52 protein-coding genes, 1 rRNA gene and 1 pseudogene are annotated in these 57,671 nt (G+C 44.6%); 50 read left to right on the top strand and 4 right to left on the bottom strand.

Annotated elements, in window-relative coordinates; all coding sequences use genetic code 11:
- Nucleotides 1-83 precede the first annotated feature (83 nt).
- The 8 genes from AC1DWN_RS01615 (at nucleotide 84) to AC1DWN_RS01580 (ending at nucleotide 6,650) form a co-directional block, all read left to right on the top strand.
- Nucleotides 84-269: a small, acid-soluble spore protein, alpha/beta type gene (locus AC1DWN_RS01615; RefSeq protein ID WP_477557198.1), complete on the top strand. Its 186-nt coding sequence runs from the start codon at nucleotides 84-86 to the stop codon at nucleotides 267-269.
- Between the two features lie 140 nt (nucleotides 270-409).
- A complete protein-coding gene (gene ispE / locus AC1DWN_RS01610; RefSeq protein WP_477557197.1) occupies nucleotides 410-1,264 on the top strand; it encodes a 4-(cytidine 5'-diphospho)-2-C-methyl-D-erythritol kinase in 855 nt (284 codons plus the stop codon).
- Between the two features lie 83 nt (nucleotides 1,265-1,347).
- Complete coding sequence (gene purR, locus AC1DWN_RS01605; RefSeq protein ID WP_477557196.1) at nucleotides 1,348-2,175, top strand: pur operon repressor; 828 nt, start codon at nucleotides 1,348-1,350, stop codon at nucleotides 2,173-2,175.
- A 51-nt stretch (nucleotides 2,176-2,226) separates the two neighbouring features.
- A complete protein-coding gene (locus AC1DWN_RS01600; protein WP_477557195.1) occupies nucleotides 2,227-2,625 on the top strand; it encodes a RidA family protein in 399 nt (132 codons plus the stop codon).
- Between the two features lie 130 nt (nucleotides 2,626-2,755).
- Entirely contained in the window at nucleotides 2,756-3,037 is a 282-nt protein-coding gene (gene spoVG, locus AC1DWN_RS01595; RefSeq protein ID WP_477557194.1) for a septation regulator SpoVG, read from the top strand.
- A 219-nt stretch (nucleotides 3,038-3,256) separates the two neighbouring features.
- Nucleotides 3,257-4,654 (top strand): bifunctional UDP-N-acetylglucosamine diphosphorylase/glucosamine-1-phosphate N-acetyltransferase GlmU, encoded by a 1,398-nt coding sequence (glmU, locus tag AC1DWN_RS01590; protein ID WP_477557193.1) that lies wholly within the window; start codon nucleotides 3,257-3,259, stop codon nucleotides 4,652-4,654.
- A gap of 633 nt (nucleotides 4,655-5,287) precedes the next feature.
- Nucleotides 5,288-5,665, top strand: a complete 378-nt coding sequence (locus AC1DWN_RS01585; protein WP_477557192.1) for an HAD hydrolase family protein — start codon at nucleotides 5,288-5,290, stop codon at nucleotides 5,663-5,665.
- Nucleotides 5,666-5,999: 334 nt separating this feature from the next.
- Complete coding sequence (locus AC1DWN_RS01580; protein ID WP_477557191.1) at nucleotides 6,000-6,650, top strand: 50S ribosomal protein L25; 651 nt, start codon at nucleotides 6,000-6,002, stop codon at nucleotides 6,648-6,650.
- 202 nt (nucleotides 6,651-6,852) lie between these two features.
- Here AC1DWN_RS01580 and AC1DWN_RS01575 read toward each other — a convergent pair whose 3' ends face one another.
- Both AC1DWN_RS01575 and AC1DWN_RS01570 read right to left on the bottom strand, forming a co-directional pair.
- Nucleotides 6,853-8,430 (bottom strand): response regulator transcription factor, encoded by a 1,578-nt coding sequence (locus AC1DWN_RS01575; RefSeq protein WP_477557190.1) that lies wholly within the window; start codon nucleotides 8,428-8,430, stop codon nucleotides 6,853-6,855.
- Nucleotides 8,423-10,192, bottom strand: coding sequence for a sensor histidine kinase (locus tag AC1DWN_RS01570; RefSeq protein ID WP_477557189.1), 1,770 nt, complete (start codon nucleotides 10,190-10,192; stop codon nucleotides 8,423-8,425). Before AC1DWN_RS01570 ends, AC1DWN_RS01575 begins: the two co-directional genes overlap by 8 nt.
- Before the next feature lie 235 nt (nucleotides 10,193-10,427).
- Here AC1DWN_RS01570 and AC1DWN_RS01565 point away from each other — a divergent pair, with 235 nt between their 5' ends.
- From AC1DWN_RS01565 to AC1DWN_RS01535, 7 genes are all read left to right on the top strand, one after another.
- Nucleotides 10,428-11,366 (top strand): ABC transporter permease, encoded by a 939-nt coding sequence (locus tag AC1DWN_RS01565; RefSeq protein ID WP_477557188.1) that lies wholly within the window; start codon nucleotides 10,428-10,430, stop codon nucleotides 11,364-11,366.
- 75 nt (nucleotides 11,367-11,441) lie between these two features.
- Nucleotides 11,442-12,344, top strand: a complete 903-nt coding sequence (locus tag AC1DWN_RS01560) for a carbohydrate ABC transporter permease (RefSeq protein WP_477557218.1) — start codon at nucleotides 11,442-11,444, stop codon at nucleotides 12,342-12,344.
- Nucleotides 12,345-12,444: 100 nt separating this feature from the next.
- Complete coding sequence (locus AC1DWN_RS01555) at nucleotides 12,445-13,935, top strand: ABC transporter substrate-binding protein (RefSeq protein WP_477557187.1); 1,491 nt, start codon at nucleotides 12,445-12,447, stop codon at nucleotides 13,933-13,935.
- Between the two features lie 210 nt (nucleotides 13,936-14,145).
- Nucleotides 14,146-14,706 (top strand): aminoacyl-tRNA hydrolase, encoded by a 561-nt coding sequence (gene pth / locus AC1DWN_RS01550; protein ID WP_477557186.1) that lies wholly within the window; start codon nucleotides 14,146-14,148, stop codon nucleotides 14,704-14,706.
- 64 nt (nucleotides 14,707-14,770) lie between these two features.
- Nucleotides 14,771-15,001: an anti-sigma-F factor Fin gene (locus AC1DWN_RS01545; RefSeq protein WP_477557185.1), complete on the top strand. Its 231-nt coding sequence runs from the start codon at nucleotides 14,771-14,773 to the stop codon at nucleotides 14,999-15,001.
- A 171-nt stretch (nucleotides 15,002-15,172) separates the two neighbouring features.
- On the top strand, nucleotides 15,173-18,760 hold the full coding sequence (gene mfd / locus AC1DWN_RS01540; protein WP_477557184.1) for a transcription-repair coupling factor: 3,588 nt from the start codon (nucleotides 15,173-15,175) through the stop codon (nucleotides 18,758-18,760).
- A gap of 71 nt (nucleotides 18,761-18,831) precedes the next feature.
- On the top strand, nucleotides 18,832-19,902 hold the full coding sequence (locus AC1DWN_RS01535) for a peptidylprolyl isomerase (RefSeq protein WP_477557183.1): 1,071 nt from the start codon (nucleotides 18,832-18,834) through the stop codon (nucleotides 19,900-19,902).
- Between the two features lie 142 nt (nucleotides 19,903-20,044).
- Here AC1DWN_RS01535 and AC1DWN_RS01530 read toward each other — a convergent pair.
- Nucleotides 20,045-20,146: pseudogene (locus AC1DWN_RS01530) on the bottom strand (ABC transporter ATP-binding protein); the annotation flags it as partial.
- Between the two features lie 228 nt (nucleotides 20,147-20,374).
- Entirely contained in the window at nucleotides 20,375-21,499 is a 1,125-nt protein-coding gene (locus tag AC1DWN_RS01525) for an ArsR/SmtB family transcription factor (protein ID WP_477557217.1), read from the bottom strand.
- Between the two features lie 210 nt (nucleotides 21,500-21,709).
- Between AC1DWN_RS01525 and AC1DWN_RS01520 the strand changes: the two genes are divergently transcribed.
- The 35 genes from AC1DWN_RS01520 to AC1DWN_RS01350 form a co-directional block, all read left to right on the top strand.
- Nucleotides 21,710-21,889, top strand: a complete 180-nt coding sequence (locus AC1DWN_RS01520) for a hypothetical protein (RefSeq protein WP_477557182.1) — start codon at nucleotides 21,710-21,712, stop codon at nucleotides 21,887-21,889.
- A gap of 57 nt (nucleotides 21,890-21,946) precedes the next feature.
- The gene (spoVT, locus tag AC1DWN_RS01515; protein WP_477557181.1) at nucleotides 21,947-22,489 is read left to right on the top strand and encodes a stage V sporulation protein T; all 543 of its coding nucleotides are present in this window, start codon (nucleotides 21,947-21,949) and stop codon (nucleotides 22,487-22,489) included.
- A 246-nt stretch (nucleotides 22,490-22,735) separates the two neighbouring features.
- The gene (locus AC1DWN_RS01510; protein ID WP_477557180.1) at nucleotides 22,736-24,601 is read left to right on the top strand and encodes a polysaccharide biosynthesis protein; all 1,866 of its coding nucleotides are present in this window, start codon (nucleotides 22,736-22,738) and stop codon (nucleotides 24,599-24,601) included.
- Nucleotides 24,602-25,780: 1,179 nt separating this feature from the next.
- Complete coding sequence (gene yabN, locus AC1DWN_RS01505; RefSeq protein ID WP_477557179.1) at nucleotides 25,781-27,286, top strand: bifunctional methyltransferase/pyrophosphohydrolase YabN; 1,506 nt, start codon at nucleotides 25,781-25,783, stop codon at nucleotides 27,284-27,286.
- Nucleotides 27,287-27,466: 180 nt separating this feature from the next.
- Nucleotides 27,467-27,739 (top strand): HU family DNA-binding protein, encoded by a 273-nt coding sequence (locus AC1DWN_RS01500; protein WP_477557178.1) that lies wholly within the window; start codon nucleotides 27,467-27,469, stop codon nucleotides 27,737-27,739.
- Between the two features lie 4 nt (nucleotides 27,740-27,743).
- Nucleotides 27,744-28,028, top strand: a complete 285-nt coding sequence (locus tag AC1DWN_RS01495; RefSeq protein WP_477557177.1) for an RNA-binding S4 domain-containing protein — start codon at nucleotides 27,744-27,746, stop codon at nucleotides 28,026-28,028.
- Nucleotides 28,029-28,256: 228 nt separating this feature from the next.
- Nucleotides 28,257-29,003, top strand: coding sequence for a hypothetical protein (locus tag AC1DWN_RS01490; RefSeq protein WP_477557176.1), 747 nt, complete (start codon nucleotides 28,257-28,259; stop codon nucleotides 29,001-29,003).
- Between the two features lie 177 nt (nucleotides 29,004-29,180).
- A complete protein-coding gene (yabP, locus tag AC1DWN_RS01485) occupies nucleotides 29,181-29,468 on the top strand; it encodes a sporulation protein YabP (RefSeq protein WP_477557216.1) in 288 nt (95 codons plus the stop codon).
- Nucleotides 29,465-30,076, top strand: a complete 612-nt coding sequence (gene yabQ / locus AC1DWN_RS01480) for a spore cortex biosynthesis protein YabQ (RefSeq protein ID WP_477557175.1) — start codon at nucleotides 29,465-29,467, stop codon at nucleotides 30,074-30,076. The genes yabP and yabQ overlap by 4 nt, the downstream gene beginning before the upstream one ends.
- Before the next feature lie 5 nt (nucleotides 30,077-30,081).
- The gene (locus AC1DWN_RS01475; protein ID WP_477557174.1) at nucleotides 30,082-30,390 is read left to right on the top strand and encodes an FtsB family cell division protein; all 309 of its coding nucleotides are present in this window, start codon (nucleotides 30,082-30,084) and stop codon (nucleotides 30,388-30,390) included.
- A gap of 226 nt (nucleotides 30,391-30,616) precedes the next feature.
- Complete coding sequence (locus tag AC1DWN_RS01470) at nucleotides 30,617-31,147, top strand: S1 domain-containing RNA-binding protein (protein ID WP_477557173.1); 531 nt, start codon at nucleotides 30,617-30,619, stop codon at nucleotides 31,145-31,147.
- A 491-nt stretch (nucleotides 31,148-31,638) separates the two neighbouring features.
- Complete coding sequence (spoIIE, locus tag AC1DWN_RS01465) at nucleotides 31,639-34,131, top strand: stage II sporulation protein E (protein WP_477557215.1); 2,493 nt, start codon at nucleotides 31,639-31,641, stop codon at nucleotides 34,129-34,131.
- 624 nt (nucleotides 34,132-34,755) lie between these two features.
- Nucleotides 34,756-35,481, top strand: a complete 726-nt coding sequence (locus AC1DWN_RS01460; RefSeq protein WP_477557172.1) for a vWA domain-containing protein — start codon at nucleotides 34,756-34,758, stop codon at nucleotides 35,479-35,481.
- Nucleotides 35,465-36,388 (top strand): serine/threonine protein kinase, encoded by a 924-nt coding sequence (locus tag AC1DWN_RS01455; RefSeq protein ID WP_477557171.1) that lies wholly within the window; start codon nucleotides 35,465-35,467, stop codon nucleotides 36,386-36,388. The genes AC1DWN_RS01460 and AC1DWN_RS01455 overlap by 17 nt, the downstream gene beginning before the upstream one ends.
- Before the next feature lie 32 nt (nucleotides 36,389-36,420).
- A complete protein-coding gene (gene tilS / locus AC1DWN_RS01450) occupies nucleotides 36,421-37,833 on the top strand; it encodes a tRNA lysidine(34) synthetase TilS (protein ID WP_477557170.1) in 1,413 nt (470 codons plus the stop codon).
- 51 nt (nucleotides 37,834-37,884) lie between these two features.
- Nucleotides 37,885-38,424, top strand: a complete 540-nt coding sequence (hpt, locus tag AC1DWN_RS01445; protein ID WP_477557169.1) for a hypoxanthine phosphoribosyltransferase — start codon at nucleotides 37,885-37,887, stop codon at nucleotides 38,422-38,424.
- A 118-nt stretch (nucleotides 38,425-38,542) separates the two neighbouring features.
- The gene (gene ftsH / locus AC1DWN_RS01440) at nucleotides 38,543-40,549 is read left to right on the top strand and encodes an ATP-dependent zinc metalloprotease FtsH (protein WP_477557168.1); all 2,007 of its coding nucleotides are present in this window, start codon (nucleotides 38,543-38,545) and stop codon (nucleotides 40,547-40,549) included.
- Nucleotides 40,550-40,920: 371 nt separating this feature from the next.
- Nucleotides 40,921-41,859 carry a quinolinate synthase NadA gene (nadA, locus tag AC1DWN_RS01435; RefSeq protein WP_477557167.1) on the top strand — a complete coding sequence of 313 codons (939 nt, stop codon included), beginning with the start codon at nucleotides 40,921-40,923 and terminating at the stop codon, nucleotides 41,857-41,859.
- 56 nt (nucleotides 41,860-41,915) lie between these two features.
- Entirely contained in the window at nucleotides 41,916-43,532 is a 1,617-nt protein-coding gene (gene nadB, locus AC1DWN_RS01430) for an L-aspartate oxidase (protein WP_477557166.1), read from the top strand.
- Nucleotides 43,525-44,409: a carboxylating nicotinate-nucleotide diphosphorylase gene (nadC, locus tag AC1DWN_RS01425; RefSeq protein ID WP_477557165.1), complete on the top strand. Its 885-nt coding sequence runs from the start codon at nucleotides 43,525-43,527 to the stop codon at nucleotides 44,407-44,409. The genes nadB and nadC overlap by 8 nt, the downstream gene beginning before the upstream one ends.
- Nucleotides 44,406-45,179: a type III pantothenate kinase gene (locus AC1DWN_RS01420; protein ID WP_477557164.1), complete on the top strand. Its 774-nt coding sequence runs from the start codon at nucleotides 44,406-44,408 to the stop codon at nucleotides 45,177-45,179. Before nadC ends, AC1DWN_RS01420 begins: the two co-directional genes overlap by 4 nt.
- Nucleotides 45,179-46,084 (top strand): Hsp33 family molecular chaperone HslO, encoded by a 906-nt coding sequence (gene hslO, locus AC1DWN_RS01415; RefSeq protein WP_477557163.1) that lies wholly within the window; start codon nucleotides 45,179-45,181, stop codon nucleotides 46,082-46,084. The genes AC1DWN_RS01420 and hslO overlap by 1 nt, the downstream gene beginning before the upstream one ends.
- A 17-nt stretch (nucleotides 46,085-46,101) precedes the next feature.
- Complete coding sequence (locus AC1DWN_RS01410) at nucleotides 46,102-47,106, top strand: peptidylprolyl isomerase (protein ID WP_477557162.1); 1,005 nt, start codon at nucleotides 46,102-46,104, stop codon at nucleotides 47,104-47,106.
- A gap of 105 nt (nucleotides 47,107-47,211) precedes the next feature.
- A complete protein-coding gene (cysK, locus tag AC1DWN_RS01405) occupies nucleotides 47,212-48,150 on the top strand; it encodes a cysteine synthase A (protein WP_477557161.1) in 939 nt (312 codons plus the stop codon).
- Between the two features lie 214 nt (nucleotides 48,151-48,364).
- A complete protein-coding gene (locus AC1DWN_RS01400) occupies nucleotides 48,365-49,939 on the top strand; it encodes an anthranilate synthase component I family protein (RefSeq protein ID WP_477557160.1) in 1,575 nt (524 codons plus the stop codon).
- A gap of 30 nt (nucleotides 49,940-49,969) precedes the next feature.
- Entirely contained in the window at nucleotides 49,970-50,551 is a 582-nt protein-coding gene (gene pabA, locus AC1DWN_RS01395; protein WP_477557159.1) for an aminodeoxychorismate/anthranilate synthase component II, read from the top strand.
- Complete coding sequence (locus AC1DWN_RS01390; RefSeq protein ID WP_477557158.1) at nucleotides 50,548-51,420, top strand: aminotransferase class IV; 873 nt, start codon at nucleotides 50,548-50,550, stop codon at nucleotides 51,418-51,420. The genes pabA and AC1DWN_RS01390 overlap by 4 nt, the downstream gene beginning before the upstream one ends.
- A 108-nt stretch (nucleotides 51,421-51,528) precedes the next feature.
- Nucleotides 51,529-52,383: a dihydropteroate synthase gene (gene folP / locus AC1DWN_RS01385; RefSeq protein WP_477557157.1), complete on the top strand. Its 855-nt coding sequence runs from the start codon at nucleotides 51,529-51,531 to the stop codon at nucleotides 52,381-52,383.
- A 107-nt stretch (nucleotides 52,384-52,490) separates the two neighbouring features.
- On the top strand, nucleotides 52,491-52,877 hold the full coding sequence (folB, locus tag AC1DWN_RS01380) for a dihydroneopterin aldolase (RefSeq protein ID WP_477557156.1): 387 nt from the start codon (nucleotides 52,491-52,493) through the stop codon (nucleotides 52,875-52,877).
- On the top strand, nucleotides 52,855-53,409 hold the full coding sequence (gene folK, locus AC1DWN_RS01375; protein WP_477557155.1) for a 2-amino-4-hydroxy-6-hydroxymethyldihydropteridine diphosphokinase: 555 nt from the start codon (nucleotides 52,855-52,857) through the stop codon (nucleotides 53,407-53,409). The genes folB and folK overlap by 23 nt, the downstream gene beginning before the upstream one ends.
- Nucleotides 53,361-53,573: a helix-turn-helix domain-containing protein gene (locus tag AC1DWN_RS01370; protein WP_477557154.1), complete on the top strand. Its 213-nt coding sequence runs from the start codon at nucleotides 53,361-53,363 to the stop codon at nucleotides 53,571-53,573. Before folK ends, AC1DWN_RS01370 begins: the two co-directional genes overlap by 49 nt.
- A 57-nt stretch (nucleotides 53,574-53,630) precedes the next feature.
- Entirely contained in the window at nucleotides 53,631-54,671 is a 1,041-nt protein-coding gene (dusB, locus tag AC1DWN_RS01365) for a tRNA dihydrouridine synthase DusB (protein WP_477557153.1), read from the top strand.
- A gap of 358 nt (nucleotides 54,672-55,029) precedes the next feature.
- Nucleotides 55,030-55,506, top strand: coding sequence for a transcription elongation factor GreA (gene greA / locus AC1DWN_RS01360; RefSeq protein ID WP_477557152.1), 477 nt, complete (start codon nucleotides 55,030-55,032; stop codon nucleotides 55,504-55,506).
- A gap of 81 nt (nucleotides 55,507-55,587) precedes the next feature.
- Nucleotides 55,588-57,111, top strand: coding sequence for a lysine--tRNA ligase (lysS, locus tag AC1DWN_RS01355; protein WP_477557151.1), 1,524 nt, complete (start codon nucleotides 55,588-55,590; stop codon nucleotides 57,109-57,111).
- Between the two features lie 384 nt (nucleotides 57,112-57,495).
- A 16S ribosomal RNA gene (locus tag AC1DWN_RS01350) occupies nucleotides 57,496-57,671 on the top strand; the annotation flags it as partial.

Below are 57,671 nucleotides of genomic sequence, written 5' to 3'. Positions count from 1 at the left end.
GCACCAGACTATGGCGTTAGTGGTTATGATTTTGCAATAAATTAATCGCATTGATCGCTATTATGGAGTCGGAGGGATTTAGAATGAGTCGTAGAAGACGTGGTGTTATGTCAGAGGAATTGAAATATGAGCTCGCTAAGGATCTTGGATTTTATGATACGGTTCAGCAAGAAGGCTGGGGCGGGATTCGAGCAAAGGATGCGGGGAATATGGTGAAAAGAGCTATCGAACTTGCTGAGCAAGCAGCGGCTAAATCTCACCGTCCATAAGGTAAAAAAGGCCTCGTATTATTTAATAAAAGCTAAGCTGCTGGCTGTCAGAAATTTGATGATCGCCAACTCTTAGCTTTTATTGCGTTCGTTTGGTATAATAAGGTTTAAGCTTAAGGACGAACGGGTGAACTTATCAGATGAAAATATATGAAAAAGCTCCTGCCAAAATAAATTTACTGCTTGATGTACTGCGCAAGCGTGATGACGGGTACCATGAGGTTGAAATGATAATGACAATGGTCGACCTCGCGGACCGGTTAGAAATGGAAGAGCTTAATAGGGATACAATTATTATATCAAGCCAGGTTGGATACATACCGCTCGATGAGAAGAACCTTGCATTTCAAGCAGCTAGGCTTATTAAAGAGCGCTATGATGTGAGACAGGGCGTATATATCCATTTAGACAAAAAAATACCGGTTGCCGCAGGGCTTGCCGGAGGCAGCAGCGATGCAGCTGCCGCGCTTCGAGGTTTGAATCGACTGTGGAAGCTGCAAATCCCAGAGGACGAGCTATGCCGCCTTGGAGCTGAGCTCGGCTCTGATGTACCGTTCTGTGTAACAGGAGGAACGGCAATCGCTCGCGGACGCGGAGAGCGCCTTGAGCATATCGACAACCCTCCACAATGCTGGGTTGTACTTGCGAAGCCGCCGATCAACGTATCCACTGCAGACGTATATGGGCGATTCCGCGCGAATGAACTGAAGGAGCATCCTTCTATCGCCAACATGACTGATGCGTTGGCGCGGGGTTCTTTTAATGATATTTGCGAAGGGCTTGGTAATGTATTAGAGAATGTTACCCTTGGCTTATATCCAGAGGTCATGCAGCTTAAGGAAATTATGATTAAGCTTGGGGCAGATGGTGTATTAATGTCGGGTAGCGGTCCTACTGTTTTTGGTCTTGTATCGAAGGAAGCTAAGCTTTCTCGTATCTATAATGGGTTACGCGGATTTTGTAAAGAAGTGTATGTGGTAAGAATGCTCACATAGGACTGACGTTTTTCTTGATTAAATCCGTATATAAATGTTATATTGGCATTATATTATTCGGATTTAGTGGGGGGGAGATGTGTTTGAAGAAATTGAAACGGAGCTCACGGTTGGTAGAAATGACACAGTACCTGTTAACTCGACCCCACACGTTAATTTCACTTACAGCATTTGCCGAACGATATCAGTCGGCCAAATCATCTATTAGCGAAGATTTAGCCATTATAAAAGAAGTGTTCGAAGAAGAAGGCATCGGGCAGCTCCAGACACTTGCCGGAGCGGCAGGCGGGGTAAAATATACACCTAAGATGCAAGAAGCAACTGCTCTATCTATTATGACGAGCATATGCCGCCAGCTTGAGCAGCCTGAAAGGGTTCTTCCCGGCGGCTATTTGTATATCACAGATATGCTGGGCGAGCCTGAGCTGCTTGCTGATGTCGGAAGAATGTTCGCTACAGCATTTGCTGATCGGAAAATCGATGTGATTATGACAGTTGAAACAAAGGGTATTCCGTTAGCGTATGCTACGGCTGCCTGCCTCAATATCCCTGTTGTAATTGTAAGACGCGATAATAAGGTAACTGAGGGCTCCGCCGTCAGTATTAATTATGTGTCCGGGTCGACAAAGCGAATTCAGACGATGTCATTAGCGCGTAGAGCGCTAAAGGAACAATCGCGAGTGCTCATCATTGATGATTTCATGAAAGCCGGAGGCACCATTCAAGGAATGATGGATTTACTGTTCGAGTTTAAGGCCATCGTTGCAGGGGTTGGTGTATTTGTAGAGTCAGGCGAAGTGGAGCTTGAGGAGCGGCTGTTAGAGGATTACGTATCGTTAGCTAAGCTAACGGCGGTTGATACGAAGACGAAGCTTACTACAGCTGTACCAGGTAACTATTTTAAAATATAAGCATATTTGATGTTCATTCTCTTGCATCAAGTATCGAAAGGCTGGTTATCCATGACAAAGAAGCAAGTACCACAAGTAGTATCTACAGAATTAGCTCCTGCTGCAATTGGCCCCTATTCCCAAGCGATTAAGCTGGGTGGGTTGTTGTTCACTTCTGGTCAAATTCCTCTGGATGCTTCCGGACAGCTCGTCGAAGGCGGAATTGAAGAACAAACCCATCAAGTATTTAAAAACCTAGAAGCTGTTCTTTCTGCTGCAGGATCTGGCTTTCAAGATGTTGTTAAAGCAACGGTGTTTCTGAAGGACATGAATCAGTTCGCAACGATCAACGGGATCTATGCATCTTATTTCGGCGACCATAAACCGGCCCGTTCTGCTGTTGAAGTGGCAAGGCTTCCAAAGGATGTTCTTGTCGAAATAGAGGTCATTGCATCGACAATTGTCGAATGATAACGAAAAAAATACAAAATTAAAAATAAAGTTTAAAAAGTGCATCTTTTTTCCAAAAAACTAGCAGGATTTAGCACAAAAACGTGGAAATATACACCAAGTCTCTGATAGACAAAGGTGGTGAACACAAGTGCAAATTACTGATGTCAGACTCCGCCGTGTAAATTCGGAAGGACGCATGAAGGCCATCGCATCCATTACCATTGATAATGAATTCGTTGTTCACGATATTCGTGTAATTGATGGAAACAATGGAATGTTTGTTGCAATGCCGAGCAAGCGTACTCCGGATGGAGAATTTCGGGATATCGCTCATCCGATTTCTTCAACGACCCGTGAGAAGATTCAAGCTGCAGTACTCGCTGAATATGAGCGCGCAGCAGAAGATGTTGTAATTGAAGAAGGAGCTTAACCAGAGTATTTCATGAATGTTTGGAATGATTGGAGAAGAGGGCTACGGCTCTCTTTTCTTTTTTTTGAAAACTCGGTATATAATTAAACACGAAACAAGCTTGTGCTGTCAAAGACTGCGAAGGACGTTTACGCTTGTTGTGTATAATATATTGTATAATAGGTCGATAGTTATCTAGTTATCAATGAAATCTTTTTATTTTTGTAGGAGGTTATTAATTTGAAGATCATGGCGATTGTGCTTGCTGCAGGTCAGGGTAAGCGAATGAAATCGAAATTATATAAGGTGCTTCATCCCGTATGCGGCAAGCCTATGGTAGAGCATGTACTTGGGACAGTGAAGGAAGCCTCCTCGGAGCGTACAGTTGTTATTGTAGGTCATGGGGCTGAGCTAGTGAAGTCGCATTTAGGCGACGCGGCCGAGTATGTATTGCAGGAGCAGCAGCTTGGTACGGGGCACGCAGTGCGTCAAGCAGAGGAGTTGCTTGGCGGAGAGGAAGGGACAACCATCGTCGTCTGTGGTGATACACCGCTAGTTCAGGCTTCCACGATTATTGCGATGCTGGAGCTGCATACTTCTAATGGAGCGGCTGCTACTGTACTAACAGCTTCCTTTGAGAACCCAACGGGCTATGGACGTGTCCTTCGTGGTGATGACGGCACTGTACAGCGTATTGTGGAGCAGAAGGACTGCTCGCCAAGTGAAGCGGCAGTGAAGGAAATTAATACAGGAACATATTGTTTTGACAATAAAAAGCTATTCGAAGCGCTTGCTAAGGTGACAAGTAACAACGTACAAGGCGAATATTATTTAACGGATGTTATCGGCATATTCCGTGAAGCGGGAGAATCGGTTTTGGGCTATTGCACAGATGATCAGGCAGAAGCAATAGGTGTTAATGATCGTGTCGCACTGGCAGAGGCTGAGCAGCATATGCGTACGCGTATTAACCGCAGCCATTTGCTGAATGGTGTAACCTTTATTGATGCTGCATCCACTTATATAGATGCAGACGTTCAAATCGGATCGGATACTGTTATCTATCCAGGTACAATACTGCGAGGCAACACTGTGATAGGGGAAGACTGCATTATTGGTCCTCAAGCAGATATAGCAGATAGCTCTATTGGAAATGGTGTTACTATAAAATATTCAACAATTGCAGAATCAATCATAGGTGATGAAAGCTCAGTTGGTCCTTACGCAAATTTACGTCCAAATTCTAAGTTAGGACGCGGCTGTAAGGTTGGCGATTTCGTGGAGCTAAAAAATGCTTCGCTCGACGATGGCAGCAAAGTATCGCATCTTAGCTATGTTGGCGATGCCAAGGTCGGCAAGGATGTTAATATTGGTTGTGGAGCTATAACCGTTAATTATGACGGATTCAATAAGTTTGTAACGGAAATTGGCGACAATGCATTCGTAGGTAGCAATGTAAACTTGATCGCTCCAGTGAAAATTGGAGAAGGCGCATATGTTGTCGCGGGATCGACCATTACGAAGGATGTACCGGCAGGTGACTTGGCTATTGCACGCGAGCGTCAGGTAAATAAACCTGAATATGCAGATAAGATTCGAGGTCGCGCGAAGGCGAAGAAAGATAAGAAACAAACCTAAAAACAAACCTAAGAAGCAAACCGTAAGACGAACCAAAGAAGCAAACCTAAGAAGCAAACCTAAGAAGCAAACCTAAGAAGCAAACCGTAAGACAAACCAAAGAAACAAACCAAAGAAACAAACCAAAGAAACAAACCAAAGAAACAAACCTAAGTAACGAAACAAGACCACATGTATACCATGCCTAGCATCCGATTAGTTTCAATAATTGCAGTTAAATGAGTAGGTAAGTGGGCGAACTGCGATTTAGTATCATGGGATGAACTTAATTGCCTTGGTAGCTTGATCCGTGCCCACTTTCTAGTGAATTAGCTGCATATTCTGAAACTAAACCGTCTCAAATTTCATAATGACTGTCACTAGATTCAAAATGTGCAACTAATATGAAGTCACCTCCAAGCCGTCAGATGAATGGGGACTTTAGGCACTTCTAGGGCTATATTCTATCCGCCAATAAAGGGATACTCGGAAGCCGTGACCACTCGTTTCTTTTTTGTCACCTCGCATTCTTTCTCGGTATCAGGTACTCTATATCGATTAAGATTATCCGATAGGCTTGCTTATGTAATTTGTTAAGTGCTGCAAAATAAATGAAAAAATGCAATAGCAATAAAGCCTACTCGCTAAAACGGAGTGGGCTGTTCGTCCATTTCAGCAACAAAAATACTGTTAACAGAATTTGGCGACTTTGACGATCTGCGTTTGGAATTTGCTGATCATACTCAATTTGTTGTAACTGACCGAGGTAAATTAATTCAAATGATGAATAAATCAGTTTCAAAGGTCACTGGCATTTTAAAGATAATTGATTTCTATGGAATAAACTCTTCTGGAATGATGGTTTTTGGTGATGACTTTAACGATTTAGAAATGTTTAAAATGTCGGCTTACTCGGTTACGATGTTAAATGCCGTGGATGAGTTGAAGGATTTAGCTAGTGGGATAACGGATTCGAATGATAACGATGGTGTTGCTAAAGTATTAGAAAAAATGCTGAGATTGAGAAGATGACATAATATTGAACGGACCGCCTTCTTGTAAGGAGGTTTATTTGTTCTGAGACTACGGATCTTATGTCAGTAAGCTCTCGAAACAAGGATGTTTTTTACAAATAAGGTCTTCTATGTCCGCAAATAGTTGGTGAAGTGCCATGATCAAGAATAATATCGCCAAAAAAGTTTAACTTCTGGTTTGATTGGGTAATGATATATGAAGAGCTTACGAAGCGAGTTTTGCTTCACAAAACTAAAAGTACATGCTTACGAAGTGAGTTTTGCTTCACAAAACTAAAAGTACATGCTTACGAAGTKAGTTTTGCTTCACAAAACTTTAGGAGGTTTACAAAATGGCGATAGCTATGAACGCGAACGAACGGACTTGCTCGACGAAAGGTGATCTTCGCCAGCTGCGGAATGAAGGTAAAATACCGGGTGTTGTGTATGGCAAACAATTAGGCTCAGCTGCGCTAGTAACGGTTGATGAGAAGGAGCTGCATTCGCTGCTGCGTTCACATCCCAATGCGGTACTTGAAATCGATGTTCCGTCTTACGGTAAACAGTCGGTTATGATATCAGATGTACAACGTGATTCACTAAGTCGTAAAGTGCAGCATGTTGATTTTCATCAAATTAACTTGAATGAAAAGGTGAAAGCATATGTCCGCATTGAAGCGGAAGGCGACTCTCAAGGTATAAGGGAGGGCGGTGTTCTTCAAGTAGTATTGCATGAGCTTGAAGTACAATGCTTACCAACAAGCATTCCTGAGACGGTGATGGTGGATATTTCAACAGTGGGTATTGGTGAAAGCCTGCTCATAAGTGACTTGAAGCTGCCACAGGGTGTAGAAGCGACTTTGGATGCTGATGCTGTAGTGCTGAATATATTGTCACCACAGAAAGAGCTAAGCGAGGAAGAAGCAGCGGATGCAGCGGTAGAGCTTGAGGAGGCAGAGTCACGTTCGAGTGAAGCGAAACTAGAGGGCTTAAAGACGTTTTAAGCATCTCTTTAAAAATCACTTTAAACATACAAGCGTAAGCGGCTTACTCTGTCCTTTGGGGTTAAGGAAATTAGCTTAGCAATTGTCGTAAAATAATTAACATGCAAACAACGCCGTTTATATAGAGGACGGCGTTGTTTTTGTGTTGTTGAGGCAAACAGCATGCTGGTTGCCGAGAATTGTATCTACCTCGTGTTCAAGCTCAGACGCCTCGATATTTGGTAGGAGAAATACCGATATATTTTTTGAATTGTTTATAAAAATAACCCGGTTCCCAATAACCAACCTGCTTCGAAATTTCACTGGTTTTCATCGTGGTCGTCTTGAGCAGCGTTATCGCTTTTTTGATTCTATATGCGTTCAAATAATCGGAGAAGCTTTCACCCGTTTCCTTCTGGAAAAGCTGGCCAAGATAGAATGGATGGATGTTCAGGGTGAGGCTTAATGTTTTTAGGGATAGCTCATCGGCGTACCTGGTCTGAATCTGATTCATAACCTGCTTTACGACCGGACTAAACTCATCGTCGTCAATGGCTAGATAGTCCACAGCAGTGCCGGCAATCAATTTGACGTGCGCTACCAGTTGACCGATCGTATGAGCTCTAAATAAAGCAGTAAACAGCTGTTTATTGCTGCTGGTAGCCAGCTCATGATTGAGTTTGTTTTCTTTCAATGCCTGCTTGGTACACAAAATTAAATCAATGGCACAGTTATGAATTTGATTGGGTGAGCTCGCATCCATCGACTGCAGCTTCATGAACAACTCGTCAATATAATCGTAAAGTACTTGCTTATCTTTGCTAAAAAGTAGCTGCTCGTACTCAGACCAGTCTATTGGAATAAATTCTGGAAATCGCGGACCGTCCCCGAGTATTTGATGGTACTTTAAGATTTCATCCTCTGAGTTCGTTAGGAAATACTCCTGAAGCCGTTTTGCGTGAAGATAGCTTTGGGACACTTCCGAGTAACCCAACTCCTGACTGCCGAGCGTGATCAGAACTCGTACACCGATCGTTTGCTTCAGCTCATTCCTTAAATGCGTAAGCAGTGAAAGGTTGTCCGCCGTTTCATTTTGAGTATTTGACCTAGTGAAAATAAGAATGATGTCCCCGTCAAGATCGTTGAAGCAGAAACAGTTATTTACCTCTTCAGTTAATCTTTTGCAGAGTGAGTACGCTTCGCTGCCCTCTTGCTCCCATAGTGTTGATCTGCTGCTAGAGTCATTGCTATCTATTACAGTCTTAATGGCAGCTACTGTATAGAAAGCATTGTCTGTCGGTATTTCTAACAGCTGCAGCCGATTTCTCAGCTCTAGAGGGTCTATTTTCCCCGTTAACCAGCGATTAAGAATATTGTTGCGTAAAATATCGATCTGATTACGGTTGAGGAATGCGTACCGATCAGCATTTTCTATTTTTTGCATCGTGCTTGAGACCGTTTCAGTCAGCTCATTAAAATTAATTGGCTTCAATAAATAATTTTCGATTCCTAGTCGTATACCCTCTCGCACGTAATCGAATTCGTTATAGCCGCTCAACACAATAGACTTCATATCCGGATATAAGGGCTTAAGCCGTTTGATCAATTCTAGACCGTTCATTTCTGGCATTCTTATGTCTGTAATGAGGATGTCGGCTCCAGATTCCTTCAAAGCCTCAAAGGCATCCAGACCATTGGGGGCTATTCCGGAAATTTCAATCCCATACTCCTCCCAGTCAATGACGGATGATAGCCCTTCCAAAATAAATGGTTCGTCGTCGACAATAAACAATTTACGCAAGTGATTGTCCCCCTTTTCCCGCAGGTATTTTCAAGATGATGAGAGTACCTTGTCCGGAAGTGCTTTCGATATGCAGTCCATACTCAGTACCGAAGAAAACCTTAATTCTTTCATTGACGTTAATCAGGCCTATCGATCCGGTTGCATGCAAAGGTGATTCTATTAATCGACTCTTCAGTTGTTCTAATTTATCGTGCTTTATTCCGCTTCCATTATCACGAATAGTAATCAGCAAATCATCACCTTCCAATGCGGCGTTGACCCATAGCTGATTGTCGGAGTGGGACATGATCAAGCCGTGCACAACGTAATTTTCAATTATCGGCTGAATCGATAATTTAAGGATCGGTACATTCATCCATTCAGGTTCGATATCCAGTTCATAGGTGAAATTATTCTTATACCTTATTCGAAACAAATCAAGGTACAGTCTGCAGTACTCCATTTCATCTGATAACGTCACGACCGTATTGCTGTTAACCGAATATCTGAACATAGTCGCCAATAAATAAATCATCTCACCGACATCGTCGGCTTTTTTGTGTAGAGCTCTCATTCGAATAGCCTCAAGCGTGTTGTAAAGAAAATGGGGATTAATCTGGGCTTGCAAAGCGACTAGCTCAGCATGCTTTTGTCTAATCTCCGATTTGTATACCTGATCAATATATTGCGTAAGATCCTCACACATCCTGTTGAAGCGACTTGAGATCTGGAACAATTCATCTTGCTTTTCCATAGGAACTCTGACGGACAAGTCGCCATCCTGCAGCCTTTTCATAGCCTTTACAATCATTGATGTACGACGGGAATAGCTTACAAGGGTGAAGTAGGTTAAAAACATAGCTCCAGCAATACAAACACCGGTTACTAATAGGAGCGTGTTCCGTAAACCCTTAAGGTCATCTATTATTTCAGATTTAGGAATGACTCCAGCGATCCAAAAGCCAAACCGATTTCCCATCTGAGAATTAACAAAAGACCCATCCTCCAGATTTTCATTAAAGGAGGTCGAACCGAGCAAAGAAGCATAGGGATATTTCTGCCCGTAATATCGTCCTGAAGAATCAAAAACGGTTTTTCCCTCAGGTGTTAATACGACGACATAACCCTTCATTTCATTGCGGTTGTTCTGGAATGATTGATAAATACCTTCCGTATCATAATCGATAATGAGATTTCCTACGATATCCAGCTTATTCATGCTCGTAATATTACTTACTGTGGTGATACTTTTTTCGGTGATAATATATTTTTCTAATGCAGTCTGAAGATCGGTGTTGATCTCATAATAGTTCTGAGTCTTTTGCGTTAGAAGATAGAGAGATTTCTTGTCTGCACTATACATCGCAATTGTACGAATATCCGGATTATTGGATAACTGCAAACGCAGAAATGTGATTATGTTAGGCGTGCGTACACCTGAGTTGATGTACTGTAGAAGTCGGTCGTTCAAATAATTGGAGTAATCTTTTTGCAAAAAGGAATTAATATCATCAAGCAGTGTAGATGATCCTTCCCGATAAATCTCTTGAATAATTTCCTGAGAGTTCAGATGTTTCTCATCTAAATGGCTTGCGATACTGTTCAAAACTTGTTTATTCAAATCCAATTCCTTCTGCACCTGTGTATTAACCAAATAGGTGTATACAAACCCTGATAAGGTAGCCAGAGATAGTATCGTAATGATGGAATAAAGCATTAAGATTTTGTTAAATAGCTTTTGTTTAAAATGTTTGTTGTACCAAAAGACAAGTCTATTCATGCTAACCATTCATCCTTTTCTAGTAACTACTTCAAACAAGTATGCGCTTACAATTAATTGGAAATATTATGGTTTTATACAAATAAGACTATCATAAAGCAGCGAAATGGGACAATAAAAAAACGGTATCTTTGTTTTGTACACCACTTCTTTGATTTGTTCACTTTTGGATGCGCTTTCATTCATGTAAATTAAATAACACAACCTAGTAAAACGAATTTGAGGGAGGGACAACATGGCAGGTTTTGCACGCTGGCTTAAACTTGTAAGCCGCAATAAGGCATTATTGTTTATGGTTCTTCCAGGAACCGTATGGTTTTTTTACTTCTGTTACTTGCCTATGCCGGGAGCAATAATTGCATTTAAAGATTATAAGTTTAGCACTGATGGATTTATGGCAAGCATCATACAAAGTGAGTGGACGGGATTTAAAAACTTTGAATTTTTATTCAAGACGGACGATGCATACATTATTGTCCGTAACACACTGCTCTATAACTCGTTATTTATTATTCTCGGAACGACCTTGGCTGTAATCGTTGCCATTGTCATTCACGAAATTGCTAATAAGAAAATGGCGAAAATTTATCAAACGGGCATGTTCTTACCGCATTTTCTTTCCTATGTTATTGTCAGCTACTTTGTATTCAGCTTCTTGAGTGTAGACAAAGGGGTGCTCAACCAGCTGCTTAAATTTTTCGGAGCTGATCCCGTGTACTGGTACTCAGAAACAAAATATTGGCCTTACATCCTCACCTTCGTTAACATGTGGAAAGGTGTCGGGTACGGTAGCGTTATTTACCTAGCTGCGATCGTCGGAATAGATAAATCTTACTACGAGGCGGCCATGATTGACGGAGCAAACAAATGGCAGCAAATTCGAAAAATAACGATTCCACTAATTACGCCAATTATTGTGATCATGTTCATTCTTGCGGTCGGTGGTATATTCAGAGCTGATTTTGGACTATTCTACCAGGTTCCTCGCGATACAGGCGCACTATATCCTGTAACGAATGTTATTGATACGTTTGTCTATCGAGGCTTGAAGGTTTCGGGAAATATCGGAATGAGTACCGCAGCAGGTTTATATCAAGCCGTAATCGGATTTGTGCTTGTTCTCGCCACCAATTTCATTGTCAGAAAAATTAATAAGGAACAAGCATTGTTCTAATAGAAAGGGGGGCTCTCGTTGGAAAACAGTGCCGTCATTGAACCGCAATTGAGTAAACCACAGAAGCGGAAGAAAATGCATAACATTCACCATTTGCCGCCATTCTGGAATGCGTTAGCCCATGTGCTTATTGGAATATTTTCTTTTTCCTGCGTCTATCCTTTCCTGTTTGTCATCGTCCTATCCTTTACGGACGAGAAGACGCTCGCTAAAAACGGTTACAGCATTATACCTGAAAAATGGTCATTTGATGCATACTCGTATATTTTCAAGACGGGTGATCAGCTTCTTCGCTCATACGGCGTTACGATATTCATCACGGTGCTTGGAACCCTGATTTCCGTTGCGCTAGTAGCGCTTTATGCGTATGCCATTTCACGAAGTTACTTCCATTTCAAAGGATTCTTTTCCTTTATCGCGTTTTTTACGATGCTCTTTGGGGGCGGTTTGGTACCTTCCTATATCGTAACGACGCAAGTGCTGCATTTGAAAGATACCATTTGGGCTTTGATTCTTCCGATGTCTATGGGTGCCTTCTCTATTTTAATCATGAGGACATTCTTTAAGACAATGGTTCCAGACGCCATTATTGAGTCGGGGAAGATTGATGGGGCCAGCGAATTTCGAGTGTTTTTCAATCTGGTGCTTCCTATCTCGCTTCCGGGACTTGCCACGATTGGATTGTTCAGCGCATTAGGTTACTGGAACGATTGGTTCAACGCTCTACTTTATATTGATGATGCAAGGCTGCTTCCATTGCAGTCGCTCTTGATGAAGGTGGAGACAAACATTCAATTTATACTGCAAAATTCCACGATCTCTAATTCGACGGAGCGATCAGCTATTGCGAAATCTCTACCTGCAGAAACAACACGAATGGCTATGGTTGTTCTTGCTACAGTACCAATCGTCTTTGCCTATCCGTTCTTCCAACGTTATTTCGTTCAAGGACTTACAGTTGGTTCGGTGAAGGAATAATTCGAAGGCATGGCTACAAGCCGCTATTAGGATGCGGGATTCGAGCCTTCGGGTCCCATGTTTTAATATAAATAGTTAGATAAAAGGGAGGAAAACAGAAATGAAAAGAAAAAGCTTACTTCTCGTATTGACCTTTGTGCTTTCCGCGGTCTTAGTTTTGTCTGGCTGCTCAGGCAACAACAATAAGGGGAATAGTGGTGCTACAGATGCTCCAAAAGAAGGGGCTACGAACAAACCGGTTGAGAAGGGAAAACCAGTTAATTTGGTTTGGTACACAATTGGTGGAACACAAAAGGATTTAGACAAGGTAGTTGCGGAAGCTAACAAGTACTTAATTGAGAAAATTAACACAACCATCGAAATTAAATTAATYGATTGGGGCGATTATAACCAAAAAATGCAGGTTATTGCCGCTTCAGGCGAGCCATTCGATATTGCCTTTACTTCTTCTTGGGCGTTTAACTATGTAGAAGGCGCAAGAAAAGGCTACTTCCAAGAGCTTGATCAGCTTATAGAGCAGCACGGCCAAGGAATCAAAGAAGTGCTGAATCCAGCATTCCTAGAGGGTTCCAAGATTGATGGACATAACTTCGCGATTCCAACTAATAAAGAGCTTCCTGCTCAAGCAGTATGGCGCTTCAACAAAAATCTACTCGACAAATATAAGCTAAACGCTGCTGATGCAACGACGCTTGAAAGCCTCGAGCCAATGCTTAAAGTCATTAAAGAAAACGAGCCGGATATGTATCCGATTCAAGTGAATATGGGACCATTCCTGCCATATGATTTTGCTTTGGAAGGTATTCCAGTAGGTGTTTCCTTAACAGATCCAGAATTGAAAATGGTTAATGTATGGGCTACTCCAGAAGCGAAGCAAACGTTTGAAACGATGGAGAAATACTATAAAGCAGGCTATTTGCCTCCAGACGTTGCAACTAAAACAGGTAATGATCACGAGTTGACAGGTAAATGGCTTGTTGATAAACAGCATACTGTACCTTTCGCTGATATCCTTTGGACGGATGGCTTTAAATATCCAATCGTATCCACTCCGATTCATGAGCCTATGGTTTTCAACTGGTCCGTAACTGGATCTATGCAAGCGATTTCGGCCAAATCGAAGTACCCAGAGCAAGCTATGCAATTTTTGAATCTTCTTAATACGGATAAATACTTGCGTAACTTGATTAACAACGGTATTGAAGGAACTCACTACAATAAGATTTCTGAAGGTGTTTACGAGCCAATTAAAGACTCTGGCTATGGTATGGCGTCATTTACACTGGGCAACATGTTCCTGCTTGATAAATTGAAGGAAGATCCTGCAGACAAATGGGAACAATATCAAGTGTTTAACGACAGTGCAAAAAATGCACCGTTGCTTGGATTCCAATTTGATCCATCAAGCGTGATGACTGAGATTGCAAACGTTAAAAATGCTGTTGATGAGTTCGGTCCTGCGCTTAATACAGGCTCTGTTGATTTGGCGAAAATTTTACCGAAAGCAATTGAAAAGCTGAATTCACAAGGTCTAGATAAGATCATTGCAGAAGCTCAGAAACAGGTTGACGAATGGAAAGCGAATAAATAATAAAAGAATGCAAAGCCTCCCGGTATGATGGATGAAATCCATTGGTGCCGGAAGGCTTTTTTTCATTGATTAAGAAGGGATAAGTGGTCACATACTAAATGATCTTATCCATCACCGCGAAGTGGAGACATTTGCCGAAGAGGGAGGCATCTGCCGTTTACGCTCGCACGAGATTATGATACATTTGTCCATAAAGGAGTGGTGCAAGCCATGAAATGGATTGTAGGTCTGGGAAATCCCGGCACCGCTTATCAAGGAACCCGGCATAACGTCGGTTTTATGGTGATTGATGAGCTGGCGAGACGATGGGGTATTAATGTCACGCAAAATAAATGCAAGGCTTTAATCGGTGAAGGCAATGTGCAAGGTACGAAGGTATATCTCCTTAAGCCTATGACATATATGAACCTTTCGGGAGAATCGGTTCGGTCGTTTCTTGATTATTATAAAGCGGATTTAAAAGATGGCATTATCGTTTATGATGATTTGGATACGGAAATTGGTAAGCTGAGACTGCGGTATCAAGGCAGTGCGGGCGGTCATAATGGAATCAAATCACTTATTCAGCATCTAGGCACCCAAACGTTCGACCGTGTAAGGATGGGCGTATCTCGTCCGCAGCCGGGAATGAATATTGCTGACTATGTTCTGTCCACCTTTCCTAAGAGCGATAGAGACCTGCTTGCTGAGATGATTTCATCAGCTTGTGATGCCATCGAATTTGGACTAAAGGCGCCTTTTGAAGAGACGATGGCGAAGTTTAACGGGTAATCTGTTAAATAACGATAGGGCTGGGCATACTGAAGAGAATAACAACTCTTCAGGAGGCATACATATGGCTGTAAACTATATTTGTCGGCATTGCAGGACGTCTATTGGTTCATTAAGCGGGTCTAATATTACGGAGCAGCAGCTCGGTTTCCATTTCTTGACCCCCGAAGAGCGCAGCGATATAATAGCGTATGACCCTAATGGGGATGTAACTGTAAAAGTGGTATGTGACTATTGTCGTGAGGCGATTGATGCAAATCCTGAGCTGAATCTTGTAAGTAGTCCATTGCAGTGATTAACTGACAACAATGGGCGATATTTTGAATACGATAAGACCATATATATGCTGAGTTTATCAAAGTATATGGAGCTTATATCTCGATGCGAAACGGTGTCATCCTAAGGATTACGGATGATGTGTAGTTGTTTCTGCTTGGGCCTTAGCGAATGCTGAGGCTTCTTTTCAATGTACAGGGAGCGATCGTATCACTCTCCGATTGTTTATAGAAACGGGGTGTCGCAAACGTTGAAAGCGTTAATTGAAGCTTTTGCCGCGGATACGGACGTTCAGTCTGTCATATCCGGTATTCATAAAGGCATGCGTGAACAGATGATATCAGGTCTTGCAGGCTCCTCTCGTCAAGTGCTGATTGCAGCGCTTCAGAAAGACGTAGGACTGCCAATGCTTGTTGTGACGCATAATATGTTCTCTGCACAGAAGATTGCAGAGGATTTGCAGGAATGTTTATCTTCAGACGAGGTTTTGTTATATCCCGCGAATGAGCTTATGGCTGCCGAAGCAGCGATCTCGAGCCACGAGACGCTGGCGCAGCGTATGGATGTGCTGATCAAGCTGTCCAAAGGCTATCGCGGGATCGTTGTCGTGCCGTTCTCCGGCGTACGACGTTATTTGCCTACCAGTACAGTTATGGCAGAAGCTCAGATAACGGTAAAGGTTGGTGATTCGCTGCCGATCGATACTTTCTTGCGCCAGATGATGGCGTTAGGTTATACACGTGCTGATCGCGTAGAATTGCGCGGTGAGATGAGCGTGCGAGGCGGCATTGTTGATTTTTACCCACTAACGACGACCAGTGCTTATCGTATCGAATGGTTCGGAGATGATATCGATTCAATAAGAGCGTTTGATCCTGCAGATCAAAGGTCCTCTGATCGTTTTGAATCGTTCATTGTACCTCCATGTCAGGAAATGATGGCGGATGGCCGGCGAATGGAAATTGCTGCGAATCATGCGCAGTTGCTGTTAGAGAAGCAGCTTGAAAAAACGACTGATCGCACTGCTAAAGAGCGTTTGCGTACAGAAATTGGCGGAGAGCTTGATAAGCTCCGTGAGCATGTATATTTTCCAGAAATATATAAATATATTTCATTGTTGTACCCGGAACGGCAAACCATTCTCGACTATATGCCAAGCGATACCATTCTTATACTAGACGAGCCAACTCGTTTAATAGAGACGGCAAAACAACTGGAGCGGGACGAATCCGAATGGTCCATGCATTTATTGCAAAACGGCAAGTCATTGCCAGGCTTTGTATTAGCCCGTGATACAGATGAAATATTGCATCAACGTCCGTTTCCGACGTTATTTTTGTCGTTATTTTTAAGACAGGTTCCACACTCTCAGCCACAAAATATATTGAATATGACAAGTCGTTCGATGCAAAACTTCCATGGTCAGATGAATTTATTGAAGGCAGAGATGGAACGTTGGCATAAGACAGGTAGCACTGTTATAATGCTAGCCGGCAATGCCGAGCGAATGCAGCGGATGCGTCGTGTTCTTGAGGACTATAGTATCGAAACACCAACCTTGCTCGAAGGCAATTTGCAATCGGGCTTTGAGCTTCCTTCATCTCGTTTGGTCGTTATTACCGAAGGGGAGATGTTCTCCCAGAAGCAGCGGAAAATACGGAAGATAGATAAAAAGGTAGACAATGCCGAGCGCATTAAAAGCTATACGGAGCTCAAGGTTGGCGACCATGTTGTTCATCATAATCATGGTATCGGGAAATATGTAGGAATAGGTACGCTTGAAATTGCGGGCATTCATAAAGATTATTTGCACATTCTGTATGCTGGTGGCGATAAGCTGTCTGTTCCGATTGAGCAAGTCGATATGATTCAGAAGTATGTTGGCAATGAAGATAAAGAGCCTAAAGTTAACAAATTAGGCGGAACGGAATGGACAAAGGCGAAAAGCAAAGTAAAAGCTTCCGTTCAAGATATAGCTGACGATCTAATCAAGCTGTATGCTCAGCGGCAAACGGCGCCGGGCTATTCATTCAGTGAAGATACGTCGTATCAGCAGGAATTTGAAGCTATGTTCCCTTATGATGAGACCCGTGACCAGCTTAGAGCGATTGAAGAGATCAAAAAAGATATGGAAAAAAGCCAGCCGATGGACCGTCTTTTATGCGGAGATGTCGGGTACGGTAAAACCGAAGTCGCTATTCGTGCTGCCTTTAAATCAGCGATGGATAGCAAGCAGGTTGCTGTATTAGTGCCAACCACCATACTTGCACAGCAGCATTATGAAACATTCCGCGAACGATTCGCCGGATATCCGATCAACGTACAGGTGCTAAGTCGTTTCCGTTCTCGCAAGGAACAGAATGACACGATGAAGGGGCTGAAGAATGGTACGGTTGATGTAGTTATCGGGACGCATCGCCTGCTGTCTCAGGATATTATATTCAAGCAGCTTGGATTACTTATTGTGGACGAGGAGCAGCGTTTTGGCGTATCGCATAAGGAGAAGCTGAAGAAGCTTAAAACCAATGTCGATGTGCTTACGCTGACAGCAACGCCTATACCGCGTACACTTCATATGTCGATGCTGGGCGTGCGTGATCTATCGGTTATTGAAACGCCGCCAGAAAATCGTTTTCCTGTACAAACCTATGTCGTGGAGCATAATCAAGCTCTTGTACGTGAATCTATTGAGCGGGAGCTCGCGCGAGGCGGTCAGGTGTATTACTTGTATAATCGTGTGCAAGGCATCTATCAAATGGCTGAGCAGATTAACGCGCTTGTCCCGGATGCTAGAGTTGCGGTAGGTCATGGACAAATGTCGGAGCAGGAGCTGGAGAAAACCATTCTCGACTTCCTCGACGGGGAGTCTGACGTTTTAGTCAGCACGAGTATTATTGAGACAGGCGTTGATATTCCGAACGTTAACACGCTAATCGTGCATGATGCGGATAAAATGGGACTCTCGCAGCTGTATCAGCTTAGGGGGCGGGTTGGTCGTTCAAATCGGATAGCTTATGCTTATTTCACTTATCAGCGTGATAAGGTGCTTACTGAAGTAGCAGAGAAGCGTCTGCAATCGATTAAGGAGTTCACGGAGCTTGGTTCAGGCTTTAAAATAGCTATGCGTGACTTATCGATACGCGGAGCGGGTAATTTGCTTGGAGCCGAGCAGCATGGGTTTATTGCTTCGGTTGGCTTTGATATGTATTCGCAGATGCTGGCTGACGAGATTGCTAAACGTAAAGCAGAGATGAATGGCGAGGAAATTAAGGAAGAGAAGCCGGTTAGCACAATAATTGATGTTAGCATTGATGCGTACTTGCCGTCTGACTACATTTACGATAGTATCCAGAAAATCGAGATTTACAAAAAAGTGGCGGCCATTCGTACGTTTGAAGAGGCCGACGATGTGATTGACGAGCTGGTTGACCGCTTTGGCGATTTGCCGCAGTCGGTAAGTAATTTGCTCGCGGTAGCGCGTCTTAAGGTGTACGGAACGATGTATGGTATTGAGCAGATAAGCGGCAAAGGTGACGACCTGCTTCTGCGCTTCGCAGCTGGCGAGAAGCGTCGAATTGATCGGAAGAAGGTCGACCAGATTTGCTTGAAGCATGAGAACCGGTTTAAACAGGGAAGCGACCAAGAACCTAACCCCTCTGTGCTGCTGCGTGGTAAAGGGTTGAATATGGAACAAAAAATTCATATGATGGAGCAATTTCTGCAGGCGTACAAGGATGCTCTCTCAAATAAGGAACAATTGCATAATGTGACGCCGTAGGCAGGATTCGCTTTTTTGGTCCCATTTCTGGTACAATATTAAGAAGTTCATAGAATGAAAGGGGATTCAACATGTTACAAAGTTCAAACAAATCAGCATGGCGCAGAGGCACGATGCTTGTTATTACAGCGGTGCTAGCCATGACCTTGATGGCGGCATGCGGCGCTAAAGAAACAGTTATTGCTACTTATAAAGGCGGCAATGTAACGGATGCGGAATTCGACAAGTACATCGCTGTTTTTAATGTATTACAACCAGGTTATGAGCAAGTGATTGCGGTACCTCAATTTAAAGAACAATTGCTTCAGCAGTATATTTCATACAAAATTGTAGGTAGTCAAGCATCTGAGGAGTCTAAGAAAAAGGCTGCTGACGATGTTAAAGAGCAAATGAAGCAATATAAAGATGCATTGTCAAAGGATGCTAATTTGAAGGCTGCAGTAGATAAGCAAAAGGTTAAAAATAAAGATATGGAAAACTATATGCTAATGACGTCTGTACTCGTAGCACATATGAATTCCAAAGTAACAGATGATGAAATGAAAAAAGAATTAGAAACAAATCCTGCCAATTATGCGACCATTAGCGCGCGTCATATTTTGGTTCTGACGAAAACAACAGACCCTACGACGAAAGAGGAGAAAGATGTTCGTACTCCTGAAGAAGCGCTTAAAATAGCAAAAGAAGTGAAGGCGAAGCTAGAAGCAGGCGGCGATTGGACAGCCCTTGCTAAAGAATATTCAGAAGACCCTGAATCAAAAGATGTTGGCGGCTTGTACTCCGATAAAAAAGGTCGCGAGTGGGTAGAAAACTTCAAGCTTGCCGCTTTCAAGCAAGAAATAGGTGTCATTGGTGAACCGGTAGAAACAGAATACGGCTATCATGTTATCAAGGTTGAGAAGCGCGATAACAAGACGTTTGATACAATGGCAGAAGCTGATAAAGAAGAGTTGAGAGCTGCTGTAGCATACGTCCATATGAATAAATTCATGACGGATGAAATGCCGAAGCAAGAAGTAGTTATTACTTTGCCTAAAGATGAAACAACGGATGAGAAAGCACCGGCAACTGATGAGACTCCAGCAAGTGACAAGCCTGATGGAGAAAAAGCACCAGCTACGGACGCTCCTGAAACGAAATAATTTAGGATCTAATTAAGAGTGTCATGGTTAAAAAAGATTTTATAAAAAGAGCCTGCCTTAAAGCTAACGCTTAAGGTAGGCTCTTTTTTATTTAGTTATTGTCATTTTAGGTGATGTGAATATCAACCTGTCAGCATATTAGAATATCATCGACGATAGAAGGTTGTATGCCTTCACAGGGCTCATCAAGCAGCAGTACCTCTGGCTTTGAAGCAAGCGCACGCGCGAATGCGAGCTGCTGCTGCCCTCTAGTCGAGCAAAGCTTAGAGTTTGTAAAGAGTGTCGGTGATTACTTCTACGTGCTGGATAAAGGGGCTATTGCATGGGAGGGCGAATTAGAAGCACTGGACGAAGAAGTGGTACGCAAATATTTGACCGTTTAACAGAGTTATGAAAATAAGGATAAAGTAAGGTCGACAGATTTTACGGTCGACCCTTTTTTGCTGTGAAAAAGTAAAACTTTGATCTTCAACTAACGTGAAGGCGAGTGAAAATGAACAGTAAGATTAGGGTAAGCGTCGGAAATTTTATTTATTTGAGAGGACAGTACGCTTATATCGAAAGGAGCACAAAATATTTCTTTATCTGGTACAAAAGTAATGCTTGTTCCTGTTTCATTTGTAACGCCAATGGTTAATAACTCTGATTGAGGGATACCGTGCTTATAGTCCTGTTTATATATTTTCCCTTCTCGGCGAACTTCAACAGACAGCCTTTGAGAGAGAGCATTAACAACTGCGATTGTTATGCCCTTCTCACTACCCGGGACAACGAAAGAAGCACTAGTATTGAATTGGCTAATATCTGTAAGCACGGTTTGCAAATTGGTTTTATTTGTGTTTGGAAGAGCTTGAACGGGAATGCCTCTTCCGTTATCGGCAACCGTTATGCTGCCGTCACTATGGAGAAATAGACTAACTTGATTACAGTACCCTGCTTGATGCTCAAGAATAGTATTTTCCATAACAGCGCGCAGCAGATAATGGGCGTCGTATGAAGAATTTGGCGCTCCTAAGTAGGAATTGACATTGGTTCTTGTCTCTGCTAATGCCATGTATTCACTTGTATCAAGCAGATCGGAAGTAGCCGCCAGCAATAGTAAAAGCGGAAGGGAGCGGTGCGATGGAAGTGAGTACTTTCCTCCTCGTTCTTCCTGAGTAAGAAGGTCCGCCGCCATAAGCGCTTTGATATGGTGGTATAGCTGTCCCGTTGTACCCATATTCAATCGTTCAACAATCTCAGGGCCGGTAAGGGGTTCCTTCAAAACTGTTCTCAAAATATCCAAGCGCTGCTGATGGCCAAGTGCAGCCAATACTTTAGCGGCCTTCTCTCCATCAAGCTCTAGAAGCTGAACTACTTGTCTTTCTTGCGGTTCCCATCGGTAGTGTCGGTTCTCGCCACGGTATTGCCCGGAATAAAAGAGGCTTCCTTGTTCTGTTTCGGTACGACCTTCCTGAATCGTAACTATGCTGTGGTGCTCTCTTGATTTGGCGCTCGTACTTGGTGTTGTTTCGTTTGTAAGCTGGCTTACAAGCTCTTGAATATCGCTTAATTGTGCTCGTAAAGCATCAATTTCGGTTCCATAATCTCTAGCTATTGTCAAACTAATCACCTCTTTTGAAGTTAATACGAATTTACGTAATTACGTATTTAGGTAAATTATAACATGTAATAATTTGGTTGTATACGGTTTGAGTCATAAATCTTTTGGGAAATAGAAAGAAATGCAGATAGATCTGTACATTCGAAAAATTTAACAAAAGTGATGCAAGTGAAAGGAGAAAACGGGGAATGCTGGAGAAGGATAGTGATAATCAAAAATGATTTTGATTTAGAAAGCGGGCAGAGGAGCGCGGCTGTAAGGCATAACGATAGACTGCAAATAGTCTTGACGGTTAGTCCTCTAGTCGTGCATAAGATTCTGGGAGCGGATGAATACTATGGTCAGATTCAAAGTCTTCTGAAGGATCTTTCCTCTTCGTTATAAACAAGCAGTAAAAATCCAGTCGACTCAAAATCCTCTAGGAAAGTGGGGCAACAAGAAATGAAAGCAACTGGAATTGTGCGTCGCATTGATGATCTTGGGCGTGTAGTAATTCCAAAGGAGATCCGTCGAACATTACGTATTCGCGAGGGTGACCCTCTGGAAATATTTGTAGATCGTGATGGTGAGGTTATTTTGAAGAAATACTCACCAATTAGCGAACTTGGCGACTTTGCGAAAGAATATGCCGAGTCACTGTATGAGGGAACGAACCATGTTACATTGATAACTGACCGTGATAACGTTATTGCTGTGGCAGGAGCTTCTAAGAAGGACCTGCTCGATAAGCAGGTCGGGACTGCGCTGGAAAGCTGTATGGAAAATCGTAAGACGCTAGTAGAAGCAAGCGGCGGATCACATGAGATAATTAAGGACATGGCTGAGACGTACAGCTCATTTGTTATTGCTCCGATAATTGCGGGCGGGGACCCGATTGGAACAGTCATATTGTTGAGCAAGGATGAATCAGTGACTATGGGCAATATGGAAACAAAGATGGCGGAGACGGCAGCAGGCTTTTTGGCGAAACAAATGGAGCAGTAGCTTGGGGTAGTGGTGACGGACCTTTCTGCTTGTGATGAACGAATAGGATTTAATAAGATCGTATAAAAATGAGTCGAAATGAAGGAACATACACAATCGAGTTGGTTAGTCGCAACATAAATAGCTAGACATATGACAGCTTCTTTAATCAAGGTTTACCTTGATTGAGGAAGCTTTTTTCAAGGTTACGATTGTGAGGTATAATAGATACCAACATGATCAAAGGATAGGCAGGAGAGTGGAAGTATGAACCGCAAGCCTTCTTCGCTGACAGACGGTAGTGTACAAGTTGAAGTGGCGGAGCGTGGGGAAGAGGCTGTTCTAGCGGCATCTGAGCGATTAAGTGGTGATCAAGCCGGGGAAGCGGATACTGGGAAGGACGCCTATCAGAGAAAGTCTTCTCGGATGTTGGCGAACGGTGTAGCATGGATGGCAGGTGCGGCACTTTTGTCAAAGCTGATCGGTGTCTTGCAAAAGATTCCGCTGCAAAATATAGCTGGTGACCGCGTATTTGGCATTTATAATGCTGTATATCCGTTTTATCAGTTGGCTGCTGTTCTTGCAACCGCGGGACTCCCGACGGCTGTGTCACTGCTTATCGCAGAACGGCTGCGTAAGGGTGGGGATTCTGAGGGCGTAAGACGAACGTTATATGCTGCTTTGCTGCTTCTTGGTGTAACGGGAATTGTTGCTTTTGGCTGGATGTGGGCAGGTGCGGGTCAAATATCTGGCTGGATCGGAGACACCGAGACGGCTAAAGCTATTCGTGCGGTTTCACTAGCGCTATTGCTAGTACCATTTGTTGCTGCTTTGCGCGGATATGCGCAGGGGTTGAACAAAATGGCGTTGTCTGCTGCTTCTCAAGTTATTGAGCAAATCATTCGTGTAGCCGTTATGCTGATCGTTCTTATACTGAGCTTATCTTCGATGTGGGAGGACTCTTCCATTGCGGCTGGCGTCATGAGTGGATCGGCGTTTGGCGCTCTGGCTGCTTTATTTGTTTTGGCTATTTATTTTTGGCGTACTAGGATAAGAAAACGATTGGCACGTAAACCAGGGTTCCTCGTGGCTGAGATGAAAAAGCTTATGACCGAGATGAGAAAGCTGGCCGCTATCGCTCTTCCTGTTGCGTTGGGGGCTGTTGTTGTACCTGTGCTCGGTGTTGTTGATGCCTTTACAGTGCCTAGATTGTTAAGGGATACTGGACTGTCTGAAGCTCAAGCGATGACGACGTTTGGCGTCTATAGCCGTGCTCAGCCGCTTGTTCAACTGCTAGTCATGGTAGCAGGAGCGGCTGGGGCTGCATTAGTGCCTGGATTAGCGCTCGCGAGAATGCGAGGGGCCTATGGGCAGCTCTCTCTTCAGGTATCACTTGCTCAGCGCACAGCTTGGGCGATAGGAGCGGCAGCTAGTGTAGGGCTAGTTATGCTGGCAGAGCCACTAAATATGATGTTATATGCGGATGCAAAAGGTACATGGGTTTTTGCTATAGTCGGTTGTACGGCTCTAGCTGGCTGTGTGAATGCGATTGCTGCGCCTGTGCTGCAGGCGCTTGGTGCAGTTCGTGCTCCTGCCTTGCTGCTGCTAGTTGCAGCGCTGCTAAAGGGAGTGCTTAATGCTGTGCTAGTCCCCTTGTACGGGGCGGAGGGTGCTGCAGTCGCAGGTGTGATAGCGCTAAGCGGGGTAGCTTTACTCGGAACAGTCGCGGTGCATTATGCCGCGGCAGCTTCGGGGGCGTCTCGAGCGCGTGGGGCGAGGGAAGCATCTGAGGCGCAGGGAGCGAGAAAAGTGCTGAGGGGCGCTAAGGGGGGGCGAGGGCCGGCACTTAGCCGTGCGGCCGCAGGCACGGGCTTCGCGCTCGCGGTCATGGCCGCGGCGCTAGTTGTCGCCGAGCGAGCGCTGAGCGCCGCGCTTGGCGGGCTGCCGCCTCGGGCGGCAGCAGTTGCGCTTGCGCTGACGGGCGTTGCCGTCGGCGCTTGCGCCTTCAGTGCCGCGGCATTGCGCGGCGGCGCTGTGAGCGCGCGCGAATTGCGCGCGTTGCCGGGCGGCGGCCTGTTGGCCGCCCGGTTGCGGCGCTGGCGGGTTCTTCCGCCAGCGGATCGGGACCGTTAGCCGGCATTCTGCGGCTGACGGAATTGCTTGATCAGTCGACGTAACTACTTGTCGGCTGACGGAATTGCTTGATCATCTGACGTAACTACTTAATCTCGCTATTACTCGACCTGAAGCGCGCGCTAATTGACATAACCTTAATTTCACGTCTGTTGCTAAATCAATTTAAGGTATCTGAAGTTGACTATGGATTCTGATGCCAGCAATGGTTGATCGGTGACGAGGAACAACGAGTGGTCACGACTGACTATTCCTCTAATTGTAGATAGATATCGCTATGGAAGTACATATTTATCTGGTGTATTGGAGTCCTTATTGAATTAGTTTCGAAATGTGAAACTAATAGGTGTTATTGTGCTAAAAGGGACGATTTAGTTGCAGAATATGCAGCTAATTCACCGGAAAGTGGGCACGAATCGAGCTAACCCAGCAGTTAAGTTCAATTCCTGAAACTAAATCGCAGCTCACCTGTTTGAGCCCCCATTTAGTTGCAAATATTGAAACTAGCGAGCATGAAAAATTAGTTAGCGGACACAGAAGCTCTTATTTGTGAACGTTCCCTCTATTCGGATATGCGTACGGACACCAGATCCGTTGTTTGAGCTAATTGGGTCAAATACGCCCCGAATGAAGAGGAATAGCGGAACCTATGTCCGTACCGTAACCTTGCCCAAATGGCATTAAAACTTACTAATAGCGGAACCTAAGTCCACAACCTCGCCAAAATGGCATTAAAACTCACGAAAGAAGGACCTGAGTCCTTTAAGTAGCAATTTGTTTGCTGTATGTTTACTGTACCCATGCCGCTAACTCGATAGACCGCTCGTTCGGCACATTATCGGGGAAAAACAGTAAGTACACGCCACCTTTTTGCCATTTAGCTTGTTAATATTACTTAGTATTCGGATAATAAACAGGCATGCCTGAAGCTATTACTTGGCCGCTGAAAATATTACATAACCATTTTGCAATTGCGGTGTAAACGTTCAATGAGCTTTATGCAACCGTGTTGCAATTGTGGAGAAAACGTTCTGTGTCCTTTAAGTAACTGTGTTGCGATTTCAGTGAAAACTGAAATATCATTTGCGCCATAAATTTCTATTTTGAAACAGTAGTGAAAACGTTCTTTTCGCTTTTAAATAACTTGATTTACAACCAAACGAAGGAGGTTTACTCAAAATGACTAAACCAGTTATTACAGTAGTCGGGCTCGGCTCAGGCGACTCGGATCAACTAACACTTGGTGTGTGGCGCAGGCTGCAAGCTGCCGATCGAATTTTCGTGCGTACAGCACAGCACCCTATGATGGCCATTTTCGAAGAAAATAACATTGCATACCGTTCATTTGATTCCCTTTACGAGGACAATGATTCATTCCCAGACGTCTACAAAGCGATAGCAGAGGCATTAATTGCGGAAGCCCTCCACCCTTCCAAACCATCCACGGCTGCGATCCAATCGCTCATCTACGCCGTTCCTGGCCACCCGATGGTTGCTGAGCGTACCGTGCAGCTGCTTCGTGAGCAATGCCCGGAAGCGGGCATTACTCTTCAGATTCTTGGAGGAGAAAGCTTTCTGGATCAGGCATTTATTAGCCTTGGCATTGACCCGATTGAGGGCTTTACGCTGCTGGATGCAGCAGAACTTCAGCCTGCGCAAGTACATCCACAGTTGCATACAATCATCGGACAGGTGTATGATGCTTTCACTGCATCTGATGTGAAGCTCGCGCTTATGGAGCGTTATCCTGACGATTTTGAAGTCGTTGTAGGACATGCTCTCGGTGTTGTTGGTCAGCAGCAAATCATTCGTGTTCCGCTATACGAGCTTGATCGCACACCGGGATACGGGAATCTGTCGCTTATTTGGGTGCCGCGCTCTGATGATCCATCACTTCGCAATCGTTCCTTCGAGCGGCTGCACGAAATTGTCACGATATTGCGCAGTCCAGAGGGTTGTCCGTGGGATAGGGAGCAGACGCACCAGTCCATTCGCAAAAACTTTATCGAAGAGCTTTACGAAGCGCTTGAAGCGATCGATAATGATGATCCGGACGGGATGCAAGAGGAGTTTGGCGATGTTATACTTCAGGTCATGCTGCATAGCCAGATGGAAGAAGAGACAGGTGCATTCTCTGTCTATGATGTCATCCAATCGCTAAATGAGAAGCTTATCTTCCGCCATCCACATGTGTTTGGTGATCAAGGCGCAGCGAATGCCGAAGAAGCACTTGGCACTTGGGAGCAGATGAAGGCTGAAGAAAAACGTTTGAATGGCACGGACGTGAATCGTCCATCGGTGTTAGATGGGATTCCAGCTGATCTTCCAGCGCTGATGAAAGCCTACAAGTTGCAGAAAAAAGCAGCAAAGGTTGGCTTTGACTGGGATGAGCTCGGACCCGTACTTGATAAAATCGAGGAGGAGCTGAGCGAGCTTCGAGAGGCTATTGAAACGAAGAGCGAAGAGGAGCAAGCTGCGGAGCTTGGTGATCTTATATTTGCTGTCGTCAATGCTTCGAGATTCATTCATGCCGACCCAGAAGAAGCCCTTTCCCGTACGAACAAAAAATTTCGCAGTCGTTTTGCCTATATCGAAGAACAGCTTCGTATAAGCGGTAAACAATTTGACCAGACTGATTTAAAAGAAATGGATCGTTGGTGGGAAGAGGCAAAGCATCAGTCCTAGCGCTCTTTTCGGCAGAAATCGCCTTTATTCCACAGTATTCGCAAAATATTTTCAATTAGCGGCAGGATTTTTTTACTCTGAGGCAGAATAAGTATTCACGTGAAGAGTAAAAATTTCAAACCACGGCGGCATTTTAGATGTCGACCAAAAATAATCGTAAATTACTAGGAGGTTTTTTTAATGAACAAAACAGATCTTATTAACAACATTGCAGAAAAAAGTGGCTTGACTAAACGTGACGTAGAATCCGTACTTAACGGATTTCTTGGTGAAGTAACAGATGCACTTGCAGGTGGCGACAAAGTACAATTGATCGGCTTCGGTACTTTCGAAACTCGCAAACGCTCCGGCCGTATTGGCCGCAACCCGCAAACGGGTGCAGAAATCACGATTCCAGAATCGAAGGTTCCTGCGTTCAAAGCTGGTAACAAGCTGAAAGAAGCAATTAAGTAGTCTAATGCGATTAGATAAATTTCTCAAGGTATCCCGATTGATCAAGCGCCGTACCGTTGCGAAGGATGTTTCCGAGCAAGGTCGCGTATGGATCAACGGCCGCGAAGCGAAAGCGAGCAGTGCCGTCAAGGTCGGTGATGAGCTCCAAATCCAATACGGACAGAAAATCGTAACCGTGCGCGTAGAGCGCATTGCGGAAACAACCCGTAAGGATGAAGCCGGTGAGCTCTATTCTTTGGTGAAAGAGGAACAACGCCCGCGCGAGAATATTCTCGAATGGGAGAAATAATAGAGAGCTGCCGTATCAAGCGAATCGCTTGATACGGCAGCTTTTTTTAATAGACTTATAAATGCGCTTATTAATCTCTTGATCTCCGTAAAGCAAAAGCTTATGCCGGATAAGATGGCGATAGCCGTTTCCCCTTGTTTCAATATCTGCAATGGACAGTTTTCATATCGTCTTCTATTATGGGAACATATTGAAAAAAACTGCCAACACCTGCGGAGGAAATACTCTATGAAACAGATGCATCTGGATGTACCTGATTTTGAGTTAAAAGGCTTTGCACTACTGCGCTATGCATTTAGCCTGTTCTTCAGAAATGCTGGACCGATCTTTCTGCTTACGGCGTTAATTGCTGTTCCTGTAGAAATAATAAAAAATTATTATTTTGTTGATTGGAATGATTATGGAGAAATCTATTCCTCACCGCGTTATGATAATATCGCCAAACTACTATTTCTATGCGCAACTACTCCCATGGTCGTTCATTTCATCTTAGGCAAAATGAAGCAAGCAAACCTAAGCTTTAGATCCTCCATCCAATGGGGGGTGCGTAAGTGGATTCGAATGATTATGTACAGCTTTTTGCAGAGCGTCATTATTATCGCAGGGATATTCCTCTTGATTATTCCTGGCCTCATCTATGCTGTACGGCTCATACTTATGCCAATTATCGTATCGGTCGAAAATACCTCCGCAATTAACCCAATGGAGTTAAGCCGGACTATGTCGCGCGGACGCTACTTCAAATTTGCAGGCTATGCACTAACCGGCTATGCGGCAATGCTTACATTCACCATTATTATTACTACTGCACCAATGCTGTTATCGACCATGACGAGCATTGACCATTGGATAGTATGGGCTGCGTTTGACGTATTGTTCGACTGGTTTAGCCAACTGCTTATAGTCATTCTGCTGCTAGTCTATTTGAAAGTCAGAACAGCTAACAAACCATTGCCTATCGATCTGAACAAATGAATAAACTAGGTTCTAAACCTCGTCCACCGTCCATAAGCTAGTCTTAACCTATAACAGAGTGTGGGACTTGCACTTATACTCTGCGAATATTTGACTGCAAAACGTATGCCGTGCCGCATTAGGCTCTACGGCAGCCGTTTGAGCTTGGGATATGTTAACGAAGCGGGGGACGAGTCTATGGTTGACCAAAGCAAGGTGCAGAAGCGCCAGGAAGTAAACATGCTAAATCGCAAGCTGCTGGAGCTTACCGGAGTAATAAATGTGGAAAGCTTCGACAGCGAAGAGTTTTTGCTGGAAACAGAGCTTGGGTTCTTGACGGTTACGGGACAAAACTTGCATATTAAGCATTTAAGCCTGGAACAGGGACTGGTCGCCATTGAAGGACTCGTTCATTCGCTCGCCTATCTGGATGGGAACAATGCCTCCGTAAAGTCCAAAGGCTTGTTCGGGAAGCTATTTAAGTGACGCTCAGCATGCAGTGGTTGACGATGGCATTCATGCTATTATCCGGATTAGGCATGGGGACCGTGTTCGATGGCTATCGCGTGCTGTCGAACGAGCTTCGGTTTCCTCGGTGGTGGCTGCCTGTGCTCGATGTCATCTACTGGATGGCGGCTGCGGTAGCTGTCTTCCGAGTTCTATACGCAAGCAACAATGGCGAGGTGCGAGCGTATGTATTTATCGGGCTGGCAGTCGGCGTCCTCTTGTACTATTGGTTGCTTAGCAGAGCTGTAATTGCAATCGTAAAGTGGCTGATTTATGCAGTAAGAGCACTTCTTTCTTTTATACTAAAATGTTTAGACTTTATTATCGTAAAACCGCTTGTGTTACTATACAAACTAGTGAAGGTTATTTTAGGATTTGGGACTGCGCTCACTATTTTCCTTTTGAAAATTGTGTTACAATTGGTTCGTCCATTTTGGCGAGTGCTGATTTGGATGGTTAGGCCAATCGTTCGTCCATTAGGACGGTGGTTGTCACCTTATTTCGCCAAATGGCAAGTTGCAGATAGGCTGCGAAAGTTTGCATTACAAATTGCGCAAGTATGGAGTAAATGGTTTAGGAGGTCATAACGCGAATGACAACTGCTAGTGTAAACAAGACATCGACGGGGGCTGGAACGAAACGCCGGTTTAAGATTTGGATGATGTTCATTGTGCTTTTTATGGGTTGGGCGGCGTATACAATCTTCGGCCAGATGCAGCAGAGCAGCGCAACAAACAACAAGCTGTCTGTCCTACAAAAGCAAGTGGATAGCTCTACAAGTGATAGCAACGCGCTTAAACAGCATATTGAACGGCTAAACGATCCCGAATATATTGCTCAGCTAGCCACCAAAGAGCTAGGCATGGTGAAGAAGGGCGAGCAACAAATATTTACGGATTAAATAGAGGCTTTAAAACGGGTGAACGTCTGTTGACCTTACTTCAACCGTTCGGTTATAATCACGTTAGTAGCGGTTTCGCAAAACTTTGGGTTTATACTTAGAATATAGCGATTGTTTCATATTTCAAGTATGAGCTTCCTATTTTAGTTTTGTTACGCAAAACAAGGTTTAGGCTTACGATGAAAGATTTGCAATGCAAATCATTTAGGGAGGAACATTTTATTTTATGGCAATTGAAGTGGGCGCGAAGTTAGAGGGAAAAGTGACAGGAATTACGCATTTCGGGGCATTTGTCGACTTGTCGGGAGGTGTCACAGGTCTTGTTCACATTTCGGAAATCGCTGATAATTACGTCAAAGACGTGAAGGATCACCTGAAAATCGACGATGTCGTAAAAGTAAAAGTGATCAACGTGGACAAAGACGGAAAGATCGGGCTTTCCATTAAGCAAGCCATTGACCGGCCGGAAGGCCAACCAGCGCCACAACAACGCGAGCGTCATAGCGGCGGAGGCGGAGGAAGCACTGGCGGTAGTGGTGGCGGAGAACGTTTCAATCGTGGAGGCAATGGTGGCGGCGGTGGCGGTGGCGGCGGCGGACGTCCCTTCAACAAGCAATCGGCTGGCAGACCGGCTTACGGTAAACCGTCATTCGAGGATAAAGTGTCACGCTTCCTGAAAGACAGCGAAGAACGCATCTCTACTCTGAAGAAAAATACAGAGGGCAAACGCGGCGGACGCGGAGCCAAGCGAGTTTAAGCTGAATCGTCATATTTTTATACATGAAGCAGAACCTATATGGTTCTGCTTTTTTTGCGTTTTTAGGATCAAATGATTTCAGAAGCCTTAGGTTCTGCTGTCGAAGAGGGATGCAGAACCTACAAAATAATTGCAGTTGAGCGGCGGTGGCAAAAGCTTACGGCTTCCTTGTCGTATTCACCAAAATACAAATGTTGGAAAAAATACTTTTCTCTCATCCTCCATCATTCCCGACAGGTTACAACGTTCATTCGTCAGCATAAGGAATGCGTGTAACACGGTTTTTGTTGAAGTTGTCTAGCGAAAAAGATTCAACGAAGGTTGATCAAACCCTTGCGGCGTATATGTTTGACTGCCCAGTGACAATGACTGCGTATGCCTTTATTTTTGTCGGAAAAAACTTTTTGACGTGTTACGTTAACTGACAAACTTCATAAGGACGACCTCCTATAATGAAAAACACATTACATTCGGAATGGTGGTGTCTATTAATGGACAAGGAAAATGCAGTTGTATTTCCAGGAGTGAAACGGACAAGCCTAGCGCAGTCAGTTATACAGAAGGGACGGGAATGGGCGGCAGCACGTCATTTCATTCAAGTTATTTTAGCCAAGAAATGGACGTTTTTACTTGTAGGAATGGCATTCCTACTGGGCAGAGCAGTCATACTGGAGTCACTTATGCCGTTTGCAATTGCTTATTTTGCAGTCATCTATTTTATGCGACGAGATATTTACCATTGGGTGGCGATTTCATTAGTCGCTGGGAGCTGGCTGGCGGCTGATCCTGCACCGATGTGGATTGCGATGGAAATTGCGGTGTTTTTCCTCTTTGTGCGGGGATTGGAAGCCTATGAGAGGGCAGAGCTATCGGTAGCCCCTATTATTGTATTTACAGCTACGTTGCTTGTTCAGTTGTTCAGTGTATTTATAGGAGATGTGCTTAGTTGGTACAACTTTATGCTCGTTGTTGTGGAGGCAGCGCTTGGGTTCGTGCTTACTCTCGTTTTTATACAGGCTATTCCGGTGCTGACCATGACCAAAAAATCAGCCACGCTCAAAAATGAGGAAATCATATGTTTAATGATTTTACTCGCTTCCGTTATGACGGGAGCAGTTGGATGGTTAGTCTATGGGCTGTCGGCAGAGCATGTGATGTCTCGCTACATGCTGCTGTTGTTTGCATTAGCAGGAGGTGCACCTTTAGGGGCTTCAGTCGGTGTAGTTGCCGGACTTATTCTAAGCTTGGCGGACTTCGGGGCCGTTGTTCAAATGAGCCTGCTTGCTTTTGCAGGACTGCTTGCCGGACTTCTTCGTGAAGGCGGTAAGATGGCTACAGCGTTCGGGATGCTGCTAGGTACATCAATCTTATCTATTTATGTGGGCAGTCAGGCTGATGTTATGAGCTCAACCTGGGAATCTGTTGCAGCAGCTACTCTACTTATGATGACGCCTCGCGGCATTATTCGTACCATATCCCGTTATGTGCCAGGTACCAATGAGCATGCGAAGTCGCAGCATGAGTATGCAAAGCGGGTGCGTGAGGTTACAGCGGACCGGGTCTCACAATACTCTGAAGTGTTTAAACAGCTGTCACGAAGCTTTGGCCAATTAACGAAAACGGTAACGGAGGTGAAGCGGGAAGATGAGATTAATCATTTTATGAATGCGGTTGCCGAGCGCAGCTGCGCTAGCTGTCATAGGCAAAATGCTTGCTGGGAGGACAAGTTCTTTCATACCTATAAAATGATGACGGATATGATGGAGGTGGTCGAGCAGGATCGCATTCCTACCTCGAAGGAAATACCACGGGCATGGTCTGCCCATTGCGTGAAATCGTCGCAGGTATTGATGGACATGCGTCAGCAATACGAGCTATATCAAAATAATATGCACTGGAAGAAGCAAATATACGACTCTCGTCAATTAGTTGCTGATCAGTTGCAAGGTGTATCACAGGTGATGGAGGATTTGGCCAAAGAAATTAAAAGGGAGGGGCAGACACTACATTTACAAGAGGAACAAATTAGAGAGGCGGTGGAAGGACTAGGTTTATCGATACAAGGCATTGACATAGTAAGTTTGGAGGAGGGGAATGTGGATATTGAGGTTTATCATACTTTTGGAAGGGGATATGACGAATGCCGTAAAATCATTGCACCGCTACTAAGCGATATATTAGGTGAGCATATTGCAGTGAAATCGGAGCATCCTCCAACGACAAGCGGTGAGCCGACATTAGTAGCCTTCTGCTCAGCGAAGCAGTATGAGATAGAGACTGGCATTGCGGGCGCTGCAAAAGGCGGCGATCTGTTGTCTGGAGACAGCTTTAGCATGGTTGAGCTCGGCAATGGAAAATATGCAGTAGCGATAAGTGACGGAATGGGCAATGGTGAGCGGGCGCGGCAGGAGAGCAGCGCAGCATTATCTATTTTGCAGCAGCTGCTGCAATCGGGAATGGACGAGAAGCTAGCGGTGAAATCGGTCAATTCGGTGCTGCTGCTAAGGTCCTCAGACGAAGTATTCGCTACTGTTGATTTAGCAATAGTAGATTTATATACAGCGCAAACGACGTTTATGAAGATCGGATCGACACCGAGCTTCATCAAACGCGGAAACGAGGTTATTTTGGTAAGCGCAAATAATTTGCCGATTGGGATTCTTCAAGATATTGATGTCGACTTTGTATCCATGCAGATGCAGCCGGGTGACACGCTTGTTATGATGAGCGATGGTATCTATGATGCCCCAGGTCATGCTGTAAACAAGGAGCTTTGGATGAAACGGATCATTAACGAGCTGAAGACAAATGATCCGCAGGAGATGGCAGACGCACTGCTGGAGATGGTTGTTCGTTATCATGAAGGGGAGATTATGGATGATATGACGGTGTTGGTTGCTCGCATTGATAAGCATTTACCGGAATGGGCCTCGTTCCGCTGGCCAGGGGTATCGCGCATGGAGCGTCCAAGGACGGTGAGTTAGCATCTTATTTAGCAATCTTTTGACAATAGAAATGTTTAAGGGAGGTATGATTACGGGGAAACGGGTTTGTTCTATGAAGAAAAGGGGAAGGTGCGATTTGAGCTCCTTCCTCTACGGTTACAATTACAGCTTACAGCTGCTTCTAGCAAAACAAGTTGCACTTACAAGTACTGTAACAACAACCTCGACAGCCGAGCCTATTCAAGCAACACAACACCCCCGGCATCAGATGCCTCTGCAAGTATTGTACGCACAACCCCAACCCTTTACCGCCGACAATCTCTCTAGGAATGAAGCCATGCGACGATTTAGTGAAGCAGATCTTACTACTTCAAATGGATTGCATCACGTCGTTTGCTAGAGTGAGATAAACCTCTATACCCGTGAGGTTGTCTCCATCCTAATATTCATCTATTACATAAAGCTTGTCGATAAAATACATAGAGAAGTGTTTTAAAAGAACTTTTTGCTAGTCTAGCTGTTTAACCCTCCCAAAAAAGGAAAAGCTGATAGAAAGGCTTGCTCTAAGCCTTTGCTTTGGAAACTTATGTTTGTTGTACGAACATGAAGCTTTGCTTTCGAAGCTTTGTTTGTTACACAAACAGCCAGGGAGGGTAAATAGCTATGAAACAAATATTATTAATAACAGATGGTTGCTCAAATGTTGGACTCAGTCCCATTGTGGCTGCTGCGCATGCAAATTCAGAAGGTATTTCTGTTAACGTAGTAGGTGTTCTTGATCATGGAGATGTGGGTGAGCTAGGTGCGAACGAAATTGAAGAGATCGCGCGCGCAGGAGGCGGCTTAAGCAGATTGGTTAATGTGCGGCAGCTCTCACAGACTGTGCAGATGATGACAAGAAAGACGGTCGTTCAGACCATCCAACTTGCTGTACAGAAGGAATTGAAGCAGGTGCTTGGCAATGGTTCAATTGAAGCGCTGCCGCCGCAGAAGCGTGGCGAGGTTGTTCGGGTAATTGATGAGCTTGGCGAGACATCCAGTTTGCAGGTCGCTCTTCTGATAGACGCAAGTGCTAGTATGAAGCCTAAGCTTCCAGCCGTGGAAGAAGCCATACGTGATCTTATGCTCAGTCTGCAATCGCGGCAGGGGAAGAGTGAAATTTCAGTTTTTCATTTTCCGGCTTCGAGAAATGGTGACGATTGCGTAATGGATATGGGATGGACGGATCACTTAAACGGTGTTCATGCTATTTTGCCAAAGCTGCAGATGGGCGGTACGACACCTACGGGACCTGCTATAATGAAGGTCATTGATTATTATCGACCGAATGATTATGGTAGACAGAGAAGAGATGAAACGGATGGGATGATGAGTGACTACGTCGTTTAAGGTTGATCTTCGCCGAGGTATGGTGGTGACCGGCAAATGGAAGCAAGGAAGGTATCGCATAGAACGCTTGCTGGGAGAAGGCGCAAACGGTAAAGTATATCTCGTACAGCGTGACCGTAATTGGTTTGCGCTTAAGGTTGGGTCTGATGCCATCGATCTGCAATCAGAGATTAATGTTCTGCAGTCTATCGCTTCGCAGAAGCAGCAAGGGCAGGAGCCTTTCTTGTTTGACGTGGATGACTTGTACGGATCGGATGGTCGAGAATATCCGTTCTATATTATGCGTTATGTGCTTGGCACGACATTGTCTGTATACTTAAAGCAACAGGGCTCCGAGTGGTTCCCTCTCGTTGGTCTTAATTTACTCGTCAAGCTGTCTAGGCTGCATCAAGCAGGCTGGGTGTTCGGTGATTTAAAGGTTGAAAATGTACTGGTTGGTGATTATGGCCACGTTGAGCTGGTTGACTTCGGCGGTGTGACTGCGGCGGGCAAGGGTATCCGGCAATTTACTGAAATCTATGATAGAGGCTATTGGAATGGTGGGACACGGTCAGCAGATGCGAAATATGACCTTTTCTCCTTTGGAGTCCTTTGTATTCAACTGCACGAGGAGAAGAAGCTCCATCAACTTACACTTGAGATGCTGCCGCAGAATCGTTCTGCTGCAGAGCTTATGCAAATCGTTCATAACAGCCCGAAGCTAAAGCCTATTGCCGGTTGGTTAAACAAAGCGTTTGCAGGTCAGTTCGCGGATGCGGGTGAGGGAGCAGCGGCATGGAGAATGCTGATGCACAGAAGCGATACGCATAGATCTGCGAGAATACCTGCATGGCTTAAAGGACTAGCTGTCGCATCAGCAATTTTGCTTGCGACATCAGTCTATTGGCTATTACGGAATATGTTGTAATAGCGATAGGATAGATGGAGGTGAAGATACATATGATTTTACGAAACGAGCTTGTGAGGGCTGCAGAAGAGCGTGGTTTATGGGCAAATGGAGACCGCATAGTCGTGGCTGTCTCCGGTGGGCCGGATTCAATGGCACTTCTGCATATGCTATCTTCCCTAGCACAAAGCAGCAGCTTAACAATTATTGCGGCACATGTGAATCATGGCTTCCGCCCAGAGGCGTCAGCAAAGGAGCTAGAGGTCGTTAGAGCCTATGCGGAGCAGTTAAAGGTAACTTGCGAGACCATTACACTAGATCTACCAAGCTATATAGAAGAAACGGGACTAAATGGACAGGTTGCAGCGCGTGAGAAGCGTTACGCTTTTTTACATGAGGTAGCCGAGCGACATGGTGCATCGCGTATCGCACTTGCCCATCACGGGGACGATCAATCGGAGACTGTACTTATGCGTGTCATTCGCGGAACAGGGCTAACAGGGCTTGCTGGCATTCTTAGTAAACGTCGTGAAAAAAACGTGGAACTTATTAGGCCGATGCTTCGTATGAACAAGTCAGACATCCTACGCTACTGCGAAGAACAAGAAGTACCCTATTGTTTGGATGGCAGCAACAAGGAACGCTATTACTTCCGAAATGTCATCCGGCTAGATATTTTGCCTTATTTATCTCAGTTTAACCCACAGCTGCCTCAATCGTTACAGCGGCTTGCTGAAGTGGCCGGCGCAGAGGATGATTGGATGGAGAAACAAACAGAAGCGTTATTCGCTCGGCTTGTTTCTAGATCCCCTGAAGAATGCGCTTTAAGCTGCAACGATTTAAGCGGTCTCCATGTCGCTTTACAAAGGAGATTGATTAAACTAATATTAAGTTATCTTTCTAAGGAAACGGAAAACATATCCTTCGAACAGATCGAGACGATGCGACTTGCTGCTTCGGATCAAGCGCCTGCTACATGGCGAATCGATGCAGGTGCCGGTGTTCGCTGCGCTCGTGAATATGATGTAATGCGATGGTTAACGGTATCGCCTAACACATTGAACGATGCAAGCGGCTTTTTTTGCGAAGTAGGAAGAGATGATGCCAGCTTGACGATAGAGTCGATTAGCTGGGATTTTTTGCTAGGCTATTCGTCTGCAAATCATAGTCATAGGCCTGCTTCTCGTTACGAAGCTTACTTCGATGCTGCACAGCTTACGTATCCACTCATCGTGCGGAATCGACTTCCGGGTGACAGAATTCAAGTTTTAGGATTAAATGGCTCGAAAAAAGTGCAAGATATGTTCGTTGACGAGAAGATTGCCCCTTCGGAGCGTGAGCTATATCCGCTGCTATTTGATTCCGCCGGACGTTTGCTCTGGATTCCTGGCATTCGTAGGTCAAGTCATGCGCTCACCGATTCACAAACAAAAGACGTATTGTTCATCCGGGCGAACAACGAATAAGTAGCACTGTTACACTCATAAACATAGTTAAGGCGTAGGGGGATTTATACATTGCAGAATGACATTCTAGAAGTGCTGTATGATGAAGAACAGATTCGAACAAAGGTTAAGGAGCTTGGCGAAATGCTGAGCCAGGATTTTGGTGGACGTAATCCGCTCGTTATTTGCGTTCTAAAAGGCGCGTTTATTTTTATGGCTGACCTGGTTAAAGAAATTACAGTGCCGCTCGAGATCGACTTTATGGCGGTATCCAGCTACGGGCAGTCAACTAAATCGTCAGGTGTTGTCAAAATCATTAAAGACCTCGATGTATCCGTTGAAGGCCGTGATGTTCTAATTGTCGAGGATATTATCGACAGCGGGCTAACACTTAGCTACTTGATCGATGTGCTTGAGCGCCGTAATGCAAAGTCAGTTACTGTCGTTACGTTGTTTGATAAACCAGGCCGTCGCACGGTAGATCTGGAAGCTGATTATAAAGGCTTTACTTTACCAGACGAATTTGTTGTAGGCTATGGTCTAGATTATGCGGAGAAATATCGTAATCTTCCATATATTGGTATTTTGAAGCCGGAAGTATACGAGAAGTAAGGGAATGACAGTCATTTTTAGGCGATTTACCCGTACATGCCCCTTCACCTGACACCTCTATTGTTATGGGAAGTCATGCTATGGTAAAATATTTAAAGTGTCTGAGAGGAGGTTGGGGATGAATCGGATCATCCGTAATACTGGTTTTTATTTAATTATCTTTTTGGTGACCGTTGGGATCTTTCAATTTATCAGCAGCCAAAATAAAGCTACTGTAGGTTTGCGTTATGATGAGCTTCGCACTGCCATTGAATCAGGCAATGTTGCAGAAATGAGTGTGAAGTTTGATAACCAAACTTATTTTGTTACTGGTAAATATAAACAAAAGCCTGCTGACGCGGAAAGCGATGAATTCGTATCTCGAATTGGCGTTAAGGCGGAAGAGAAAATTCTCGATTGGCAGGAGCAATACGGCTTTAAATTAGAAAATAAGAAAATGGATACGCCAAGTATTTGGCTTACATTCCTTACTTCTATTATTCCGTTCATCATCATTCTTGTCCTATTCTTCTTCTTGATGAATCAGGCTCAAGGTGGCGGCGGTAAAGTCATGAATTTCGGCAAGAGCAAAGCGCGGCTTTACGATAACGAGAAGAAGCGGATTACTTTTGAAGATGTGGCAGGGGCAGACGAGGAGAAGCAAGAGCTCGTTGAGGTTGTCGACTTCTTGAAAGACCCGCGTAAGTTCAATCTTGTTGGCGCGCGCATACCAAAAGGGGTTCTGTTAGTCGGTCCTCCAGGTACAGGTAAGACATTGCTTGCACGTGCTGTAGCAGGTGAAGCGGGCGTACCTTTCTTCAGTATTTCCGGTTCGGATTTCGTGGAAATGTTCGTTGGTGTCGGTGCTTCCCGTGTACGTGATTTGTTCGAGAATGCAAAGAAAAATGCACCTTGTATCATATTTATTGATGAGATTGATGCTGTAGGTCGTCAGCGTGGCGCAGGTCTTGGCGGCGGTCATGATGAGCGTGAACAGACGCTTAACCAATTGCTCGTTGAGATGGATGGATTTGGCGCTAACGAAGGAATCATTATTATTGCTGCAACAAACCGTCCAGACATTCTGGATCCAGCACTTCTACGTCCAGGCCGTTTTGACCGTCAAATTACGGTTGACCGTCCAGATGTGAAAGGCCGTGAAGCGGTTCTGAACGTTCATTCACGCAACAAACCTTTTACAAGTGACGTTAAGTTGGATATCATTGCGAAGCGTACCACTGGATTTAGTGGAGCAGACCTTGAGAACTTGCTGAATGAAGCAGCTCTACTTGCTGCACGTCGCAATAAGAAAGAAATTGCAATGGTAGAGATTGATGATGCGATTGACCGTATCATTGTCGGTACGGAGAAGAAAAGCCGTGTCGTTAGTGATCGTGAGAAACGGATCGTCGCTTATCATGAAGCAGGACATACAATTGCTGGCTTCTTCCTTGAACATGCAGATATGGTTCACAAAGTAACGATCATTCCACGTGGTCGCGCTGGCGGTTACGTCATCATGCTTCCAAAAGAAGATCGTATGCTTGTTACAAAACAAGAGTTGCTTGATAAGATTACTGGATTGCTGGCTGGTCGTGTTGCGGAAGAACTGTTTATCGGGGAAATCGGAACGGGTGCTTACAGTGACTTTAAACAAGCGACAGGTATTGTACGCAGTATGATTATGGAATACGGTATGAGTGACAAGCTTGGACCGATGCAGTTCGGCAGCAGCTCACAAAGCCAAGTATTCCTTGGCCGCGATATCGGGCATGAGCAGAACTATTCTGATTCAATTGCTTACGAGATCGATCAAGAGATGCAGAACATCACGAATGCTTGCTACGATCGCGCTAAAAAGCTATTGACAGAGAAGAGCAAGGAAATGCATATCATTGCACAGACATTGCTTACTGTTGAAACGCTTGAGATGGAGCAAATTAAGCGTCTGATCGAAACTGGTTCACTTGATGGTGATGGTGGAGCTTCTTCAGATAGTGATGTATCCGTACCTACAACAGAGCCAATTATTGAGACAATTGGCGATGTAACAGTACGTATTCAATCCCATGACGAAGATGAGGTTAAGGGTGTTAGCTTAGAGAAGAAGCAAAATAACCCRGATGATTCGGATAAAAGCTCTTAAGTTACTATGTGTTTAACCAAAAGTCGGTTTACTACTTTTCTTGAGTAGTAGGCCGACTTTTTTTCTTTATTAATGTTCGATTTTAGCCTATAATACAGTTGTAAACCTGTAGTAAATAAAGAAAATGCTAGCATGAGATTTTCCGAAACAGCCCGAATTAGAAATTGGCTTTATAAAAAGGCGTTTAATGGATTGACAGCACCTTCTACCACGTGTAAATTAAATCTTAATCCATTAAAATTATCAATTATCCCTTTTGCTTTAATTTATAAGCGAGCGACTTTCATAGTTTGTGCATCAATTCACAAAGTCTACTTGCACGATCATGGAATGGGCTAACCCCCATCCCTCACAAGAGGAGAGGATCTACTGTGGAAGCACTGGCACTGGAACGCAAAGCGGAACAAAACCGCGAGTTGCGTGAGCGGTTGTTACAGTTAAAGAAAGAAAAAAACGCCATTATTTTAGCCCATTATTATCAACGAGACGAAATTCAAGAGGTTGCTGATTTTCGCGGAGACTCTTTTCTATTAGCCCAGAAAGCGGCGGAAACAGATGCAGAAGTGATTGTTTTTTGCGGCGTACATTTCATGGGTGAAAGCGCGAAAATTTTGGCGCCTAACAAGACAGTTATTATCCCAGATGAACGTGCGGGATGCCCAATGGCAGACATGGTTAGTGTGGATGGTTTGCGTAAGCTTAAGGCACAGCATCCGAATGCTAAGGTAGTTACCTATATCAACTCTTCTGCTGAAATTAAAGCAGAGACAGACATTTGCTGTACCTCTGCGAATGCGGTTAAGGTAGTGAATTCAGTTGAAGGCGATGAGGTCATCTGGGTCCCAGACAAAAACCTTGGCCATTATGTGCAGCAGAATACAGATAAGAAAATGATTATCTGGGAAGGTTACTGCAACACGCATGATATGCTAACAGTTAAAGATGTAGAAGAAATGAAAGCCAAATATCCGAATGCGCAGTTTGTTGTACATCCTGAATGTCGTCCTGAGGTAGTTAAGCTTGGTGACTTCGTAGGCAGTACAACTGCTATCCTTAAATATTGTAAAGAATCTGATTGCCAAGAGTTTATAGTTGGAACTGAGGATGGAACTGGGTATCAATTGCGGTTAGACAGCCCAGGTAAGTCGTTCCACTTTGCATCTAAATATTTGGTTTGTCCCAACATGAAGGTGAACAATTTGAAGAAGCTCGTTAAATGTTTAGAGACGATGCAGCCGCAAATTTATGTTCCGCCTGCAGTTGCGGATCAGGCCCGTTTGTCCTTGGAGCGTATGCTGCTTGTTAAGTAGCATACGCTGTTCCTATGTTTGAAGGATTATAACGTAAACACTTGGAGGAGCCCTCTATGATTCCTAGATATTTAGTTGATGTACAGTTGAACGGGCTACCCGTTATCGAAAAAGACGTCATCGTTATAGGGGCCGGCATTGCCGGTCTTTTTACCGCTATACGGGCAAGTGAGAATAATTCGGTGCTTATGATTACAAAGAAATCATTGCTAGACAGCAATACACGATATGCACAAGGCGGAATTGCCGCCGTCATCTCTGAAGATGATTCTCCAGAATATCATCGCCAAGATACATTAATTGCTGGAGCAGGCTTATGCTCGAATGAAGCAGTTGATGTACTTGTCCATGAAGGACCGAGGGGCGTACGCAGTCTGATTAAGATGGGTACGCAATTTGATGTGGAGAATGATGGTGAGTATGCTTTGACGAAGGAAGGCGCCCATAGTCAGCGTCGTATTTTGCATGCCAATGGAGATGCAACAGGGTACGAGATCGTACGTGCACTATCAGAAAATGCGGTGTCCAATCCCAAAATTGAAGTATGGGATGATTCCTTTGTAATCGATCTAGTTACGCAAGATGACGAGTGCTGTGGGGTAATTGTGCAGAAGCCTAACGGACAGCGACTATTTGTCAAAGGAAAAGCGACTATATTATGCTCTGGCGGCGCGGGTCAATTGTATCGTTATACGACAAATCCTGAAGTAGCGACAGGCGATGGAATTGCTATGGCTTACCGTGCAGGTGCTTTCATTCAAGATGTAGAGTTTTTACAGTTCCATCCGACTTCTCTTTGTTATCCTGGAGCGCCGCGTTTTCTTATATCGGAAGCAGTGCGCGGAGAGGGTGCTGTACTTCGTAACATTAAGGGCGAGCGTTTTATGGATCGTTACCACGAGCAAATGGAGCTAGCTCCAAGAGATATTGTTGCTCGGGCTATCGTTAGTGAAATGGAAGCTACAAGATCTACTTTCGTCTATATCGATATTACAAATGAATCGCCAGATATGGTGAAGCATCGTTTTCCAACTATATATGAATACTGTTTAAAGTACGGATTGGATCTTACGTCGGATTGGATTCCAGTTGCGCCTGCCATGCATTATATGATGGGTGGAGTGAAAACCGATCTAAATGGGGAAACAAATATTAAGCGATTGTTTGCATGCGGTGAAGTATCATCAACCGGGGTGCATGGAGCGAATCGTTTGGCAAGCAACTCCCTATCTGAAGCCATTGTATTCGGCAGAAGAATTGTGAAACGTATTAATGAATTATCGGATCTACTTATTGAACCAGTTATTGAGAATGAATTAGAACGAATCAACACGCCTATGCAGGCGGTTGTAGAGCGACGGCTTAAGCTGCAGAAAATTATGGTTCGGTACGTTGGTCTTCGCCGTGATGCGAAAGGACTTGGCAAAGGTCTTGAAGAGCTTAAAAGGCAGCTTCCAATATTCCAGTCCATTCTAACGGAACGGGAAGATTACGAATTTGCTAATTTACTTACCTGTGCGATGCTGACTACAGAAGCAGCATTGCAACGGGAGGAAAGCCGCGGCGGACACTATCGTGAGGACTTTCCAGCGCGTGATGATGTAATGTGGAGAAAGCATACGGTATTGCACCGTCTATATGGACTGACGGAGGAGCGAATAGAAGATGTTTGAATGGACAACAGGCGGGTATGACGTTGCCGTACGTGATCAAATTCGCGGATGGCTATCTGAGGATGTAGGAAGCGGTGACATAACAACCGAGACAACGATTCCGAAGGGATCGCGATCGAAGGCTGTTATTCATGTGAAGGAAAGCGGCATAATTGCTGGAATACCTATCGCAAGGCTCGTATTTGAAGTGGTGGATTCATCGCTTATATTTGAAGCGAAAGTACAAGACGGAGACTATGTGGAGAAGGGCACGGTACTTGCCATTGTGGAGGGCAGCACTCATAGCTTATTAACCGGTGAGCGTCTGGCTCTAAATTTGATGCAAAGACTGTCAGGCATTGCGACTAAGACGCGTTCCTTTGTAGATGCACTTGATGGACTGCCTGTCAGACTTGTTGATACACGCAAAACGACACCGGGCCATCGTATGATGGAGAAGTATGCGGTGCGTGTCGGCGGTGGAGCCAATCATCGTTTTGGCTTGTACGATGCAGTAATGATTAAAGATAATCATATTAAGGGTGCAGGTTCTATAACAGCTGCTGTTGAGGCGGCGCGTCAAAAAATCCCCCATACCATGAAAATTGAAGTGGAGACCGAGTCTTTTGCACAGGTTGAAGAAGCTTTAGCATGCGGTGCTGACATCATCATGCTTGATAATATGAACACGGCAATGATGACGGAAGCAGTCGGTCGAATAAAAGCAAGGTCACCTCATGTCATTGTAGAGGCTTCAGGAGGAGTAACACTGAATACGGTATATGCAATTGCAGCTTGTGGCGTTGATGTTATTTCTATCGGCGGATTAACGTATTCCTTCCAAGCACTGGATATTAGCTTGGATTTGAATGCGAAGAAGGGCGGGGAGACGTTATGATCCTCGTTATTGATGTAGGGAATACGAATATCGTGCTTGGTATCTATAAAGGAAAAGAACTGCTTCATCATTGGCGTTTAAGTACGAATCGTTCTTCTACTGTAGATGAATATGGGATTAACTTTCATAACCTATTCCATTTTGCAGGTGTGAAGCTTGATCAGATTGATGGCGTTGTTATATCCTCCGTTGTCCCTCCACTTATGCGTACATTGGAGGAGCTGTGTCATAAGTACTTGCACAAGACACCATTAATAGTTGGACCAGGCGTGAAGACGGGTTTAAATATTCGTTATGAAAACCCGCGTGAGGTAGGCGCCGATCGAATCGTCAATTCCGTAGCAGGCATTGTGAAATACGGATCACCGTTAATTATCGTCGACTTTGGTACTGCCACCACATTTGATTACATAGATGAGGGCGGCAATTATTTGGGCGGTGCAATTGTGCCAGGAATTGGCATTTCGACAGAAGCTTTGTATCAACGCGCAGCTAAGCTTCCTCGTATAGAGCTAGTTAGACCAAAAAGTGTAATCGGTCGAAATCCGGTAACCTCTATGCAAGCAGGTATTATTTTTGGCTATGCAGGACAAGTTGACGGTATTGTAGGACGTATTCGTACAGAGTTCGGTGTTACACCGCGAGTTATAGCAACAGGTGGCTTTGCAGAGTTGATCGCTGCTGAATCAGAAACAATAGAAGAAGTAGATCCATTGCTGACGCTTGAAGGTCTACGTATTATATACGAACGTAATCAGGAGGGAATTTAATGGATAATCAGCTGAAGGACGTGCTTGTGCGAGGAACAGCATGGGGCGGTAAAATAAGAGTGTTCGCAGCTCGTACGACTCAGCTTGTAGAGGAACTTCGCCAGAGACATGGTACCTTCCCAACCGCAACGGCAGCGCTTGGAAGAACGCTGACAGCCGGTGCTATTATGGGAGCCATGCTTAAAGGGAGAGAGAAGATCACGATTCAGGTAAAGGGTGATGGTCCAATCGGCCAAATCGTCGTTGATGCAAATGCAGATGGCGAAGTACGCGGCTACGTAGACCATCCTGAGGTGCATTTGGCAAGCAATGCGCAGGGCAAGCTTGATGTGGCAGGAGCTGTCGGAAGAAGCGGTTATCTTCATATCAGCAAGGATTTGGGTATGAAAGAGCCCTATCGAGGTAGTGTTCCAATTGTTTCAGGAGAACTCGGAGAAGATTTTACGTATTATTTCGCAGTGTCTGAGCAAACGCCGTCTGCAATAGGACTAGGTGTGTTGGTAAATACGGATAATTCCGTCCTGCATGCAGGTGGATTCATTGTGCAATTGATGCCGGGTTTGACGGATGCGGAAATTACAAGACTGGAGCAGGCAGTAGCTTCAATGCCGCCAGTTACTTCACTGCTTGATAAAGGGGAATCCCCTGAGGATTTGCTTCGCTGGATTGTTGGAGACGGAGAATTAATTATTCATGATACGATGGACTTGAAGTTTCAATGTTTCTGTTCATCGGATCGAGTAGAGCAAACGCTTCTCAGTTTAGGTGAACATGAATTGCAGCAAATTATTGAAGAAGACGGAAAAGCGGAAGTCGTTTGCCAATTTTGCAACGAAGCATATACATTCGAACGGGCACAGCTGGGGCAATTGCTTGCTCAAGCTAAACCGAAGCCGATCCAATAATTGGAGGCATTAGGGTAATGAGGAAATACAAGGTTCTGAGGGCTGTGGTCATCCTTCAAGCTGTATGTATGGTTGTATTAACCGTAGTAGTAGTAGTAAAAGTGTGGCCGGGGAACAATAGACTAATTGACCCGCAACCGCAAACGAATATTGGCAGTGATGAAGGAACAGCTGAGACAGATCAGCCTGAACAAACCCCTGAAGTAGATTCTCCAGAACAAGCAGACCCCAATCGAACAATAGCGAAGGTGGGACCGGTACTTATTACGGCCGCTGAGCTGGAGAGTCAACTTTACAAACAATATGGCGACGATGTACTTAGAGCGATGATGGTACATAAAGCGATAGACTTGGAGGCCGCGGCCTCGGAGTTAAGCGTGTCGCAAGAGGAATTACAACGAGAACTTGAAGAAATGATCGACGGTTATGATAGCGAAGCTCGTTATTTTGAAGTGATGAAAGAACAGTTGGGTATGACAAAGGCGCAAGTGCAAGATGAAATGCGATACAGGCTGCTTCTGGAAAAAATAGCGGTTCGCAGCATCATTGTAACCGACCTTGAAGTAGAGAAGTATATAAAGGAGCATCCGGATGAATATGGTTCACAGCTTCAGCTGCACTTACTGTGGATTTTGACTGAAACGGCAAAGGAAGCTGAATCTGTACTGGATCTTCTGAGTGATGGCGAGGATTTTTCATTATTGGCAAGCAGCTATTCATTGGATTCCTTTACTGCTGATATAGGTGGCGATTTAGGTTTAATTGATGAGCAGGATCCTTTCTATGATCGCAATATGCTGGATGCCGCAAGTAAGCTGCAAGTTGCTGAAACGGCAGGTCCCATTAAGGTAGACGGGGGATATGCTATTATTCGATTATTAGAGCGCCGAGTGACATCGGAATTGATGGGAAGCAGGCTGCAAGATGTCGTTCGCAAGCAGCTTGCACTAGAGAAAGCTGATTCATTGAATGAGTTAGAGGACAGACTTTTGGACAAATATGATGCTGTACAAACTCCATGATAAACGGGCTGGAAGTGGCTATTGACAACGGCTATAAGACATTGTTAATATTAAGTTAGTTAAAATACCAACTGATTCAGTCGGAATAAGGAGGAAGTCATTTTTATGGCCAAAATAGTACAAAGCGTTCTTGATCTCATCGGTGATACTCCGCTTGTTCGTTTGAACCGTCTCGTACCAGAAGGTAGTGCAGAAGTTTATGTGAAGCTTGAGTACCAAAACCCAGGTGCTAGTGTTAAAGACCGTATCTCACTCAGCATGATTGAGGTAGCAGAGCAAGAAGGACTCATTAAACCAGGCGATACTATTATTGAGCCTACAAGTGGCAACACAGGAATTGGTCTTGCAATGGTTGCTGCGGCAAAAGGCTATAATGCTATTCTGGTTATGCCAGAAACAATGAGCATTGAGCGTCGCAACCTTCTTCGTGCTTATGGTGCAGACCTCGTATTAACACCAGGTTCTGAAGGAATGAACGGAGCTGTTCGCAGAGCGGAAGAGCTAGCAGCAGAAAATCCTTCATACTTCTTACCGCAACAATTCAAAAACCAAGCGAATGTGAAGGTTCATCGTGAGACAACGGGTCCTGAAATCGTAGAAGCTATCAACTCGCTTGACGGTAAATTGGATGCTTTCGTTGCAGGTATTGGTACAGGTGGTACAATCTCCGGTACTGGTGAAGTGTTAAAGCAGAACTTCGAAGGCATCAAGATCTATGCTGTTGAGCCTGCTGGTTCACCAATTTTGTCTGGCGGCAAGCCTGGCGCTCACAAAATTCAAGGTATCGGTGCAAATTTTATACCTGAAATTTTAAACCGTGACGTGTATGACGCTGTCATTACAATTGAGAACGAAGAAGCGTTTGAATACGCTCGTCGTGCAGCGAAAGAGGAAGGTATTCTTTGTGGAATTTCTTCCGGCGCAGCTATTTATGCCGCATTGCAAGTAGCAAAAGAGCTTGGTGCTGGTAAACGTGTGGTAGCTATTGTTCCAAGTAATGGCGAACGTTACCTAAGCACACCGCTGTTTAACTTCGACAATTAATTTTAATTACAAAATAGCAGGAGGCCTTTCATTCTACGGGATGGAAGGCTTTCTTTTTATAATTACGGCTGAGTATAAGTTTCATCCTAATATTTCGCCCATATTTCACGATGAAATGAGCTTACGTCACCAAGGGGCGGCGCCAGCCGTTTACACTTGACGTTCTATTCTGTATACTGAGCAAAATAAGTCAAGCAATCGGGGGTTGAAGGTGATGGTCACCACATTAGACCAGTGGACTCGGTGGCACGCCGAACAGAAATATACAACACTGCCGCTAATTAAGCAGCTGCCATTTTATTTTGAGAATAAAGCGGGGGTTACTTCATGGGAAGAAGTGTGGCAGGATGCTTCTCCTTATGCCTTTGTACTGGAGAGCGGGAAGGAAGGACGTTACACCTATTTGGGTCTTCACCCAGACGGCATCATACGGGGTAAGGGCTTAGCTGCAGAATCTGTAGAGTTCAAGTCGCAAGGGGAACAAACTAAGCAGATATGGCAAGGAAAGCCGCTTGAGGTGGTTCGACAGTGGATGGAAGGCCACAAGGGACCGCGGATCGATAATGGCCCCAAGTGGACCGGGGGATGTGTAGGTTATTGGAGCTATGATGTTGTTCGGTCGATTGAGCGTCTGCCCGAGCAGGCTGAAGATGATTTGAGGTTGCCTGACTATCTATTTTTACGGATGAATGAGCTTTGGATTATTGATCATGTGGAATTGAAGCTATATACAGTTGTTCATAGCCAAATTGCACCGGATGCCAGCGCTGAGGATTTGCAGGAAACTTATAGGAGTGGGCTTTCGAGAATGGAGGGAATGGCCGAATACTGGTTAAAATGGTTCGAGAAAGACGGGGCTCGCGAGAAAGCAGCGGAGCAACGGGCTGCCCGATTACTTTTGACTGAAGCAGATTCTCTTCATATTGATGTTGAGACTTTCAAAGGCATACATTCTCCATTCTCAAAAGAAGCGTACAAGGAAGCTGTTCGCAGTATTCAACGGTATATTGAGCAAGGAGATGTATTTCAGGTTAATCTGTCAGTCCGCCAAAGTAGGACGGTTCATACGTCACCTGAAGAGCTTTATGAATGGCTTCGCGTTTTCAATCCTTCTCCTTATATGGGTTTTCTGCGCTGTCCTGATTTTCAGATTGTATCGGCATCGCCTGAGCTTCTGGTGGAGCGGAATGAGAATCGACTCATTACAAGGCCGATCGCAGGGACAAGGCGTCGCGGACTTACGGAGGAAGAGGATCAACGGCTGGCTGAAACTTTGCGAACGAATGAGAAGGAACGAGCAGAGCATATAATGCTCGTGGACCTAGAGCGGAATGATCTCGGTCGCATATCGGCCTATGGCACGGTTCAGGTAAAAGAGCTCATGGTTATTGAACAATACTCGCATGTGATGCACCTCGTCTCGCAGGTTGAAGGACAGCTAGCAGACGGAAAAGATGCGTATGACGTTATAGCAGCTACGTTTCCAGGAGGGACAATTACTGGCGCTCCCAAAATCCGCACCATGGAAATTATCGATGAGCTGGAACCTACCCGAAGAGGACCGTATACCGGTTCACTTGGATGGATTGACTACAACGGCGATATGGAATTTAATATTATTATCAGAACCATGGTGATGCAAGGTGATCATGTTCATATTCAAGCAGGTGCAGGTATTGTTATTGATTCTAATCCAGCTCGGGAATATGAGGAATCGCTAAATAAGGCGAAAGCTTTATGGAAGGCCATTCAATACAGTGAACAATTTGCTTCTGCTAAACAAAAGTGAATACCGTTAGAATGAAGGGGGAGTTGTGCGATGATACTTGTAATCGATAATTATGATTCTTTTACGTACAATTTGGTTCAGTACTTAGGAGAGCTCGGAGAAGAAATTACGGTAAAACGGAATGATGAGATCGATTTGGCCGGMATAGAGGCTCTTGCTCCAGACCATATACTAATATCACCGGGACCTTGTTCCCCGAACGAAGCGGGTATTAGTTTATCACTCATTGAGCATTTTAAAGGGAAGATTCCGATTTTTGGTGTTTGTTTGGGGCATCAATCAATCGGACAAGCCTTCGGTGGGGAAGTAGTTCGCGCTGAAAAGCTGATGCATGGTAAAACCTCAGCCATTCTTCATGATGGCAAATCAATTTTCGAAGGTATGCCAACACCGTTTACTGCTACCCGCTATCATTCACTCATTGTTCGCAGAGAAACGCTTCCAGATTGCTTGGAAATTTCTGCGGAAACGGCTGAAGGTGAAATAATGGGCTTGCGACACAAGGAGTATGCGATTGAAGGGGTGCAATTCCATCCTGAATCCATCATAACGGAGTATGGGCTTACGATGCTTCGTAATTTTTTGCAAAAACGTACGGGCGCAGCACGATGAAAGTCGGGCTGAATGGCTCTGTTCTGGATGCCAGCAAGGCCGTGATCTCAGTTTATGATCACGGTTTTTTGTACGGGATGGGTTTGTTCGAGACATTTCGAACCTATAATGGTAAACCGTACTTGCTGGACAGACATTTGTTACGATTGCAGCGCGGATGTGATCAACTTGGTATACCGTATCATGCTGACCTAGCTCTGATTAATAAATGGACGCGTGAGGTGTTGGACGCAAACGAACTTAGTGATGGGTATGTACGGCTTACCGTGAGTGCGGGTGAAGCTGAGCTTGGCTTGCCGCCCGGTGACTATATGCACCCGAACGCCCTTCTGCTTGTAAAGTCCCTACCGAAAGCCAATGATGAGGTTCATATGCGCGGACGGGAGCTACGGCTGCTGCAAACGCTGCGGAATACGCCTGAAGGTGATGTTCGCTTTAAATCCCTCCATTATATGAACAATATTATTGCGAAGCGGGAATTGGTTCGTTGCGGTGCCGCTTTCGGTGTAGAGGGATTGATGCTTAGCAGCGAGGGTTGGATTGCTGAAGGCATTACAAGCAATTTATTTTTTGTGACAGACGGTGTTGTACATACTCCTTCCATTACTATTGGCATTTTACCTGGAATAACACGGGAGCGTGTAATGGAGCTGGCACTAGTTGAAGGATATAAGGTAGAAGAAGGATTATACGGCTGGGAGATGCTTCAGAAGGCGGATGAAATTTGGATGACGAATTCCATACAAGAGCTTATCCCTATCACTACGCTCACAGGCACGGATGGTCAAAGCATCGTAATTAGTGGAGGTACGGCTGGGCCAGTTACGAGGCAGCTGTTGTCGTTATATCGTAATACGACGATTTCTTAACCTTTAAATAGAGAGATTACAACACATAGTGAAAATCAGCTAGTAATGCAATTTCAATCAGTGGTACAGATAGTAATGAGTAGTATGTGAAAGGATGAAGGTGAAGTAGTGACACGAAATAATAAACCTGATTTTTGGATACGAGAATATAACCTTAGCGGGGGCGTCAAGCTCGAGCTTGGTAAACGGACGTTAATTATGGGTATATTGAATGCAACACCAGATTCTTTCTCTGATGGCGGACGCTATACGCATATAGATGCAGCAGTTGCTCATGCTGAGGCGATGGTAAGCGAGGGCGCCGATATACTTGATATTGGCGGTGAGTCCACGCGGCCTGGCTTTGAACCAGTACCACTTGAAGAAGAATTGCGGCGTATCGTCCCAGTTATTCGAGCGGTTCGCGAGGCGCTGCCCCATGTGCCGATTTCGATTGACACGTATAAGTCAGAGACAGCTCGCCAATCTCTCGAAGCGGGTGCGCACATTATCAATGATATATGGGGCTTGAAGAATGATCCCAACATGGCAGCAGTCGTGGCTGAATATGGTTGTCCGGTTATTATTAATCATAATCGTCATGATCGGAACTATAATGATCTCGTTCCAGATGTTCTTGCCGATCTACATAGCAGCATTGCTATCGCAAGAGCTGCGGGCATCGCGGATGACCAGGTCTGGTTAGATCCAGGAATCGGCTTCGCCAAAAGTTATGAAGAAAACATCGAAATGCTCGGACGTCTTTCAGAGCTTGCAGCACTCGGTTATCCGGTACTATTAGGTACCTCGCGCAAGCGTTTCATTAAACAAGCATTAAATTTGCCAGTTGAAGAGCTTGTAGAGGGGACAGCTGCGACCGTTGCCGTAGGCATTGCACAAGGCTGTCAAATCGTACGTGTGCATGATGTCAGAGCAATGAAGCGGACAGCGCTTATGACTGATGCTATTTTTTATCGAGGCTGATTGGGTAATTGATAAACCTCTTTTCTAACTAAGAAACAACACAGACTATTTCAACTTAGGCTGGTTTTAAGAATAAGAGCAGCTATATTGTTAGGAGAGTGACTGGATTGGATAACATGATAATTAAAGGAATGCGCTTCTATGGCTATCACGGGGTGTTTGCCGAAGAGAATAAGCTAGGGCAACAGTTCTTTATTGATCTAGAACTGAAAATGGATTTAGAGCAGGCTGCGCAAACGGATGATCTAAACTTTACGATAAATTATGCAGATATTCATGCTCTTACGAAAAACATTGTAGAGGGTCCGCCATATAAACTAATAGAAGCTTTAACCGGCAACATTGCATCACGTGTTTTGGAAGCTTATACTATTGTAAATGAAGTGACTGTTCGAGTAACTAAGCCACATCCGCCGTTTGACATCCATTTTGACGGTGTAACGATTGAGATGCGCAGAAAGCGAGATGCTGATGGAAGATCAATACCAGCGTAACGGCGCATTGGTTGAAGCTTATATTGGTTTAGGTTCGAATATGGGTGATCGGGACCAACTGCTTATTGAAGCAATTGAGCTGATTAATGGTCATATAGACCTTGATGTTTGCAGGGTATCAGGCATTTACGAAACGGATCCGGTAGGTTTTACAGAGCAACCGTCATTTCTGAATATGGTAGTGGTCGTTCGTACCGAGTTAGCGCCTGTACCATTATTGCGTCGGCTGCTTGCCATTGAGCAGCAGCTTGGTCGAATACGGCAAGTGCGATGGGGACCGAGAACCATTGACCTTGATCTTCTCCTATATGATAATGTCAGAATGGATCAAGAGGAGCTGACGCTGCCGCATCCGCGTATGATGGAGCGAGCATTCGTGCTAGTGCCGTTGAATGATGTTATCGAGCGAACACACCCGCTGAGGGAACAAGTTAGTTCATCGTCCAAAATGGCACTTCAGGATGGAAAGGAAGGCATTTCGTTATGGAAAACAACCAATTGGCGCAGCGCGTCAGAGCCTTTCGGAAGCTGAAGGGCTATACCCAACAGGAGCTGGCCAAGAAGCTTGGCGTATCGGTGGCAGTGCTTGRCTCATTGGAGCGGGGCACAAGAAAGACAGATCCTAAGCTGCTGAATCATATCGCCAAAACACTAGATATCAGCTACGAAGAATTAATGTCCAATGACCGTGAGTAGCAACTCTTACACAATGATTTTTATTTTAAATAATGTAGTAAAGGAGCAAGGAGCGACATGCTGAAAATCGGAGACATCGAGATGAAGAACAGAGTGGTGCTAGCGCCGATGGCAGGCGTGTGTAACCCTGCTTTTCGATTAATTGCTAAGGAATTTGGAACGGGGCTTGTTTGCGCAGAGATGGTAAGCGACAAGGCAATCCTCCACAATAATAAACGGACGCTAGAGATGCTGTTTGTTGATGATAGGGAGAAGCCTCTAAGTCTTCAAATATTCGGGGGCGACCGGGAATCGCTTGTCGAAGCAGCTAAAGTAGTTGATAGGCAGACGAATGCGGACATCATCGATATTAATATGGGTTGTCCAGTTCCTAAAGTAACAAAGTGTGATGCGGGTGCTAGGTGGTTGCTCGATCCTAACAAAATATACGAGATGGTATCGGCAGTAGTCGATGCAGTTAAGAAGCCAGTTACGGTGAAAATGCGAATTGGCTGGGATGCTGAGCATATTTTCGCAGTGGAAAATGCACTTGCGGTTGAGCGGGCAGGCGGCAGTGCTGTCAGCGTACATGGACGTACACGCGAGCAGCTGTATACGGGCAAGGCTAATTGGGACATTATAAAGGATGTTAAAGAAGCGGTATCTATTCCCGTAATTGGAAATGGTGATGTCTGCTCTCCTCAAGATGCTAAACGGTTACTCGACCATACAGGTTGTGACGGTGTCATGATCGGTAGAGGCGCGCTTGGAAACCCGTGGATGTTATATCGTACGATTCAATACTTGTCGAACGGTGAGCTGCTAAGCGATCCGACTCCTCGTGAGAAGATGGAGGTTGCTATCCTTCATTTAGATCGTTTAGTCGCTTTGAAGAATGAGCACGTAGCCGTACGTGAGATGCGAAAACATTTAGCGTGGTATTTAAAAGGGCTGCCGGGTGGTGCTCGCGTGAAGGACGTTATAATGGAAGAGACCGGTCGCGATCCGATGGTTGCTATATTGGAGAAGTACATTTTATCGCTTGAAGAGGAAGCGGATATGCAGCCTTCGAGCCAAATGTTAGATAACAGCTCAATTGAAGAGGAAGTTACTTACTAATTTCTTCAAAGTTCACAAATACATGGATACCTTAATGAAAGTTTTATCATCGACAGTATTCGACAAAAAAAGCTATCAATATCCTTATCATTCACCAAGAATTGCACTTATGTCTTCTATGGATAACATAAGCTGTTTACTCTTGGTTAAATGGCAATGTAACGGTTTCCATTGATCCGCTGGCTTTGATTGACATTCAGGGTGACTTTGAAATATAATCGTGCAATATAATCTCTAGAACACACCATGAGCGCACTTCAACAACTGTAGGTATGAAGGTTGTTAAGCGTAATATATTAAGTAACAGTGAATTCATACACGGTATGAAAATTAGTCACACGACAGGAGAATCGGAAAGATGAACGATAAGCAAATCATTCTGACTCAAGAAGGGCTACGTAAGCTCGAAGATGAATTAGAAAATCTTAAATCGGTCAAACGTCGTGAAGTTGCTGAACGGATCAAAGTAGCAATTGGCTATGGCGATATCAGTGAAAACTCGGAGTACGAGGATGCAAAGAATGAGCAAGCGTTCATAGAAGGCCGTGTTATTACCCTTGAGAAAATGTTGCGTAATGCACGCATTATAAATAACGATGAAATCGATACAGAGATTGTTAGTATTGGGTCCATTGTTACAGTCGAGGATATGGAGTATGGCGATACGATGGAGTACGCTATTGTTGGTTCAGCTGAAGCTGATCCGCTGCAAAACAAAATTTCAAATGAAAGTCCGGTTGGGAAAGCGATTCTGGGCAAGAAAAAAGGCATAGTCGTTGAAGTAAGTGTTCCAGTCGGCATCATCCAATACAAGATTATTGATATCAAAAAATAAAGTTTGCTATGTGCGGCTCGGAAAGCTTCCTTGTGGGAAGCTTTTTGAACGTTTACCGAACGTGTCAAGGAGATGAATGTAATGGAACAAGACAACAAAGAGCAAGAGATTAATGAACAAGAGCTAAGTGAGTTATTGCAAATCCGCAGAGACAAGCTGGACGAGCTTCGCGAGCTAGGTGTGGATCCGTTCGGCCGTAAATTCGAACGCACTCATAATGCCAAAAATATTATGAATTCATATGAGGTAGCAAGTAAAGAGGAACTGGAAGAGCAAGGGGTAAAAGTAAGTATTGCCGGCCGTATTATGCAGAAGCGCGGAATGGGTAAAGCAGGTTTTGCTCATATTCAAGATTTAAGCGGTAGAATTCAAATTTATGTCCGTAAAGACGCGGTAGACGAACAGAAATTCGCAGCATTTAATTTGCTCGATATYGGTGATATTATCGGCGTACACGGTGTTATTTTCAAAACCAATACAGGGGAAATTTCAGTCAAGGCACTTGATATAGAAGTGTTGACCAAATCTTTGCTTCCTTTGCCAGATAAATACCACGGTCTTAAGGACGTAGAGCTTCGTTATCGTCAGCGCTATGTGGACCTGATTGTAAACCCGGATGTCCAACAGACTTTCATTACACGTTCGAAAATCATTCAATCCATGCGCCGTTACTTAGATTCTCTTGATTACCTAGAGGTTGAGACGCCAACCTTGCATTCTATTGCAGGCGGTGCGGCGGCACGTCCGTTCGAAACGCATCATAATGCACTGGATATGCAGCTTTATATGCGGATCGCAATCGAGCTTCATCTAAAGCGTCTGATCGTTGGCGGACTGGAGAAGGTTTATGAGATTGGACGCGTATACCGTAATGAAGGTATATCAACTCGACACAATCCCGAGTTTACGATGATTGAGCTGTATGAGGCTTATGCTGACTACAAGGATATTATGGCGTTGACTGAAAATCTTATTGCACATATCGCACAAGAGGTACTTGGCTCAACCAAGATAATGTATCAAGGTCAAGAGATTGATCTGACCCCGCAATGGCGTCGCGTTACAATGGTTGATCTTGTTAAAGAAACAACGGGCGTTGATTTCAACGTTGAAATGAGTGACGAAGAAGCTCATCGTTTGGCGAAGGAGCACAAGGTTGCTGTCGATCCGCATATGACATTTGGTCATATCGTTAATGCCTTCTTCGAGCAATTCGGAGAGCACACATTGATACAGCCGACGTTTGTAACAGGTCATCCTGTTGCTATATCCCCTCTTGCCAAAAGAAGTGAGTCCGATCCACGGTTCACCGATCGTTTCGAGCTATTTATCGTAGCGCGTGAGCATGCTAACGCCTTTACGGAGTTGAACGATCCGATTGATCAACGTGAACGCTTCGAGGGTCAGCTTGTAGAACGTGAGCATGGTAATGATGAAGCACATGAAATGGATGAGGACTTCATTCGTGCACTAGAGTACGGTATGCCGCCAACTGGTGGACTAGGAATTGGGGTTGACCGTTTGGTTATGCTGTTGACTGACTCAGCATCCATTCGAGATGTGCTGYTATTCCCTCATATGAGAGAACAACGCTCAGGCGAGTAAGAAGCCTATCAAGAATAAACATAAAGAACCGCTGGGCGTAGCTGCTCGGCGGTTTTTGTATTTCAGCTGATAAGGCCATGTGTGGTACAGGATCCTTAGGCTCTAACCGCTATGAACAGGATGTGTTTCTTCTATATAAGAATAGTCAGTTTATTGGATTGTTCGGGGGTCATATGCGTATTAAAAGACTATTTTAATGTTTTTTAAAATAAAGCTTGCATTCGCATGGACCAACGTGATATATTATCTAAGTCGCCAACRGRACAYACGGTTGGCAAGCACAAAAGATTGCTCTTTGAAAACTGAACAACGAGTATTAAACTGCCCTAACGATCCTAACGGATCATTAGAAAAAGCGATAAAAGATTGAGCAAGTCAAACACCAATTTGGAGAGTTTGATCCTGGCTCAGGACGAACGCTGGCGGCGTGCCTAATACATGCAAGTCGAGCGGATTTAATTGAAAGCTTGCTTTCAATTAAGTTAGCGGCGGACGGGTGAGTAACACGTGGGTAACCTGCCTTTAAGACTGGGATAACATTCGGAAACGGATGCTAATAC

The sequence above is a fragment of the Paenibacillus sp. P4_A7 genome (genome assembly GCF_056402455.1).
This window is presented reverse-complemented; position numbering and strand designations above follow the sequence as displayed.

Excerpts from the sequence above, each read along its gene's own strand:
- AC1DWN_RS01475 (WP_477557174.1), top strand. The coding sequence starts at position 30,082 with ATGACAACTGCTAGTGTAAACAAGACATCGACGGGGGCTGGAACGAAA.
- AC1DWN_RS01470 (WP_477557173.1), top strand. The coding sequence starts at position 30,617 with ATGGCAATTGAAGTGGGCGCGAAGTTAGAGGGAAAAGTGACAGGAATT.
- greA (WP_477557152.1), top strand. The coding sequence starts at position 55,030 with ATGAACGATAAGCAAATCATTCTGACTCAAGAAGGGCTACGTAAGCTC.
- AC1DWN_RS01600 (WP_477557195.1), top strand. The coding sequence starts at position 2,227 with ATGACAAAGAAGCAAGTACCACAAGTAGTATCTACAGAATTAGCTCCT.
- yabP (WP_477557216.1), top strand. The coding sequence starts at position 29,181 with ATGGTTGACCAAAGCAAGGTGCAGAAGCGCCAGGAAGTAAACATGCTA.
- tilS (WP_477557170.1), top strand. The coding sequence starts at position 36,421 with ATGATTTTACGAAACGAGCTTGTGAGGGCTGCAGAAGAGCGTGGTTTA.
- pth (WP_477557186.1), top strand. The coding sequence starts at position 14,146 with ATGAAATGGATTGTAGGTCTGGGAAATCCCGGCACCGCTTATCAAGGA.
- AC1DWN_RS01400 (WP_477557160.1), top strand. The coding sequence starts at position 48,365 with ATGGTCACCACATTAGACCAGTGGACTCGGTGGCACGCCGAACAGAAA.
- mfd (WP_477557184.1), top strand. The coding sequence starts at position 15,173 with ATGTACAGGGAGCGATCGTATCACTCTCCGATTGTTTATAGAAACGGG.
- AC1DWN_RS01460 (WP_477557172.1), top strand. The coding sequence starts at position 34,756 with ATGAAACAAATATTATTAATAACAGATGGTTGCTCAAATGTTGGACTC.
- nadC (WP_477557165.1), top strand. The coding sequence starts at position 43,525 with ATGTTTGAATGGACAACAGGCGGGTATGACGTTGCCGTACGTGATCAA.
- yabN (WP_477557179.1), top strand. The coding sequence starts at position 25,781 with ATGACTAAACCAGTTATTACAGTAGTCGGGCTCGGCTCAGGCGACTCG.
- nadB (WP_477557166.1), top strand. The coding sequence starts at position 41,916 with ATGATTCCTAGATATTTAGTTGATGTACAGTTGAACGGGCTACCCGTT.
- folK (WP_477557155.1), top strand. The coding sequence starts at position 52,855 with ATGGAAGATCAATACCAGCGTAACGGCGCATTGGTTGAAGCTTATATT.
- AC1DWN_RS01510 (WP_477557180.1), top strand. The coding sequence starts at position 22,736 with ATGAACCGCAAGCCTTCTTCGCTGACAGACGGTAGTGTACAAGTTGAA.
- spoIIE (WP_477557215.1), top strand. The coding sequence starts at position 31,639 with ATGGACAAGGAAAATGCAGTTGTATTTCCAGGAGTGAAACGGACAAGC.
- AC1DWN_RS01390 (WP_477557158.1), top strand. The coding sequence starts at position 50,548 with ATGAAAGTCGGGCTGAATGGCTCTGTTCTGGATGCCAGCAAGGCCGTG.
- AC1DWN_RS01500 (WP_477557178.1), top strand. The coding sequence starts at position 27,467 with ATGAACAAAACAGATCTTATTAACAACATTGCAGAAAAAAGTGGCTTG.
- hslO (WP_477557163.1), top strand. The coding sequence starts at position 45,179 with ATGGATAATCAGCTGAAGGACGTGCTTGTGCGAGGAACAGCATGGGGC.
- AC1DWN_RS01570 (WP_477557189.1), bottom strand. The coding sequence starts at position 10,192 with ATGAATAGACTTGTCTTTTGGTACAACAAACATTTTAAACAAAAGCTA.
- dusB (WP_477557153.1), top strand. The coding sequence starts at position 53,631 with ATGCTGAAAATCGGAGACATCGAGATGAAGAACAGAGTGGTGCTAGCG.
- AC1DWN_RS01580 (WP_477557191.1), top strand. The coding sequence starts at position 6,000 with ATGGCGATAGCTATGAACGCGAACGAACGGACTTGCTCGACGAAAGGT.
- AC1DWN_RS01615 (WP_477557198.1), top strand. The coding sequence starts at position 84 with ATGAGTCGTAGAAGACGTGGTGTTATGTCAGAGGAATTGAAATATGAG.
- ispE (WP_477557197.1), top strand. The coding sequence starts at position 410 with ATGAAAATATATGAAAAAGCTCCTGCCAAAATAAATTTACTGCTTGAT.
- AC1DWN_RS01420 (WP_477557164.1), top strand. The coding sequence starts at position 44,406 with ATGATCCTCGTTATTGATGTAGGGAATACGAATATCGTGCTTGGTATC.
- AC1DWN_RS01565 (WP_477557188.1), top strand. The coding sequence starts at position 10,428 with ATGGCAGGTTTTGCACGCTGGCTTAAACTTGTAAGCCGCAATAAGGCA.
- AC1DWN_RS01535 (WP_477557183.1), top strand. The coding sequence starts at position 18,832 with ATGTTACAAAGTTCAAACAAATCAGCATGGCGCAGAGGCACGATGCTT.
- AC1DWN_RS01495 (WP_477557177.1), top strand. The coding sequence starts at position 27,744 with ATGCGATTAGATAAATTTCTCAAGGTATCCCGATTGATCAAGCGCCGT.
- cysK (WP_477557161.1), top strand. The coding sequence starts at position 47,212 with ATGGCCAAAATAGTACAAAGCGTTCTTGATCTCATCGGTGATACTCCG.
- AC1DWN_RS01490 (WP_477557176.1), top strand. The coding sequence starts at position 28,257 with ATGAAACAGATGCATCTGGATGTACCTGATTTTGAGTTAAAAGGCTTT.
- AC1DWN_RS01545 (WP_477557185.1), top strand. The coding sequence starts at position 14,771 with ATGGCTGTAAACTATATTTGTCGGCATTGCAGGACGTCTATTGGTTCA.
- AC1DWN_RS01410 (WP_477557162.1), top strand. The coding sequence starts at position 46,102 with ATGAGGAAATACAAGGTTCTGAGGGCTGTGGTCATCCTTCAAGCTGTA.
- AC1DWN_RS01560 (WP_477557218.1), top strand. The coding sequence starts at position 11,442 with ATGCATAACATTCACCATTTGCCGCCATTCTGGAATGCGTTAGCCCAT.
- spoVT (WP_477557181.1), top strand. The coding sequence starts at position 21,947 with ATGAAAGCAACTGGAATTGTGCGTCGCATTGATGATCTTGGGCGTGTA.